Here is a 56,293-nt window from a genome sequence, read left to right on the forward strand (position 1 = left end):
ACCCTGCCCCCGCAGGAACCCGCTTGCCCCCGGCCCCGCCGCTCTGTATACGCGCGGTCGGTGTCCCCGAGGCACCCGTCCAGTGCGGGCCACCATACTGATCCTTATGAAGGAATGCACGCGTCGTCATGAGCCGCCTCGTGATGAAATTCGGCGGCACGTCCGTCGCCAACATCGAACGTATCCGCAACGTCGCACGCCATGTGAAGCGTGAGGTCGATGCTGGCCACGAAGTGGCCGTGGTCGTCTCGGCGATGGCCGGCAAGACCAACGAGCTGGTCGCCTGGTGCACCGAGGCCTCGCCGATGCACGACGCGCGCGAATATGACGCCGTGGTCGCCTCGGGCGAACAGGTGACGTCCGGCCTTCTTGCCATCGTGCTCCAGGGCATGGGCATCCAAGCCCGCTCGTGGCAGGGCTGGCAGATCCCGATCAAGACCAGCGACGCCCATGCCTCGGCCCGGATCGAGGACATCGACGGCAGCGAGATCATCAAGCGCTTCAAGGACCGAAAGGAGGTCGCGGTCATCGCCGGCTTCCAGGGCATCAACCCCGAGACGGGTCGCATCACCACGCTCGGCCGTGGCGGCTCCGACACCTCGGCCGTGGCGATCGCCGCCGCCGTCAAGGCCGACCGCTGCGACATCTACACCGACGTCGACGGCGTCTACACCACCGACCCGCGAATCGTGCCGAAGGCCAAGAGGCTCGACAAGATCGCATTCGAAGACATGCTGGAACTGGCCTCGCAGGGCGCCAAGGTGCTCCAGGTCCGCTCGGTGGAACTCGGCATGGTCCACAACATGCCGATCTTCGTCCGCTCGAGCTTCGATAAGCCCGAGGATATCGACCCGCATGCCAACCAGCCGCCCGGCACGCTGATCTGCAGCGAGGAGGAGATCATGGAAAGCCACGTCGTCACCGGTATCGCCTTCTCCAAGGACGAGGCTCAGATCTCGGTGCGCCAGATCGAGGACAAGCCCGGCGTTGCGGCCTCGATCTTCGGCCCGCTGGCTGATGCCAATATCAACGTCGACATGATCGTGCAGAATGTGTCCGAGGACGGCAAGACCACCGACCTCACCTTCACCGTGCCGGCCGCCGACTTCACCCGCGCCAAGGATACGATTACCGCAGCCAAGGCCAAGATCGGCTATGCGCGGCTCGATACCGCCACCGATGTCGCCAAGATCTCGGTGATCGGCAGCGGCATGCGCAGCCATGCCGGCGTCGCCGCCCAGGCGTTCTCGGCGCTCGCCGGGCGGAACATCAACATTCGGGCCATTACAACCTCCGAGATCAAATTTTCGGTCTTGATCGATACCGCCTATACCGAGCTTGCGGTGCGCACCTTGCATACGCTCTACGGTCTCGATCAGACCTGACGGTCTTTCCGGAAAACCGCTTCGCACTTTTCCGGACAGTGCCAAAAGGCTAATTTTCTCTTAGCGGTCGCAGCAAACGCGAAGGTGTACACACCTTCGCGTTTGGCAGGCGTTTTGCTTGGCAAAACAAGCCTCAATTCGCTATACGGCGGACAGGGTGGGCTGCCGCAGACTGTGTCCCAGTTCAGGCGGCGCTGATTCGGTACGAGCACTCAATCTCCCGTGGATTTGGGCTTGTGCCTGCGCCGGACAAACAATTTGATTGTTTTTCTGGAATTTTGGTCCAGCCGCCGGCCGATATCGCCGGGCCCGGCCGATGGAGGAGATTGACGGTTCATGCGGAGCGCGTCGGGAGGTCCCCGCGTCTTGTTGAGACGGCTCCGCGAGACCATGGCGGAGCAGGTCTCGGCCCAGGAGCGGCTGGACAAGATCGTGGTGCTGATCGCCGCCAACATGGTGGCCGAGGTGTGCTCGGTCTATGTGCTGCGCATCGACAATACGCTCGAGCTCTACGCCACCGAAGGTCTCAACCGCGAGGCGGTGCACCACACCGTGCTCAGCGCCCATGAGGGCCTGGTCGGCCTCGTCGCCAGCGAGGCGACGCCGCTCAATTTGAGCGACGCGCAGAGCCACCCGGCGTTCTCGTTCCGGCCCGAGACCGGCGAAGAAATCTACCATTCCTTCCTCGGCGTGCCGATCCTGCGCGCCGGCAACACGCTCGGCGTGCTGGTGGTGCAGAATCGCGCCAAGCGCAATTATGTCGAGGAGGAGCTCGAGGCGCTCCAGACCACCGCGATGGTGCTGGCCGAGCTGATCGCCTCCGGCGAACTCTCCGCGCTGGCGCAGCCGGGCCAGGAGCCGGCGGCGCGCCATTCGGCGCAGAAAGTCGGTGCCATCCTGTCGGAGGGCATCGCGCTCGGCCATGTCGTGCTGCACGAGCCGCGCGTCGTCATCAAGGACTACATCGCCGAAGACCTGCCGAAGGAGATCAAGCGGCTCGATACTGCGCTCGCCAAGCTGCGTGCCGATCTCGACCGCATGCTGGAGCGCGGCGACGTCGCCGAAGGCGGCGAGCACCGTGAGGTGCTTGAAGCCTATCGCATGTTCGCCAACGACCAGGGCTGGTCGCACAAGCTGCACGAGGCGGTCGCGACCGGCCTCACCGCGGAAGCCGCGGTCGAGCGCGTCCAGTCGGACACCCGCGCGCGCATGCTGCGCTCGACCGACCCCTATTTGCGCGACCGGCTGCACGATCTGGAAGACCTCGGCTACCGCCTGATGCGGCAGCTGGTCGGCCAGGATCATGCGCCCTCGCGCGAGCAGCTGCCCGACAACGCCATCGTCATCGCCCGCGCGATGGGCCCGGCGGCGCTGCTCGACTACGACCGCAAGCGCCTGCGCGGCATCGTGCTGGAGGAAGGCACCGCGAACTCGCACGTCTCGATCGTGGCGCGGGCGCTGGGCATCCCTGCGGTCGGCGAGGTGCCGAACGCGCCTGGAATCGCCGATCCCGGCGACGCCATCATCGTCGACGGCACCTCGGGCTCGATCTATGTGCGCCCGTCGCAGGAGATCGAGGCGGCCTTCGCCGAGCGCGTGCGCTTCCGCGCCCGCCGCCAGGCGCAGTACCTGGCGCTGCGCGACCGGCCCTGCGTCACCAGGGACGGCCAGAAGGTCGAGCTGATGATCAACGCAGGTCTTGCGATCGACCTGCCGCATATCGAGGACACCGGCAGTGCCGGCATCGGCCTGTTCCGCACCGAGCTGCAATTCATGGTCGGTCAGAGCCTGCCGCGCACCAGCGACCAGCTCGCGCTCTATCGCACCGTGCTCGATGCCGCCGGACCTAAGCCCGTCACCTTCCGCACGCTCGATATCGGCGGCGACAAGGCGCTGCCCTATATGGAAGCGGTGATCGAGGAAAACCCCGCGCTCGGCTGGCGCGCGATCCGGCTCGGGCTCGATCGTCCCGGCCTGTTGCGCGGCCAAATCCGCGCGCTGCTGCGCGCCGGCGGCGGCCGCGCGCTGCGCATCATGTTCCCGATGATCTCGGAGGTCGCCGAATTCGACTCGGCCAAGGCGCTGGTCGAGCGCGAGCTCACATACCTCCGCCAGCACGGCCACACGCTGCCTGAACGAATCGACATCGGCACCATGGTCGAGGTGCCCGCCCTGCTCTACCAGCTCGACGAGCTATTGAAGAAGGTCGATTTCATCTCGGTCGGCTCCAACGATCTGTTCCAGTTCCTGTTCGCGGTCGACCGCGGCAACGCCAAGGTCTCCGAGCGCTTCGACACCATGTCGGCGCCGATCATGCGCGCCTTGCGTGACATCGCGCGCAAGGCGCACGCGGCGCAGAAGTCGCTCTCGCTGTGCGGCGAGATGGCCTCCAAGCCGATCGGCGCACTGGCGCTGATTGCGCTGGGCTACCGCTCGCTCTCGCTCTCGGCGACCGCGCTCGGCCCGGTCAAGGCGATGGTGCTCGACCTCGACGCCAAGAAGGCCGAAGCGATGCTGGGCCCTCTGCTGGATGCGCCTGCGGGCAGCGTCTCGATCCGGCAGAAGCTGACGGAATTTGCCGAGGCCGAGGGCCTTGCGTTGTAGCGGGCCTGTCGCCAGCTTCCCGCCGCCCTCGCCTCCTTCCGCACTTTGAGACAGAACCGATGTCGTCACTTCCCGAAGCCAAACTGGACGTCCTGCTCGCGCATCACGCTTCGCTCGAGGCCGAATCGCTCGGACAGCTCGCCTCCGAGCGTTACGTGCAGATCACGCGCGAGCTCGCCGAGCTCACGCCCCTGATCGAGGCGGTGAAGGCCTATCGCGCCGCCGTCAAGGAGCTCGCCGACACCGACGCGTTGATCGCCGATGCCGCCACCGATGCCGAGATGCGCGGCATGGCGGAAGCCGAACGCGACGAGCTCGCGCCGAAAATCGAGGAACTGGTCCAGAAGATCCGCGTCGCGCTCCTGCCCAAGGACGCCATGGACGACCGCAACGTCATGCTGGAAATCCGCGCCGGCACCGGCGGCGACGAGGCTTCGCTGTTCGCCGGCGACCTGTTCCGGATGTACGAGCGCTTCGCCAGCTTGCAGGGCTGGAAGGTCGAGGTGATCTCCGCCAGTGAAGGCACCGTCGGCGGCTACAAGGAAATCATCGCCGAGATCCAGGGCCGCGGCGCATTCTCCAAGCTGAAATTCGAATCTGGCGTGCACCGCGTCCAGCGCGTGCCCGACACCGAGACGCAGGGGCGCATCCACACCTCCGCCGCGACGGTCGCCGTGCTGCCCGAGGTCGAGGACGTCGACGTCGACATCAAGAACGACGACCTGCGCATCGAGACCATGCGCGCAGGGGGCGCCGGTGGCCAGCACGTCAACAAGACGGAATCGGCGATCCGCATCACCCACATCCCGACCGGCATCGTGGTGATGATGCAGGACAGCCGCTCGCAGCACAAGAATCGCGCCTCCGCCATGAACATCCTGCGCTCGCGCATCTATGACGCCGAGCGGCAACGCGTCGAGGCGGCGCGCTCGGCCGAGCGCAAGGAGAAGGTCGGCTCCGGCGACCGCTCCGAGCGCATCCGCACCTACAATTTTCCGCAAGGACGCGTCACCGATCATCGCATCAACCTCACGCTCTACAAGCTGCCGCAGGTGATCGCGGGTGAAGCGCTCGGCGAACTGATCGACGCACTGACGACGGAGCACCAGGCCGCACAGCTCGCTGCGCAAGGCGCGGCGGCCTGAGGCGTGAGCAACCCCTTCACCGGACAATCCATCGAGAGCGCGCGGCGGGCGCTGGCTGCGCAACTGAGATCGGCACGGCTCGACGAAGCCGAGCTCGACGCGCGCATCCTGATCAGTGCGGCACTCGGCCTCGACCTCACCGGCCTGGTCACGCAGGCGGCCCGTCTCCTGACCGCGGCCGAAGCATCGCGGCTCACGCAACATGCACAGCGCCGCATCGCCGGCGAGCCGGTGTCGCGCATTCTCGGGACGCGCGAATTCTGGGGCTTGCCGTTCCGCCTGTCGGAAGCAACCCTGGTGCCGCGCCCCGATACCGAGACCGTGGTCGAGCTTGCGCTCGAGATTCTCCGCGAGCGGGAGGCATCTCACCCGCCGCGGATCGCCGACATCGGCACCGGCTCGGGCGCGATCCTGCTCGCGCTGTTGCACGAAATCCCCGATGCGTTCGGCGTCGGTACCGATCTCAGCCAGAACGCGCTCATGACCGCCAGGGACAATGCCGCGGCGCTGGGACTCGCCGACCGCGCCGCCTTCGTCGCCTGTTCCTACGCCGCGGCGCTCGGTGGCCCGTTCGACCTCATCGTGTCGAATCCGCCCTATATTCCCTCGGCTGAAATTCCGAAATTGAGCGTCGAGGTGCGCGAGCACGACCCGCATCTGGCGCTCGACGGCGGCAATGACGGATACGATGCCTATCGCGCCCTGATCCCGCAGGCGAGCGAGCGGCTCGCCCCCGGCGGCGCCCTGGTCGTCGAGGCCGGACAGGGCCAGGCCCAAAATATTGAAACCTTGATGAGGGCCGCCGCGTTATCGCTGGACAGGTCACCCAAGGCCGACTTGGCGGGCATTCCGCGGGCCGTTTCGGCCCGAAAAATGCCCCCATAAAAGCCGGATTGGCCTGCAAAAACCACTTGGAATATCCCGTGGGAACGACTACGTTCCGGTCAACACATCGGTGCCGGCCCCGTAGACCTACGGGCGAAAGCCGGGCTCTCGGGCGAGAGCTTTACTGATTGAAGGTTCCAAGCCGCAGGTCCTGTTGAGCGCGATGGCCAGTGGAGCTGCGCTGCTCTCTCCGACCGCAAGTGAACGAAAGCCTGATATTGCGCTTGAACACTTACGCAAGAAAGCTGGGCTTGTTTCGGCAGGCGAAATGAATGGGTTCGCTGGCAATGGATGCTGGCGGGTGGGGAACGCGTCTTTGTTGAACGCGACGGTCGACGAACATCGGCAGGGTTGGATCCGCTTTTGCGCGGTGCGCGCAAGACATGTGAGCCACTGTCACCAGGTCACTCCTAGCAATCAGTAATGCGTGCAACCTTTAGGGCTGGAATTAAAGGCAGGACATGAGAAACGGTCAGAACAAGCAGCGGATGCGCAACCGCAACAACAATAACAACAACAACCGGCGCGGCCAGAACCCGATGACCCGGGTCTACGAATCCAACGGACCCGACATCAAGATTCGCGGCACTGCTTCGCACATCGCCGAAAAGTATCTCCAGCTTGCACGTGACGCGCGCTCCTCCGGCGATCCCGTTGCAGCCGAGAACTACTACCAGCACGCCGAGCATTATTTCCGCCTGATCGCGGCGGCTCAGGAGCAGTTCCGTCAGAACCAGCAGCCGCGCGGCGATGAGCCCATCGCCAGCAGCGACGAGGGCGAGGACGACGGTGAGAATTTCTCGGCCTTCGGCCAGGAGCCCGGCTTCGTCCCGCAGCCCCAGCCGCAGCCCTTCATGCGCGACCGCGACGGCCAACGCGATCATCACCAGCGTGATCACCAGCCGCGCGACAACCAGCCGCCCTATCAGCGCGACAATCAGCAGCCGCGCGAGCACCGCGAACGCGATCACCGTCCGCAGCCGCAATATCAGCCGCAACCCGCCAACCAGCCGCAGCCTGTCATCGCCGATGGCGGCGTCGACCGCCTACCCTCCTTCATCACCGGCGCGCAGCCGCAGGTGAACGGCAATCAGGGCGGCTTCGAGGGCGGCGGTGGCGGCGAGCGCTATCCGCGTCGGCGGCGCCGGCCGCATGGCCCGCGCCCGGAGCGTGAAGCCGCTCCGGTTGCTTCCAGCGACGAAGTCGCCCCCGGCGAGTAAGCTCTTCTGACTTTCCGACTCAAATCGTCCCGGCCTCGCCGGGACGATTTGCTTTTGACGCTGTGCGTTGGCCGGACACAGACCCACCTCTCCGGAAGGGAGAGGTGAAGCTAACTGCGCGTCACCGTCGTCGAGGATGGCACCAGCACGGGCTTGGCGAGCGAGGGAATCAGCCGCGCCCGCTCGCGCTTGGCGGGGATCGCGCGGTAGACCTGCTTGGTCGCCTCCACGATGTGGACGCCGGCAAAAGGCAGTGACAGCGCCGCACCGGCACGTTCCCACATCTGGGCCGATTTCAACACCCAGCCGCCGGCATAGGGCGGCATGAACAGCGCCTCGCCCCAGGCGGTCGGCGTGAACCAGGTCTGGCGCAGCAGCTCGGTGATCTGCGAGCGCGAATAGGGCCGGCCATGGCCGAACGGCGTGCTGTCGGTGCGGGTCCACACCCCACGCCGGTTCGGGATCACGGCAATGACGCGCCCAGAGGGCGACAGCACGCGCCACACCTCGCGCAGCAACGCGGCCGGATCGTCCGACATCTCCAGCGCGTGCACCAGGAGAATGCGGTCGACCGCGGCGTCGGGAAGCGGCAGCGAGAACTCATCCACCAGCGAGGCCAGCGCGGGCCGTCCCGTCGGCCATTTCAGGACACCCTGCGCCGCCGGCATGAAGGCGAGGCAGCGCTCGGCGTCCTCGCGGAACAATCCCAGATAGGGTGTGGGATAGCCGACGCCGAGCACGCGCTGGCCCTCGGCGCTGGGCCAGCGCTCCCTGATGCCGCGATTGATCATTTGCCGCGCCACGATGCCGAGGCGGCGGGAGTAGAACTCGCGAAGGTCGACGACGTCGATGGTCATGACCGCAATGTAACATGCGCGAGGGCGCCGCTGCGCGCGGAATATTGCATTGCCTGCGCAACGTTAACGCCATATTTGTCTGGCGGGGCTGAGCGCGATGGAGATGACATGGCCGCCGAAATTCGTACTTTCAACTGTTTAAACGACAATTTCGGTTATCTGATCCACGATGTGGAAACCAAAGCGACGGCCTCGATCGACGCGCCGGAGGCCGGCCCGATCCTCAAGGCCCTGGAGCGCGAGGGCTGGCAGCTCACCGACATCCTGATCACCCATCATCATGGCGATCATGTCGGCGGGGTCGCCGAGCTCAAGCAGAAATACAATTGCCGCGTCGTCGCGCCGCACGACAAGACCACGAAAATCGCCAACGTCGACCAACGCGTCGCCAATGCCGACGTGGTCAAGATCGGCAATCTGCTGGCGCGTGTCGTGGAGACGCCCGGCCACACGCTCGACCACATCTCCTACGTGTTCGACAATGAGAAGACGGTGTTCGCCGCCGACACGCTGTTCTCGATCGGCTGCGGCCGCGTGTTCGAGGGCACCTATCCGATGATGTGGGATTCCCTGCTGAAGCTGCGCGCCCTGCCCGACGACTTCAAGCTCTATTGCGGCCACGAATACACCGCGTCCAACGTCAAGTTCGCGCTCACCATCGAGCCGGACAACGCGGCGCTGCAGGCGCGCGCCGCGGAGGTGACAAAGCTGCGCGCCGAGAACAAGCCGACCATTCCCTCGCTGCTCGGCGAGGAGAAGCGCGCCAACGTGTTCCTGCGCGCCGATGAGCCGGCGGTCGCGGCCAAGCTGCATATGAAGGGCGCGGATCCCGCTGCGGTGTTCGGCGAACTGCGCGAGCGCAAGAATAAATCCTGACGCAAAAGTCCTGAAGCACACATCCCGACGAGGATCGATGCCGACCGCAGCCGAGATCATCGCACGCCTCGAGCTCCGCCCGCATCCGGAAGGCGGACATTATCGCGAGACGTTTCGCGACCAGAGCACGGACGCCAACGGGCGTTCGCGCTCGACGCTGATCTACTTCCTGCTCGCGCGCGGCGAGCGTTCGCACTGGCATCGCGTCGATGCGGTGGAGACGTGGCACTATTACGCCGGCAGCCCCTTGACGCTGCGCATCGCCCATGACGGCTGCTCGCAGCACGAGGTGCGGCTCGGCGCCGACCTCGGCGGCGGTGAGCGGCCGCAGGCGATCGTGCCTGCGCTGGCCTGGCAGATGGCGGAAACCACCGGCGAGTGGACGCTGGTCGGCTGCACCGTGGCGCCCGCATTCGAGTTCGCAGGCTTCGAGCTCGCGCCGTCCGGCTGGGAGCCGTAGCTCCGCTCCAATCATCGCTTCCGCAGCACCATGTCCTTGGCCGCGATCAGGCCGCCCCCGGCAATGAGGATCGCAGCAAGGGCGATGTTGGCGCTGGCCTTGGCGAAACCGGCAGCGATGAGGAATCCCGTCGAGAGCAATGGCGTCGCGTAGGAGGCGGCGCCGAGCACACGGATGTCGCCGCGCTTCATGCCGATGTCCCAGGCGTAGAACGCGGCACCGACCGGGCCGATGCCGAGTGCGATGACCGAGAGCCATTGCACCGTGGTCTCCGGCCAGACCGTGGCTTCAAGCAGGCCATGCATCAGCGCGGCCAATATTGCCGTGGCAAGACAGAAGCCCGCGACCGCATCGGTCGGCACCGCTTTCAACCGGCGCGACAGCACCGAATAGGTCGCCCAGACGAACGCCGCGATGAAGGCCGCGATGAGACCCGGCACAGCTCCAGGCGCAAAACCGCTGGTGTTGCCGGCGAACAGCAGCACCGTGCCGACGAGGCCGAGCACGGCGCCGATGATGTGGTGCGCCGCCAGCCGCTCGCCTGGCAGGAAGGACGAGAACAGCACGATCAAGAGCGGCCACAGGTAATTCAGAAGGCCGGCTTCGGCCGGCGGGGCGAAGCGCAGCGCGAGGAAATACAGCGCGTGATAGCCAAACAGGCCGCCGACGCCGACGATCCAGACGGCGAGCGGTTGCCGCAAGCTTCTCGCCGCCTCGCTCCGCCCGATCCAGGTGAGCAGGCCGACGACACCGCCGATCGCGAAGGTCATCGCAGCGAGCTGAAACGCCGGGATCTTTCCGGTCGCCACCGTCATCACCGACAGCAGCGACCACATCAGGATCGCGGTCAGACCGATCAGCGTGGCAGTGCGGGGAGTCATTGGCCCAATGTTTCCGTCATGGCGGGGCTTGTCCCGGCCATCCACGTTCTTCCGTGGCGACGGCTGTTGTAAGGCCGTGGATGCCCGGGACAAGCCCGGGCATGACGATGTGGACAATATCAGCCTGCGTGATGCGATCGCATCACACCATGTACTGGCCGCCGTTGACCGACAGCGTCGAGCCGGTGATGGCGCCGGCCTCATCCGCGGCGAGGAACACGACGGCACGCGCGATCTCTTCGGGCTCGCCGAGACGGCCGATCGGAATCAGCGGCAGGATCGCCTTCTCCAGCACGTCCTTCGGCACTGCCTGCACCATCTCGGTATTGATGTAGCCGGGACAGATCGCATTCACGGTGATGCCGCCCTTGGCGTTCTCCAGCGCCAGGGCCTTGGTGAAACCGATCTCGCCGGCTTTCGCTGCGGAGTAGTTGACCTGTCCGAACTGCCCCTTCTGGCCGTTGATCGAGGAAATGTTGATGATGCGACCGAACTTGCGCCCGCGCATGCCTTCGATCACCTGGCGCGTCATGTTGAACAGCGAGCCCAGATTGGTGTTGATGACGGCGTTCCACTGCTCAAGCGTCATCTTGTGGAAGGCACCGTCCCTGGTGATGCCGGCATTGTTGACCAGCACGTCGACCGGACCGACCTCGGCCTCGACCTTCTTCACGCCCTCGGCGCAGGCCTCGAAACTGCTGACGTCCCACTTGTAGACGGCGATGCCGGTCTCGGCCTTGAATTTCTCCGCGGCAGCGTCGTTGCCGGCATAGCTCGCCGCAACCTTGTAGCCGGCGGCCTTCAGCGCCTTGCTGATCGCAGCACCGATGCCCCGCGTACCACCCGTCACCAATGCAACACGTGCCATGTCGTATTCCTTCCCTCTTCCTTGGACGCTTCGGACTTTTCTGACGTGATCGCTTTTTAGCTACGGATTATGCGGTTGGTTTGACGGACATCAAGAACAAAACGCCCGGCATCGAGCCGGGCGTTTTTCTTTAGTCGAGGCTTGTCGGGTTGCGAAGGATATTTGATTTGCAACCGCTGCCTTTTTAGTCGCGTGCAACGCACGCGCTGACGTGTGCGGCGCACCCGTCAGCTGCGCGTAAGATCAGTCGCGCGCCACACACATGGCGATGCCCATGCCGCCGCCGATGCACAGCGTGGCCAAGCCCTTCTTCGAATCGCGCTTCTGCATTTCGTGCAGCAGCGTCACCAGCACGCGTGCGCCGGACGCGCCGACCGGATGGCCGATCGCGATCGCACCGCCGTTGACGTTGACCTTGGAGGTATCCCAGCCGAGGTCCTTGTTGACCGCGCAGGCCTGTGCCGCGAAGGCTTCGTTGGCCTCGATCAAATCGAGATCGCCGACGCTCCAGCCGGCCTTCTTCAGCGCGGCGCGCGAGGCCGGGATCGGGCCCGAGCCCATGATCTTCGGATCGACGCCGGCCTGCGCCCAGGACACGATCCGCGCCAGCGGCTTCTTGCCTTCCTTGGCGGCCTGCTTGGCGGTCATCAGCACCACGGCGGCAGCGCCGTCGTTGATGCCCGAGGCCGAGCCCGCGGTCACCGTGCCATCCTTCTCGAAGGCGGGCTTGAGCTTGGCCATCGCGTCGAGCGTGGCGCCATGGCGCGGATATTCGTCGGCGCTGACGACGACGTCGCCCTTGCGGGTCTTGATGGTGACGGGGACGATCTCGTCGTTGAACTTGCCGGCCTTCTGCGCCGCCTCGGCCTTCTGCTGCGAGGCCACGGCGAACTCGTCCTGCTGGGCACGGGTGATCTGCCATTGCCGCGCGACGTTCTCGGCGGTGTTGCCCATGTGGTAGCCGTTGAAGGCATCCCACAGGCCGTCCTTGATCATGGTGTCGACCAGCTCCAGGCCGCCCATCTTCACGCCGCCGCGCAGATGCTGGGCGTGCGGGGCCATGCTCATCGATTCCTGCCCGCCGGCGACCACGATCTCGGAATCGCCGTTGAGCAGCGCCTGGTAGCCGAGCGCAACCGTGCGCAGGCCCGAGCCGCACAGCTGATTGACGCCCCAAGCCGGGCTCTCCACCGGAATGCCGGCGCCGATCGACGCCTGGCGGGCCGGGTTCTGGCCTTGGGCGGCGGTCAGGATCTGACCCATGATCACTTCGGAGACCCGGCCGGGCTCGATGCCGGCGCGCTCCAGCGCGGCCTTGATGGCGACGGCGCCAAGGTCATGGGCGGGTAGCATCGCGAACGCTCCGTTGAAGCTTCCGACCGGGGTGCGGGCGGCGCTGACGATGACGACATCGTCTGACATGGGCATCTCCTGGGGCTTGAGTTCTTGTGAAGGGGGCAGGCGGGCTGGAAAGCGAACGCCAGTCTCGTCAGCCATCCTGTTAACGTCGTTGAGGCATGTCAATCGGCGGGGCACCGAATTCATACCGCAGCGCATTCAAAATAGCGTTCTTGGCGTTTTCGCAAGCAGGATTTTGCTCTGCAATTAACCGTGCCGCACAAAACGGTAGCGTGAGCCCTTTGAAAATGCTTATTTTGTTGCGTTGCGTACTCTTCCCGCCCTGCGGCATTGCCCGACAGGTTCCCGTTCTCCGCGTTTGCAAGTGAGAGCCCATGGCGAAATCAGACCAACCCACCACAATCAAGAAATACGCGAACCGCCGGCTCTATAACACCGGAACGAGCACCTATGTGACGCTCGAAGACCTCGCCGCGATGGTCAAGGACGGCGAAGACTTCCTGGTCTATGACGCCAAGACCGGCGACGACATCACCCGCTCCGTGCTCGCCCAGATCATCTTCGAGCAGGAGAACAAGGCCGGCCAGAACCTGTTGCCGACCACCTTCCTTCGCCAGCTGATCCGCTTCTATGGCGACAGCATGCAGATGGTGGTGCCGAAATATCTGGAGCAGTCGATCGCAACCCTGACCCAGGAGCAGGAGAAGTTCCGCAAGCAGATCGCCAATACGCTGTCCGGCACTCCTTTTGCTCCGTTGGAAGAGCAAGTCCGCCGCAACATGGAGCTGTTCCAGCAGACCTTCTCGATGTTCAAGCCGTTCGCTGCGCCCCGTCCGGCGGCAAGCCCTGAGCCGGAGCCCGATGCGAATGCCGAGGCGCCGAAGGACAGCAACATCGACGAGCTGCGCCAGCAGATGAAGGAAATGCAGGAGCGCCTCGAGCGGATGTCGAAGAAGGACGAATAGTCTTTCGTTCGCGCCGGCCCCTGTACGCGGGAGGGCGAGCCACGTCTGACCGAAGCAACCATTGGGACCATGTCTACGCCACCAAGGGCGAGGCCGAGGTCAGCTGGTATCAGGATAGCCCCGCGATCTCGCTCGCGATGATTCGCGCAGCCGGCTCCGATCGCGACACGACCATCATCGATGTCGGCGGCGGCGCATCGCGCCTGGTCGATGCGCTGTTGCAGGACGGCTATCGCGACATCGCCGTGCTGGATCTTTCTGCCAATGCGCTCGCGGCGGCGAAGAAGCGCATCGGTCCGGCCGCTTCGACGGTCGACTGGATCGTTGCCGATGCCACGATGTGGCGTCCGACCAGGACCTACGATGTCTGGCACGATCGCGCAGCGTTTCACTTCCTGACTGACCCGCGCGACAGGGTCGCTTACGTGGAGCGCCTGCGGTCGGCGGTCAGACCTGGCGGCCACGTCATCATTGCGACGTTTGCACCCGATGGTCCCGAGAAATGCAGCGGCCTGCCGGTGCAGCGCCACGACAGCGCGAGCCTTGCGGCGGAGCTCGGGCCGGAATTTAAACTGGTCGAGACGCGCAGCGAGACGCACCACACGCCGTGGCATTCGACGCAGGCGTTTCAGTTCAGCCGGTTTCGGCGGCAGAAATAGTTCTCGTCATGGCCGGGCTTGACCCGGCCATCCACGTCTTGACGCGCGACGCGAAGAACGTGGATCCCCGGGACAAGCCCGGGCATGACGACAGAGACTCCGGATCAAGCCGCCATCTTCACGGCATGCGCAAAGTCCCAGTAGAGCTTGCGCGCCTTGGCGTAGAACGGGCCCGGCTTCAGCTCGCGCTCGTCGATGCGGATCACGGGCGCGACCTTGGCGAAATTGCCGGTCGAAAAGATCTCGTCGGCGGTCAGGAAATCGGCGTAGCGCAGCGTCTTCTCGACCACGGTGACGCCGTCGGCGCGAAGCAGGCTGATGACGCGCTGGCGCGTGATGCCGTTGAGGAAGGTGCCGTTCGGCACCGGCGTGAACACCACGCCATCCCTGGCCATGAACACGTTGGAATTGCCGAACTCGGCGACGTTGCCGAGCATGTCGAGCATCAGCGCGTTCTGGAAGCCGCGCGACGCAGCTTCGGCGAGTGCGCGCGAATTGTTCGGGTAGAGGCAGGCGGCCTTGGCTTCGACCGGCGCGCATTCGGCCGTTGGCCTACGAAACGGCGACAAGGTGATCGCGTTGCCGACGGGCTTTGGCATCGGCGCTTCGTAGATGCACAGGCACCAATTGGTGGTCTCGCGGTCGAACAGCACGCCGCCGCCGCTTCCGTTCTGCGCCCAGTACATCGGACGGATATAGAGCTCGGCATTTCCGGCAAAGCGCGCGATGCCTTCGTTCGCGAGCGACAGCCAAGTGTCGGTATCGACCAGCGGCTTCAGGCCGAAACTGATCGCGGATTGATTGGCGCGGGCGACGTGACGGTCGAGATCCGGTGCGACGCCCTCGAAAGCGCGAGCGCCGTCGAACACGATCGAGCCGAGCCAGGCCGCATGGGTGCGCGGCCCCATGATCGGCACGTTGCCCTCGTGCCATTTGCCCTCGAAGAAGGTCCAGCTCGGCGAGTAGTCGATGGGCTTCTTGATCTCGGCCATGACCGGCCTCCTTTTCGAACGATCCGGCACTATTGTCCCAATTTCTAAACGATTTGCTGCGAGGAAATGGTGAGTTACCCTCTCCCCTTGTGGGAGAGGGTGGCTCGCCGCGTAGCGGCGAGACGGGTGAGGGGTATCCATCCGCGAACTCACCTGCGGAGAAAACCCCTCATCCGGCGCTGCGCGCCACCTTCTCCCACAAGGGGAGAAGGAAGAATCCATGCCGCTGGATCCGCTCGCAAAGCGTTTGTTGACCATGATGGCTGCGGCTGCGCCGCAGGCGCGGAGCCGCCCGAGTGTGGAGGTGCGGCGGCAATCGCTGGCAAAGCTGATGCAGTTCGCCCGGGCCGAGGCGCCGGATGTGACGACCTCCGACGGCAGGCTGCCCGGTCCCGGCGGCGAGCTGCCCTATCGCCTGTACGCGCCGGCAGGCACTGAAGCGCCCGCACCGGGCTTCGTGTTCTTTCATGGCGGCGGGCTCGTCGCCGGCAGCATTGCGACGCACGAGCGCATCGCCGCGGCGCTGGCGCATGCCACCGGCTGCCGCCTCGTGTCGGTCGATTACCGGCTCGCGCCGGAGCACAGATTCCCCGCCGCGGTCGACGACGCGATCGCCGCCACCGAATGGGTGGCGCGCGAGGCGGCATCGCTCGGCATCGACGCGGACCGCCTTGTGGTCGGCGGCGATTCCGCCGGCGCCACACTCGCGGCGATCGTGTGCCAGAATGCGGCGCAGACCGCTGGCCTCTCCATCGCCGCGCAGTGCCTGATCTGCCCGGTGCTGGATTTCGAGGAAACCTCGCCTTCGCGCGAAGCCTTTGCCGAGGGCCATCTGATCGATCGCGCCACGATCGAAGCCGATCTTTCCGATTATCTGCCTGACGGCATCGATACCGCCGATCCCCGCGTCTCTCCCTTGCGCGCAACACGCCTCACGGGCCTGCCGACCGCAATCATCCACACCGCCGAATATGACCCGATGCGTGACGAGGGCAATGCCTATGCCCGCAAGCTGCTCGCCGCGGGGGTCGCGGTCGAGCATGTCTGCCACGATGGCATGGTTCACAATTTCCACGCCATGGGCGCAATCCTGCCGCAGGCACAGCTCGTGCTGTCGCAAATCGGCGAACAGGTGCGGCGCGCGGTGAAGACCTGACAGCGTCAATCATACGCGCGCGCCGATCACCGCGCGCGCCGCCGCGACATATTCCGGCCAGTGCGCTTCCGCATAATGCTCCGCCTGCCATGCGCAGGTGCTGTCGGGCGCATGCGCCGCCGCAATCGTGCGCGCGAAACGTTCCTCCGCAACCGTCGCCTTGCCGGGCTCGGCTGTGGGTGCAGCAGCCACCGCAGCACCGGGAGTAACGGCAAGCCCCGCCAGACCGGTGAGCAGGATGCGGCGTGACGTGTTCATGGCTGTCTCCTCCATTCTTCGGCCTGCACTGTGGCGGGCGAGTGTGTCAGTGCGATCACGCCAGGGTAACCGCGCACATCCGCGCCGTCCATCGCTTGCGGATAGCGCTTGACCAAGCGAGCGATCACGTTCCATCTAACAACGGTTCCACCTTCAGATCGCCACGCGTCGGATCGTCACGTGCCTTTTCGCAGCCAATCCCGTCGTGCGTTGCGCGCTGCCGCAGCGGGACTCCTGTGTCTGGCGGTCCCCGCCGGCGGCGCCTTCGCTGCCGACGATGAGGAGGAAAAGCCGGCGGTCCCGAACATCTATCTCGATCTCCGCACCATCTATGCGACGATCCCCGCTGGCACGCTCGCGCTCGGCTTCGGCAACACCTCTCTGTCAGCCGCATTCCAAGCCCTGGCGGCGCAACGAGGCACGTCGCTGCCGAATGGACTGCCGGCCGCGAAATCGATTGCGATCGACCTGCCGCTGACCGTCGACGTCAGCGACCGCGTTTCGCTCTACGGCGGCGTATCCGGCACGACGACGGATATCGGCGGCGGCTGGTCGTCCTTCGACATCACGAGCTGGAACATCGGCGTGCAGGCCGATCTCTACCAGCAGAATGGCGGGAAGATCCCGACCATCACGCTGCAATCGACCCTGACGCAGTCGGTGCCCAACGAGCAGGGCATGACGAATTCCTTCAACAACATCGTGGAATTCGACTACGCGGTCGACGAGGACGAGACACGGGGCTGGCTCGCCGGCCTGCAATACACCACCGTCACCATCGCCAGCCCGTTCGCCACGATCCGGCCGAACACGATCCTCTATGCCGGCGGCTACTATCAATGGCCGAGCAACTGGAAGTTCACCGGGCGCCTCGGCATGCAGTCGTTCGGCGGCGCGCTGCTCGCGGGCCGGACGCTCGCGGAATCCTTCACCCAGCCGGTCCTGCGGCTCGACCTCGATCGCATGGACGACAACGACAACCGCCTGTTCGGCATCACCGCGCAGATCGCCTGGATGCCGAAGCCGTCCTATCAGGTCACGTTGCGCACACCGCTCTACGCCGTGCGCAACTAGGCAGGCACCGGCACGTCGAAGGTGTTGAGCGTGACCGAGACCATGCAGTAGACGCCGACGAGATAGGACAGCTCGGCCGCGCCGTGCTCGCCGAATTCCTTCACCGCCGCACGCCAAGTCAGCTCCGGCAGCACGCCGCCGCTGACCAGTGCCGAAGCCATGTCGTAGGCGACGGCTTCCTGCTTGGTGAGGTCCACCGGCCGCTGGCCGGCAACGATGGTCGCGAGCTTCTCGTCGGAGAGGCCACGCTGCTCGGCCACCAGCACATGAGCGTAGAGCTCGTAACCGGAGCGGAAATGCGAGCCGGTGACGAGGATCGCGACCTCGCGTACGGCCGCGGGCAGCAGCGGGTTCGACGCAATCGCCTTGACCAGCTCCCACACCGGCTTGCCGAAGCGCGGCTCGCGAATCCAGGGATTCCAGGGCCCGAGCAGCGCGCCGTCCTCGCGCATGTTCACAAAACCCTTGAAGTGGTCCTTCATGCCGGCCCGCATGTCGTCATAGAGCGGCTTCTGTTCGTCGGTTAGCTCTTTCGGATCGAGAATGGGAAGGCGCACGGTAGGGTCTCCTCGTTGAGAAGACGCAACCGTCACCTGCATGCCTGCGCAAGGCAAGTGAAGTTGCCGTGACGACCGTGCGATTTCGCAAATGCCAGGCAGATCTCGCTATGACGCCGTGGGGTTTTGCAGGCTTTGAGGATTGACCACGTCGTCGACGTCCAGCGCCAGTGGCTCACCTGTGGCGAGGAACGACGACAGCGCCGCCTCGAACGGCGCCGGATCGAGGCCGCGCGCGGCGAGCCAAGCGGGCTCGTAATAGGTCTGCCGGTAGCGCTCGCCGGAATCGCAGATCAGCGTCACCAACAATCCCGTGACGCTCGCCTGGCGCATCTCCGAGGCGAGCCGGCACAGCGCCAGGAAGTTGGTGCCGGTGGAGCCGCCGACCGCACGGCGCAGCCGTCGCGACAGCACGTTCATCGCCGCGACCGTTGCCGCATCCGGGATCTTCATCATGCGATCGACCACGCCGGGCACGAAGGACGGCTCGCAGCGGGGGCGACCGACGCCCTCGATCAGCGACGGGCGGTCGCAAACACGGGAGCGATCCAGCGTGCGGAAGCAATCGAAGAACGCGGAATGCTCGACATCGGCGACGCACAGCCGGGTCGGATATTGCCGATACCGCAGATAACGTCCGATGGTGGCCGACGTGCCGCCGGTGCCGGCGCCCATCACGATCCAGTCCGGAATCGGCCGCGGCTCGCCCTGCAACTGCGTGAAGATGGACTCGGCGATGTTGTTGTTGCCGCGCCAGTCGGTGGCCCGCTCGGCAAAGGTGAACTGATCCATGTAGTGGCCGTCCAGCCGGGCGGCGAGTGCCGCGGCTTCCGCATAGAGCGCGCGGCCGTCGTCGATCAAATGGCAATTGCCGCCATAATGCTCGATCGCGGCGATCTTCTCCGCCGAGGTCGTGCGCGGCATCACGGCGTAGAAGGGCACGCCGATCATCTCAGCGAAATAGGCCTCCGACACCGCGGTTGATCCCGACGAGGCCTCGACCACGGGCGTGCCTTCGCGGATGTGGCCGTTGCAGAGCGCATAGAGGAACAGCGAGCGCGCGAGGCGATGCTTCAGGCTGCCGGTCGGATGCGTGGACTCATCCTTCAGATAGATGTCGATGCCCGATAGCGCCGGCACGATCAGCCGGATCAGATGCGTGTCGGCGGTGCGGCACTGGTCGGCCTCGATCGCGGCCACGGCCTCGTCGACCCAGCCGCGCCGATAGGCCGGCCCGGCCGGATTGTGCTGGCGGAAGGGGAATGTCTGCATCGGGCGAATCTCTCATGATGCGGATAGCGCATCAATAGCTGCGCCTAAAATTCCAGCGGCGCGTTGTCGACGACTTCCTTCATCACGAAGAAGGTCCGGGTCTGGCGCACGCCGGGGAGCGCGATCAGCTGCTCGCCGTGGATGCGATTGAAATCCTCCATGTCGCCGACGCGGATCTTGAGGAAGTAATCGAAATCGCCGGCGACGAGGTGGCAGTCGAGCACGAACTTCAGCTTTGCAACGGCCTGCTCGAAGGTGGCAAAGCTCTCTGGCGTCGAGCGGTCGAGCACGACGCCGACCATCACCAGCGTGCCCTTGGCCACCTTCTTCGGCGCGACCATGGCGCGGACAGTGGCGATGAAGCCGTCCTCGAACAGGCGCTGGGTGCGACGGTGGCAGGTGGCGGGGCTGATCGCGACCGTTTCGGCCAGCTCGGCGTTGCTGAGCCGACCGTTATTCTGAAGCAATCTCAATATCTTGAGGTCGGTGCGGTCGAGTCGGGCAGCCATGAAAGAAACTTCCGAAAATAGGTGCTGTTCTGGAAGGAATGTTAGCAATTATCACAACTTTCGCAAGAAGCCGTGCAACATGGCCGCAATATTCGAGAGCACATTTTCCCGACGTGATGCTAGGGAGCCGCCAACACCAACGCCAATCGAGATGACCCATGAAGCTGGACAAATTTCCGCGCTATCCTTTGACCTTCGGCCCGACGCCCATCGAGAAGCTGGAGCGCTTGTCAAAACATCTCGGCGGCCAAGTCGAGGTCTATGCCAAGCGCGAGGACTGCAATTCCGGCCTCGCCTATGGCGGCAACAAGCTGCGCAAGCTCGAATACATTATCCCCGATGCGATCGCCTCCAATGCCGATACGCTGGTCTCGATCGGCGGCGTGCAATCCAACCACACCCGCATGATCGCGGCCGTCGCGGCCAAGCTCGGCATGAAATGCCGCCTGGTGCAGGAAGCCTGGGTGCCGCACGAAGACGCAGTCTATGATCGCGTCGGCAACATCATGCTCTCGCGCATCATGGGCGCCGACGTGCGCCTGGTCGACGACGGCTTCGATATCGGCATCCGCAAGAGCTGGGAGCAGGCGATCGAGGAAGTGAAGGCCGCGGGCGGCAAGCCCTACGCTATTCCCGCCGGTGCCTCCGTGCATAAGTTCGGCGGCCTTGGCTATGTCGGCTTTGCCGAGGAGGTGCGCAAGCAGGAAGCCGAGCTCGGCTTCAAGTTCGACTACATCGTCGTCTGCACCGTCACCGGCTCTACCCATGCCGGCATGCTGGTCGGGTTTGCGGCGGACGGCCGTGCGCGAAAGGTGATCGGCATCGATGCCTCCTTCACGCCCGCCCAGACCAAGGCCCAGGTGCTCGAGATCGCGCAGAACACGGCAAAGCTCGTCGAGCTCGGCAAGGACCTCGTCACTGACGACGTCGTGCTGATCGAGGACTACGCCTATCCCGCCTATGGCGTGCCATCGGAGGAGACCAAGGAGGCGATCCGCCTCACCGCGCGCCTCGAAGGTATGATCACCGACCCCGTCTACGAGGGCAAGTCGATGCAGGGCCTGATCGATCTCGCCCAGAAGGGCTATTTCGAGAAGGGCGCGAAGATCCTCTACGCCCATCTCGGCGGCGCGCCGGCGCTGAACGGGTATGCGTATGCGTTCAGGAATGGGTGAGTGAGAGCGTAGCGCTCGCGCGTCATGCATCACTGTCGTCCCGGGGCGCGACGAAGTCGCGAGCCCGGGACCCATACGCCGCAGCAATCGTTTTGCGAGGACTGGCAGTTGCCAGCCTGCCGTCATCACACCGGCCTGTGGTTATGGATCCCGGATCTGCGCTTCGCTTGTCCGGGATGACAGGGGAGTTTTTGGCTCGCCCTACCTCGTCCTCACGATCTGCAGCAGCTCGTCGCCGTAGTGCTCGAGCTTCTTGTCGCCGATCCCCGGCACGTTGCGCAGCTCGTCCAGCGTGGTCGGCCAGGCCCGGACGATGCCGTCGATGGTGGCATCGTGCAACACCACATAGGCCGGCACGCCGCGTTCGCGCGCGACCTCTGACCGCCAGGCGCGCAGGCGCGCGCGCAATTCGGGATCGACGTCGCCTTGCGGCGCGCTCGCCGCGGGCGCGAGGTCACCGCGGCGTGACGTGGCCCGGCTGGCGCGAACCCGCGTGCCGGGCGCCTCCTCGCGCAGCCAGACCTCGGTCTCGCCGCGCAGCACGCCGCGCGAAGACTCCGTCAGCTTGAGCGCGCCGTAGGCTTCGCTGTCGCTGCGCAAATGGCCCGTCGCCACCAATTGCCGCAGCACCGTGCGCCACTGCTTCTCGTTGAGCTCGCGGCCAATGCCGAACACCGACAGCTTGTCGTGACCGAACTGTGTGACCTTCTCGGTCAGTCGTCCGACCAGCACGTCGATCAAATGCATGGCGCCGAAACGCTGCTCGGTGCGATAGACGCAGGACAGCAGCTTCTGCGCCAGCACCTTGCCGTCGCGCATCTTCGGCGGCGTCAGGCAATTGTCGCAATTGCCGCAGTTCTCGCCCATCACGATCTCGCCGAAATAGGCGAGCAGGCGCCGGCGTCGGCAATGCGGCGTCTCGGCGAGGCCGACCAGCGCATCGAGCTTGCCGATCGAGACCCGCTTGAAATCCTCCGATCCGGCCGATTCGTCGATCATGCGGCGCTGCTGCACGATGTCGGAGAGGCCGTAGGTCATCCACGCCGCCGACGGCTTGCCGTCACGGCCGGCGCGTCCGGTCTCCTGGTAATAGGCCTCGATGCTCTTGGGCAGGTCGAGATGGGCGACGAAGCGCACGTCGGGCTTGTCGATGCCCATGCCGAAGGCGATGGTCGCGACGATGACGATGCCGTCCTCGTTGAGGAAGCGATCCTGGTTGCGCGACCGCACCGCCCCGTCGAGCCCGGCGTGGTAGGGCAGCGCCGCAATGCCGGCCTCGGCAAGCGCGGCGGCGACCTCCTCGACGCGGTTGCGCGACAGGCAATAGACCACGCCGGCATCGCCCATGTGGCGCTCCCGGATGAATTCTTTCAGCTGCGACACCGCATTGCGCTTGTCGACGATCTCATAGCGGATGTTGGGCCGGTCGAAGCTGGAGACGAACTGCGGCGCGCCCGTCAGCTGAAGCCACGCGACGATCTCCTTGCGCGTCAGCTCGTCGGCGGTCGCGGTCAGCGCGATCCGCGGCACGTTGGGAAAGCGCTCGGCGATGACGGAAAGGCCGACATATTCGGGCCGGAAATCGTGGCCCCATTGCGAGACGCAATGCGCCTCGTCGATCGCGAACAGCGCCACTTTCGCCTGCGCCAGCAGCGACAGGCAGCGCGGCGTGACCAGCCGTTCCGGCGCGACATAGAGCAGGTCGAGATCGCCGGCGAGCAGGCGGCGTTCGATGTCGGACGCCTCCTGCGGCGTCAGCGACGAGTTCAGCGCGGCGGCATTGACACCGGCCTCGATCAGGCCGGCGACCTGGTCGCGCATCAAGGCGATCAACGGCGAGACCACGATGCCGCAGCCTTCGCGCAGCAAGGATGGAAGCTGATAGCACAGCGACTTGCCGCCGCCGGTCGGCATCAAGACCAGGCAATTGCCGCCGTCGGTGACATGGCGGACGATCTCGCCCTGCGCGCCGCGGAATCCCGGCAGGCCGAACACCGAATGCAGCACCGACAGCGCGTCGCGGCCGTTGGCCGGCGCAGGCAGTGGGGCGTTGGAGGGAGCGGACATGGGCGGAGCAGATCAGGCCGTGGGATTCGTCACAAGGCCAGTCGCATGCTGGTGTGGCTGTGGCAAGACTGTTTGGAGGCGAGGCACGACTCTTCCCTCTCCCCTTGTGGGAGAGGGTGCCTCGCGAAGCGAGGTGGGTGAGGGGTTCTACCCGCGAACGCAGATATGAGCTTGTGGAGACATACCCCTCATCCGGCGCTTCGCGCCACCTTCTCCCACAAGGGGAGAAGGGAAGAAGAGGCTACGCCCCGATCCGTCGCAGCGCTTCTGCGACGGTCACGATCGGCATGTTGCGCTTGGCGGCGGCTTGGAGCGCATGACGCATCAAATGCGGCGTGCAGCCATAGGGGCTCGGCCTGTCGCTGACGTCGTGGCCGTAGAAGATCAGCCAGCCGCCACTCGCGACCGCCTCGTCGAAATAGCGATCGACCCCGGCCTCGTCGATCTCGCAATCGACCAAGGGCGAGGCGCGCAGGAATTGGAGGTCGATGACGCCGCTGTTGACGCCGGGAAGAATGCCGCGCGCGGAACGGAAGGCCTTTGTCAGCTGCGGCTTGCGCCACACCGAGGCGATGCCATAGGGATAGGCGAAATTCTCCAGCGTGATCGAGCCATCGATGCCGCGGAGATGGCTGCGGTTTCGTTCGATCTCGCGCGCCATGGCGGCTTCGTCGAGCGTCGCCGAGCTCTGATGCGAGAAGGTGTGGCAGGCGATCTCGTGCCCGGCGCGGTGAAGCCGGACGATCGCATCATCCGAGAGGCCGTGCCAATGCTCCGACGGCCGACCGATCAGGCTGCCGGCGAGGTAATAGGTGCCGCGGCCGCCATGCCGCTCCAGTAGCTCGGCGCCCTCGCCCGCGGCGCTATCGGGGGCATCGTCGAACGTGAAGCTCACCATCGCCGCATGCGCGGCCAGCCGGTGCGGCGCGGCGCGGAAATGCCGGGCCAACCGATTGCTCACGCGTCCCTGGAGTGCCGACCACACGACTGCGTTTCCTGTGATGCCTTCTTGCTCTACTGAAACATTCGTGCGCAGGTCGAGACAAGCCTAACGCCCGGGTAATCCTAACGCCGAACCAAGAGCGCTTCGGCTAGCGCACCGACATCGACGCGTCGGCGTCCGCGCCGAGATAACGCAACCAATTGCGGAAGAGCACCGCCGCCGCGTCGCCAGCGCCGATATCGGCGCGCAGGTTCAGCGCGGGCAGCTCGTTGCTGAGCGCCGGATGGCGCTGGTGCGCCGCCTTCTTCTCGAACCGAGCCAGCTTCTCTTCAGTCGCTGCGTCAAAATAACTCACCGGCAGGCGCGGATAGGTCTCCCGCTCCCGCGCGAGATAGCGGCCGATGTCACGCAGATATTCGCGCTGCAGCGACAGCGCGTCATATTCGGGGTGACCCTGGAAGAACACGAAGCGGCTGGCATATTGGCGAACGAAGACGTCGACGCCAGCCTCCTGTGAGCGTGTCAGCACCTGATAACCGGCGTGCACGAGGTCGCTCTCGGCGATCTCGTTCAGACGTGAATGCGAGACCTTGAGCGGCGCAGACGCAGCGCGGGTCAGCGAATCGTCTGCGGCGATCTCGCAATCGAAAATGCCGTGACATTTGGCCGGCAGCCGCCGCCGTTCAATATTGTCGAGATGCAGCACCGCGGCATGCGCGGCAAGGCACGACCAGATCGTCGAACGCGTGTTGGCCTTGGCCCAGTCGATCAGGTTGGTGAGGTCGCGCCAGTACGGCTCCCCGTCGAGCTCGGGCGCGATCGGCTCTGCGCCCGTCACGATCAGCCCATCGAACTTGCCGCGCTCGAGATCGGAAAGGTTGGAATACTCGCTCTCGACATGCCATTTCGCTTCCGGCGACCGCTTCACGCTGGGAAGCGAGAAGCAGTGGAAGCGGATACGGCGCGAGCCCGCCGCGGCCTGAAGCAGCTTCATGAACTGCCGCTCGGTCGCCTTCAACGCGGCATCCGGCATGTTGTTGACGAGGCCGATGGTGAGCTCGGCGCCAGCATCGCGCGCGAGATCGTGCGCGGCCGGCACCAGCGTCGGGCCCGCGATGACCTGATCCTTGTCGATCAAGATCGTCATGGCCGGCGCCGCCTACTCCGCGGCCTCGCGGCGCGCCGACGGGCAGGCATTTTCCAGCGCCTGGTCGATGTCCTCGATGATATCAGAGACATGCTCGATGCCGATCGACAGACGGATCGTCTCCGGCAGCACGCCGGCGGCGCGCTGCTGCTCCGCCGACATCTGGCGATGGGTGGTCGATGCCGGATGGCAGGCGAGCGACTTGGCATCGCCGATATTGACGAGCCGCGTGATCAGCTTCAGCGCATCGTAAAACGTCTTGCCGGCCTCCATGCCGCCCTTGATGCCGAAGGTGAACAGCGAGGAGGCGTTGCCGTTCAGGTACTTCTGCACCAGGGGATAATAGGGGCTGTCCGGGAAGCCGGTGTAATTGACCCAGGCCACGCGCGGATCGCCGCGCAGGAATTCGGCGACCTTGCGGGCGTTCTCGACATGGCGCTCCATGCGCAGCGCCACGGTCTCGATGCCCTGAAGCAGCAGGAAGGCGTTGAACGGCGACAGCACCGAGCCCATGGTGCGCTGATAGACGCTGCGCGCGCGCTCGATATAGGCGGTCTTGCCGAAGCGCTCGGCATAGACCAGGCCGTGATAGGAGGCGTCGGGCTTGTTGTAGGCCGGGAAGCGATCGGCGTGCTCGGCCCAGGGAAAGTTTCCGGAATCGACGATGGCGCCGCCGAGCGTGGTGCCGTGACCGCCCAAGAACTTGGTCAGCGAATGCACCGCGATGTCGGCGCCGTAGTCGAACGGCTTGAAGAGGATCGGGGTTGCAACGGTGTTGTCGACGATCAGCGGCACGCCATGCGCGTGCGCGACCTTCGCCAGCGCCTCGATGTCGCAGACATTGCCGGCGGGATTGCCGATGGTCTCGGCGAACACCGCACGGGTGTTCTCGTCGATCAGCTTCTCGACCGCCTCGGGCTTGTCGCTCTCGGCGAAACGGCCGGTGATGCCCTGGCGCGGCAGGATGTGGGAGAGCAGCGTATGCGTGGTGCCGTAGAGCTGCGGCACGGAGACGATGTTGCCGCCGTGATCGGCGACATTGACGAAGGCGAAATGCAGCGCTGCCTGCCCGGTCGCGACCGCGAGCGCGCCGACGCCGCCTTCGAGCTGGGCGATGCGTTTCTCCAGCACTGCGCTGGTCGGATTGGCGATGCGGCTGTAACGAAAGCCTTCGGTCTCCAGATTGAACAGGGCGGCGCCATGATCGGCGCTGTCGAAGGCGTAGGCCGCGGTCTGGTAGATCGGCACGGCCACTGCGTGCGTGGTGGCTTCAGGCTCGTAGCCGGCGTGAATAGCGATCGTCTCGTTGCGCATCGTGCCACCTCCGCGTGGAGCGGGCCGCACTTATTGGCCTAGAATGAGGCATGTGCGTTGTCCGCCGCTCCTCTGTTAGAGGCGGGTGGTAAAGCGGACAATAATTCGCTTAGAGATCGAGGAAGTAACCCTAATGCTTGCTCGCGGATTGGCTGAAATCCGGGTTAAAGCGGATTAACGAACGCGCTCTCGCCGTGGCGCTCCTTCTCCCCTTGTGGGAGAAGGTGGCGCGAAGCGCCGGATGTGGGGTGTCTATCCACACGCGAACTCGTGGAGGGATACCCCTCACCCGTCTCGCCGCTCTGCGGCGAGCCACCCTCTCCCACAAGGGGAGAGGGTGAAATTACCCGCCGCTACGCCATTCTTTCCCACAGCCGGTGCGTGAGCACGCCGACGCGTTTCTCGATGGCGGCTGCGGCATCGAGGGCGAGATCCTCGCGATAGCGGCCGGCAATCAATTGCACGCCGATCGGCTTGCCGTCATGCAGCGCCACCGGCACCACCGCGCCGGGCAGGCCCAGCACGTTGATGGCGGAGATGAAGCGGATCTCGCCCCAGAAGATCTCGCGCACGCGCTCGGAGCTGATGGTGTCCTCGCGCGGGCCCGGCGTCGGCTTCACCGTGGTCGGCGCCAGCACCACCGGATACTCCTCGAAGAACAATTGCCAGGCGCGGATGTGGCCGTTGCGCGCGGCGGTCGCCTGCATCCAGCCCTTGAGATCGAGCACGTTGGCCTTGGCCTTCATGCCGCCCCAGGACTTGTGAAAATCCTCGGATGTGACCTTCAGCATGGCGGCCTCCTGCATCATCACGGTCTCGTTGGTGATGATGTCGCACCAGGTCTGCCAGACCCCGTTGATGTCGGGTACCTCGACCTCGCTGACGCGATAGCCGGACCGCTCGAGATGATCGGCAGCCTGGCGCAGCGCCGCGGCGACAGAGGGATCGACGTCCATGTCCTCGGGGATCTTTGCCAGTGCAACCTTGATCGGCCGCTTCGGCCGCTCGCCGACCAGCGGCGCGGGCACCCACCAGGGATCGCGCGGATCGCGCTGGCTCATCACCTCCAAAGCGAGGCGCACGTCGGCGACATGGCGCGCGAGCGGCCCCTGCGCCGACATCAGATGCGCCAGCATAGGCCGCTCCGACGTTGCGCTTCCGTTGAAGGCGGGGATGCGGCCCTGCGTCGGCTTGATGGTGGCAACGCCGTTGCAATGCGCCGGCCAGCGCAGCGAGCCGCCGATGTCGTTGCCGTGGGCGATAGTGCCGATGCCCGCAGCGACCGCCGAGCCCGCGCCCCCGGAGGAGCCGCCGCAGGTGATGTCGGGATCCCAGGGGTTGAGCGTCAGCCCGTGCAGGGGATTGTCGGTGAAGCCGCGAAAGGAGAATTCGGGCGTGTTGGTGAGACCGATGACGATCGCGCCTGATTTCTTCAGGTTGCGCACCACGGGCGCATCCGATGGTGCAATGAGGTCCTTGTTGGCGGGCACGCCGTTGAAATTCGGCCGGCCCTCGTAGTCGACATTTTCCTTGATCGTAATCGGCACACCGTGCAGGAGACCGAGCTCGCCGCCTTTGGCGCGCTGCTTGTCGGCCGCGTGCGCCGCTTTGAGTGCTTCCTCCGAGAGATCGACGACGACCGCATTCAGCTTCGGATTGACGGTGCGCATCCGTTCGAGATGCGTTTCCACCGCCTCGACCGCGGAGATGGCGCCGGAGCGGATCGCAGCCGCGGTCTCGACCGCCGACCATTGCCAGGCCGGCCCGTTCGGGCGCCGCGGCTTCGCCGATTTGCCGGCAGCGGCCTTTCCGGCCGGCTTGGCCACGGCGCTCTTGCGGCCGGAGCCCTTCTTCGAAGCCTTCGCCGTCGTCTTCAACACACTTTTCTTCTTGGTCGCCGTCTTCTTCGCCACGCCGCATCTCCTAAAATTGCGCGGCGGAGGTTAGGGACGACGCGGGACCCTGTACAGGCGCGATTCTGCATGGCGCATTGTCGCGACGCTCTGTCGCAATCGCAGCCTTCTATGAGCGAGCTCCTACACCAAGGGTGGATTGAGCCGCGCAAAGCCCTCCTGGATGCGATAGGGATAGTACGGATAAGGCGGCATCACCGCGCTGACTTCATCGAGCCGCTTGATCTGGTCCGCGCTCAGCGACCAGCCGACGGCACCGAGATTGTCGCGCAGCTGCGCTTCGTCGCGCGCCCCGATGATCACGGAGGAGACCGTGGGACGCGACAGCAGCCAGGCAATCGCGACCTGCGGCACGGTCCGAGCGGCCTCCACAGCAATCGCATCGAGCACGTCAACGACGGCGTAGAGGCGCGCATCGTCCACGGGCGGACCGAACTGTGCGGTGGCATGCAGGCGGCTTCCTTGCGGCAGCGGCTGGCCGCGCCGGATCTTTCCGGTGAGCCTGCCCCAGCCCAGTGGGCTCCAGACCAGAGCGCCGACGCCCTGATCGCGCGCGAGCGGCATCAGTTCCCATTCATAGTCGCGCCCCAGCAGGGAGTAATAGACCTGGTGCGCGACATAGCGCGGCCAGCCATGCCGGTCCGCGATCGCGAGCGACTTCATCAGCTGCCAGCCGGCGAAATTCGAGACGCCGACATAGCGCAGCTTACCGGCGCGCACGAGCATATCGAGCGTGGACAGCACCTCCTCGATCGGCGTGAACGCGTCGAAGGCGTGGAGCTGAAGCAGATCGATATGGTCAGTGCCGAGCCGTCCTAGCGCCGCATCGACCGAGGCAAGCAGCCGCTGCCGCGACGAGCCGGCATCGAGCGGACCGTCGCCCATCGGCAGGCTCATCTTGGTCGAGATCAGCACCTTGTCGCGGCGCCCCTTGATCGCGGCACCGAGGATCTCCTCGGAGGCGCCGTTCGAATAGACATCGGCGCTGTCGAACAGATTGACGCCGGCATCGAGGCAGATATCGACGAGCCTGCGGGCTTCATCGATGCCGCTGCGGCCCCAGGCGGAAAACAACGGACCCTGGCCGCCGAACGTGCCGGTGCCGAAGCTGAGGACGGGGACTTTGAGCCCGGAAGCGCCGAGATTGCGGTATTCCATGATCGCTCTCCTATTCCGCCGGGCACGCCGCGACGGTTGCCGGCGCGGGATCGAGCCGGAGACTCCACAGCGCCAGAACGAGGCCAATGGCGGTGATGCCGGCCGCGACCAGCGGCAGCGCCGAAAGGCCGAGCCCGCGGTCGATGGTGACGCCGCCTACCCAGGCGCCGAGCGCGTTGCCGAGATTGAACGCGGCGATGTTGAGGCTGGAGGCGAGCGTCCGGCCGCTGGGACCTGCGGCTTCCAGCACGCGAAGCTGAAGCGGCGCGACGGTCGCGAAGGCGGCGGTGCCGAGTAGCAGGATCAGCGCGACGGACAGGATCTTGATCGACAGCACGGCCGCCAGGCCGAGCAGCACGATCGCAAGCGCGGCAAGCGTGCCGGTCAAGGCCCGTGCGAGGCCGCGGTCCGCAAGCTTGCCGCCGGCGATATTGCCGATCCCAAGGCCGACGCCGAACACCAGCAGGATCGGCGAGACGGCAGCCTCCGAAAAGCCGGTGAAGCGCGTCAGGATCGGCTGGATATAGGTGAAGACGACGAACAGTCCGGCGAAGCCGAACACGGTCATGGCAAGGCCGAGCAGCACCTGCGGACGGCCGAGCACAGCCACTTCCTCGGCAAGCGAGATTGGCTTGTCGCCATTGCCAACATGGCCGGGGACGAGCGCGGCGACGACCGCAAACGCGATCACGCCGATGACAGTCACCGCCCAGAACGCCGCGCGCCAGCCGAGCATCAGGCCGAGCCAGGCACCGAAGGGCACGCCCAGGAGCGTCGCGACCGTCAGGCCGATGAACATGGTGGCGATCGCAGACGCACGCTTGTCCTCGGCGACGAGGCTGGTGGCCACCACCGAGCCGACGCCGAAGAACGTGCCGTGGGCGAGGGAGGTCAGCACCCGCGCGGCCATCAGCAATTCGTAGGTGGGTGCGAGCGCGCAAGCCGCATTGCCGAGCGTGAAGATCGCCATCAACGCCAGCAGCACGGTTTTCCGCGGCATCCGCCGCGTCGCCAGCGTCAGCACCGGCGCGCCGACGAACACGCCGAGCGCATAGCCTGATATCAGCAGGCCCGCGACCGGCACCGAGACGTGCATGTCGGCGGCGACCTGCAGCAGCAAGCCCATGATGATGAATTCGGTGGTGCCGATGCCGAAGGCACCGGCGGTGAGAGCTAGAACGGCAGGAGGCATGCGTTGCTCCAAGGGATGAGACGAGCCACGCAGATAGCGGCGCTGCCGCCAAACCATTAGAATGTCCGCAATCCAATCATTTGTGACGTGAATTCAACATGGCCCGTTTCGATACCAACCGCTCGGCCGAGATGGAGGTCTTCGTCCGCGTCGTGGACCTCGGCGGCTTCACCCAGGCCGCGCGAAAGCTGCGTCTGACGCCATCGGGCGTCAGTAAGCTGATCTCGCGTCTGGAGGCGCGCCTCGGCGCGCGGCTCGTCAACCGCACCACGCGCAAGCTGACGCTGACAGCGGAAGGCCAAGCCTTCTACGAGCGATCGTTGCGCATCCTCGCCGAGATGGAGGAGGCCGAGCGCGAGGCGGCCTCGGGCGCGGCGCCGCGCGGCCGCCTCACGGTCAATTGCAACATCCCCTTCGGCATGCTGCATGTGATGCCGTTGATCCCGCGGTTTCTGGCGCAGCATCCCGACGTCACGCTCGATCTCGTGCTGACCGATACGGTGATCGACCTGATGCAGGAGCGCGCGGACGTCGCCATCCGCGTCGGTCCGCTGCGCGCCTCGCGTCTGATCGCGCGAAAGCTCGGCACCAGCCGCATGGTCGTGGTCGGCGCGCCGGATTATCTCGCCCGTTGCGGCACGCCCAAGATTCCGGCCGACCTCGCCGACCACCGCGGCATCGGCTGGACCTTTCCACGCAGCATCCGCGGCTGGCCGTTCAGGCGTGGCGACCACGCCGAGGAGGCCCTGCCCCCGCCGGTCGCGCGCGCCAGCGACGGCGAAGCCGCCCGCCGCCTCTGCCTCGGCAGTGTCGGTCTCGCGCGCCTCGCGCTCTTCCACATCGGTCCCGACATCGAATCTGGCCGCCTCGTGCCGGTGCTGCAAGGCTACAATCCCGGCGACCGCGAAGACATCCACGCCGTCTATGTCGGCCATACCGCCCCACTCCCGGCACGCGTGCGCGCGTTCATCGATTTCCTCGCCGAGCACGTGCGGGTGAGCGACCCCGCGTTGAAGCGGACCGGGGATGGGAAGTGGAAGCTGGTGGGGTGAAGCGGCGGCGGAGGGCGCAGGAGAAGCTTGCCCCCGGCAGGCTTGCCGAGTCCACCTTCGCCCTGCGGGCTCCGGCGCGCCAGCCTTGCGCAAACGTCGTTTGCGAAGGCTGGCGAGGAGAGTGTCAGTCCAGGGATGCCGGGCGAGCCAACGCCGGCGAAATAAATTGCTTCTGCATTGCGGCCGCGCTTCCTAGGGTCGGCCTGTGCTTGGCCAATTCCAGCGTCCTCACGAGCACGGTCAAGCGTGCGATTCCGAAAAAGAGGCGACCACGATCATGAGCAATGCCATCACTGCCACCGGAGAGAAGCCGCTGACTCCAGCCATGCTGCGCGAATTGTCGGTGCGGTCCGATTGGCAGGGTCTGATCCGCGCGGCCAGCCACTACGGCGTGATCGTCGTTGTCGGCGCGCTGATCTGGCTGGTCTCATCGCAATACGGAATCGTCTGGGCGTTGCCGCTGGTGGTCGTCCAAGGCTACTTTGTCGCATTCCTGTTCATGGTGGTCCACGAGACCGCCCACAAGACGGCATTTCGCAGCCGGGCGCTTAATCTCGCCTTCGGTCATATCTCCTCGTTCGCGGTCGGCTTGCCTTACGAATATTACTGCTTATTCCACTGGGATCATCATCGGTATACGCAGGATCCAAAGAGGGATCCGGAGCTGCTGTCGGTTCCGATCCCGACCTCGGACGCGCAACTGATGATCGTCTACAGCGGCTTGCGGCAGGTTGCCTTCCGGGTGGGGCTGATGCTTCGCCATGCGTTGACCGGCAACGCCACGTCACCCTGGATTCCCGAAGGCAAACGCCACATTGTCGTGACAGAAGCGCGTCTCCATCTGGCAGGCTACGTCGCGCTGTTGCTGGCATCGATCGCGTTACACACCTTGATCCTGTTGTGGATCTGGGTGGTCCCCGTGATCGTCGGTCAATTGTTTCTGCGTCCGTATCTGCTTGCCGAACACACCGGCTGCGATCGCACGCGCAGCGCCTTCCAGAACACCCGCACCACCTATACCGCCAGGTTCGTGCGCTGGTTCGCATGGAACATGCCCTATCATGTCGAACACCATGCCTATCCTTCGATTCCTTTCCATGCGCTGCCGAAACTGAACCGGATCGTCGCCGATCGGATCGTCTATCGGGGCCCGGGCTACATCGCAGTGACGCGGCAGACGTGGGCCTGGTTTCGCCGCGCACGCAACGGTACCGAACGCCCGATCGGTTCTGATTGAATCGGGGGTCAGGGCTTGGCGAAAGTCAGCAGAGTGCCGTTGCTGCAGGCCATGCTGCGCCCAAGGCGTGAGCAGCTTGATGAATTTATCGCCCCGACCGCGGTTGGAAGCTGTTTTGCCTGCGCAAAAGTGGACAGCGGGGCCTTGTCGATTAATTGCTTCATGATCTTCGATCTTCAGACGATCCTGTCGTCAAGGTCGATCACCTCCGATCGCCGGCATCACAGGGGTTTGGCATGCGATCAACAACTGCTCTTCGCTTCGCCGTGTTCGTGCTATCTGCGTCCTTCCTGTTTGCGCCGTCCGAGCGCGCGACGGCCGAGGAATTGCTGAAGGCGCGGCTCGCCCAGAATCTTGGGCCGATCTCGGGACTGGCGATCGTTGCCCATGCGAAGGGCCTTTTCGCCAAGCATGGGCTCGACATCTCGGTCTCCAACTTCACCAGCGGGAAGCAGTGCCTCGATACGGTGCTTGGGGGAGGGGCGGATTTCGCGACAACAGCCGAGGCGCCGGTCACGGCGGCCGCGATGGCGCAGCAACCCATCGCCTTCGTAGGCGGGGATGGAATATTCGGATCTGAAGACCATGACCGCAGCTTCTGCCGGGATCAAGACGAAGGCCGATCTGCGTGGAAAGCGAATCGCCTTCACGGCCGGAACCGGCAGCGAGGTCTACACCTCGGTTCTGTTGAAAGCGGCGGGCCTGACGTCGAAGGACGTGACGCTCGTCAACCTGCGACCGCAGGAGATGCTCCCTGCGATGGCGGCCGGCAGCATCGACGCATTCGACACCTGGGAGCCGCACGTCGCGAATGCGAAGAAGGCTCTCGGCGAAGGCGCGATCCCGCTTGATACCAAAGGTCTCTACACGGAGACCTTCAATATCGTCGTGACGCAGTCTTACCTCGCCGCCAACCCGGCGATCGTCAGCAAGTTCCTGGCGTCCCTCATCGAAGCCGAGGGCTGGCTCAAGGCGAATCCGGGTGAAGCAATCGACGTCATCGCAGCGGCGACGGGGATGAAACGCGATGAATTGGCGTCGATCTGGACGGACTACGTCTACCATGTGCGCCTCGACGACAGGATTCTCACGACTCTGAAAACCCATGCCGCCTGGCGGCTCGAGACCGGCAATCATCCCCCTGGAGCGAGCATGCCCGATTTCACGAAAGTCCTGGTGACGGCGCCGCTGAAGGCGCTCGATTCAGCTCGCGTCACGCTGGGGGCACGCCCGTGAGCGTCGGCAGACGCAGCAGCGCGACCGAACGGCTGAGCGTACTGGTCGCCGTCCTCTCCGTGCCCGCCTTCACAGGCATGTGGGAACTGGTTGCGCGCTCCGGCATCGTGAACACCGTGCTGTTTCCGCCGCCATCGACCGTCGCGGTTGCCGTTCTCGAATGGATTCGCAGCGGACAATTCTTCGCCGACCTGATGGCGAGCCTCGCGCGCGTGGCCGCGGGATTTGCCATCGGGGCCGCGGGCGGAATCGTGCTCGGCATCCTGACCGGCCGATTTCGACTGGTGTCCAGCCTGCTTTCGCCCTTGTTTCACATCCTTCGTCCAATTCCTCCCATCGCCTTCGTGCCGATCGTCATCCTTTGGTTTGGCCTCTCGGAAACAGGCAAGCTTTTCCTGGTCGTTTGGGGCGTGTTCTTCACGGTATGGCTCGCGACCCACATCGGGGTGCAGAAAGTCGACCACGGACTTATCCGAGCCGCCCAGATGGTCGGCACGCCGCAACCGCAGATGCTGTGGGAGATCGTCCTTCTTGGCGCGCTGCCCTATATCACGGTCGGTCTTCGAACCGCGGTGAGCATCTCCTTCTACACGCTGGTCGCCGCCGAGTTGGCAGGAGCGTTCGCCGGTATCGTTTATCGTATCGAAATTGCGCAACAGAACATGCAAACGGGTCAGGTCATGGGCGGGCTGGCGGCTCTCGGACTGCTTTCCTTCGTCGCCGACCGTTCCTTCGCGATTCTTGCCGAACGTGCCGTGTGGTGGCGATGACCCCTAGCCTGCTTCGTCCAGACCAGCCGCTCAGGCTCGTGGATACGTACCCGCCGTCCGCCGCGGCGTGTCAGGCGATCATCCGGGTCGAGGATTTGAGCATCGTCTTCGATGCGCCGAGCGGGCAGGTCATCGCGGTCGACCGCGTATCCCTGGCAGTAGCCCAGGGAGAATTCGTCTCGATCGTCGGTCCATCCGGCTGCGGCAAGTCCACGCTGCTGAATGCAATGGCCGGCCTCGAGCGGCCGTTCGGAGGCCAGGTGCTCATGGCCGGCGAAGCAATGCGCAAGCCACGGCCCGAGATCGGAATGGTCTTCCAGCAGCCACATCTGTTTCCGTGGAAATCGGTGCGCCGGAATATCGCACACGGGCCCCGCGCTCTCGGCAAGCCGAAAGCGGAGGCGCTGCGGATTGCCGACGGCCTCATCGAGATGATCGGTCTGACCAGATTTGCGTCGGCATATCCGCACACGCTATCCGGGGGCATGCAGCAGCGGGTTGCGATTGCCCGTGCCCTCGCCAATCAGCCGCGTGTCCTGTTGATGGACGAGCCGTTCGGAGCGCTGGATGCGCAGACCCGGGCGGTCATGCAGGACAATCTGCTCGAACTCCGCGAGCGGATCAACGCAACAATCGTCTTCGTCACACACGACATCGATGAAGCGATCCTTCTCTCTGACCGTGTGCTGATCATGAGCGCCGGACCTGGCCGCATCCTCAGGGATCTTCAGGTGAGCCTGCCGCGGCCGCGCTCCAGCGCCATTGTCGCGGAGGCCGCCTATCTCGCCCTCAAGCGGGATTGCCTTGACCTGATCCGCTCGGAAGGCCGCAAGGCCTTCGAGCAGATGGAAATCAAGACGTAGGCGCCTGACGATATGTTCTGGCATGGCTCTTGAATAGCTTTCCCCTGCGGCGGCAGGGGAGCGAGCAGATGTCAGCGGCAAGTCTCAGGAATGCGACCGGCATCATGCTGGCGGGATCGGATGCTCTGGTCGGGTCCCTGCCGAGCTTGTTGGATCCGTTGTGTGAGGCTGACCGGCGCCGTGTCCTCGCCATCGGACGCGAGGAGGTTCTGCAGGCAGGCAAGCATGTCTGGCGTCAGGGCGATCTGCAGAACGGCATATATCTGATCGAAGAGGGGCGTATTCGCAGCTACTACGCGGCGCCTTCCGGACGCGAGGTGACGCTGGCCTACTGGTTTGCCGGCAACTTCGTCGGCGGCCCCGATCTGTTCGGTGCTGGTGCCCACGTATGGTCTTCGGTTGCAGTGGAACGAAGCCGAGTGACGTTCTTGCCCGGCCCAGCCCTGCGTGCGCTGGCGCTTCAATCGGCAAGTATCGCAGTCGCGCTGCTGGATGCGCTCGCCTTCAAGGCACGGTGCTACTCGGCCATGGCGCAAATGCTGGGGACCCGCTCGGTGACCGAGCGGCTGCATCGTCTGTTGGTCTTCCTCTCGAAGATCTACGGTTCGCAGCAGGGCCGCGAGATCGTGATCGGGATCCCGTTCACGCATGGTGATCTCGCCAATCTGATCGGCTCAACCCGCCAATGGGTGACGGTGCAGCTTTCCCGCATGCAGGCAAGAGGCGTCATCCGTTATCACCGGGGCCTGATTGTGATCCTCAATCTGCGCGCCCTCGATCTCGAAGTGGTCTAGGAGGCGGCCTTCGGATATTCCTTTAGATCGAACAGTCTGGCCTTCGCATCGGGCAGCCATCGTTCGGCAAGGTCGAGAACAACATGGTCGCGCCACGCAGGTGCCAGCAAAGTGATACCCATCGGCATGCCGTTGCCGAGCGTTGCGTTGGGAACCGACACCGCGCACAAGTCCACCAGATTGGCAAAATAGGAGTAGTAACCGAGGCGGTTGTTGAGCGTGATGGGATCTTCCATCATCTCCGCGATCGTGAAGGGGCGTGGCGCGGTCGGTACCACCAGGACATCGATCTCCTCGAAAAGCGTTTGGATCTGGCGTCGCAGCTTCCAAAGTCGATGTTGCGCGGCGAATGCATCTGTTGCGGAAAACCGGGCAGCTCCGCTCAGCACGTTGCGGATGACGTCAAGCAGGTCTCCATGATCGATGTCCAGGAGCTTGCTGATCGCCGCATGACGTTCGGCAATCCAGGGCCCTGAGAAGAGCATTTCACCGGCTTCGGCGAGAGGCGCGAAGTCAATGTTCCTGGCTTGGCCTCCCAATCCCGAAAGTCTCGTGCAGGCCTGCCTGTAAAGGTCATCGCATTCCGGCATGCCGAACGAATTGAGATGACCGACAGGGACCTGGCCGAACCGGAAATTGCGAGGAGATGGGAAGGACGAGGCAATCCGTTGGCGGCTATAGGGATCACTGTCGTCGAATCCTTCGATCAACCCGAGCAGAATTCGACCTTCGGCAATGGAATTGCAGAAGATCGAGGGACAATCGAGCGTCGGACAGTTCGGCACAAGTCCCCGGGACGAGACGAGGCCGACGGTTGGCTTGATCCCGATGATTCCGTTGAAGCCTGCGGGAATCCGGCCTGAGCCGCCAGTATCTGTGCCGAGAGCGAAGGCAACATGGCCCGATGCTACGGCAGCAGCCGAGCCGGAGCTCGAACCGCCGGAGACATACAGATCGTCCGCCGCACTAGAACAGGCGCCGTAGGGGGAGCGGGCGCCGGACAGTCCGGTTGCGAACTGATCCAGGTTGGTTTTGCCAAGACAGATCGCACCCGCGGCCGCCAATTTCTCGACGCATCTGGCCGATTGCGCAGCCCTATATTCGAATGACGGGCAGGCTGCTGTCGTTGGCATGGCCTCAACGTCAATATTGTCCTTGACGCCGAATGGCACGCCAAGGAGCGGCAGGACTTCACCCTCTTCCGCTCGTTGCACAAGTGCATCAACCCCAGCCAGCGCTTCTTCCATGGGCCGCACATAGATCCAGCAATTGCGGTGCCGGTCCCGCTCGATGCGCTCATAGGCGCTTATGATGATGGAGGCTAACTCGGCACGAGAACGGAGGGGTCGGCTCTGCGCGGATAGGATCGCTTGCGGCACGGAATAAGCTCCTGAGGGCATGACCCCACGAATATGAAGCCGCTGCCCAGCAATGAAAGCAACTAAGCGCCTCAACCGCACCGGCGGGACTCGAGCCTGCAACCAAACCGTTGTGAGCGGCAGCAAATGGCGGAAAGAGTGTCAGTCAATCCTGATTGACGTATAAGCTGTTTTCATTCCGAAGGGCGGCAATCAACGGTCCTGGCTACTGGGCGCTTAGACACGCCTCGTAACATGACGAGGTAATGAAGATGGCGACGAAACGGCTCTTTGACGACTTTGACTTCGAAGGCTTCTGGAATGACTGTCCGTATTCCCTGGAGAACTATGTCGAGCCTCCGCCGACCGACGAGCTGATCGCCTCCATTGAGCATGAAATCGGAGGGTATCGGCTGCCGGCGGCCTATGTCGACCTCGCACGGCGCCACAATGGCGGAATGGTCAAGCGCAACTGCCATCCAATGAAGGAGCGTACAGGCTGGGCGGAGGACCACGTGGCTATCGAGGGGCTCTTCGCTCTTGGCCGTACGTCCACCTATTCACTCGCCGGGAAGTTTGGCGCCAAGTTCATGATCGAGGAATGGGGCTACCCGCCGATTGGCGTCGGAATCGCCGACACGCCGGCCGGCGGCCACGAACTGATCATGCTGGACTACCGGAGCTGCGGAAAGCGGGGCGAGCCGCAGGTCGTGTACGTCGACCAGGAGGATGACTGCCGTATCGTCGTCGTCGCGTCGGACTTCGAGACCTTCATTCGCGGCTTGGTCGAGGAGTCCGAGTACGACACTGCTGAGGAGGATCGGGCCGCTGCGATCGCGACCGTCGAGCGGGGAACGTTATCGCCAATCGTGGTGCGAGCCTTGGCCGCCGTCGGCGACCGTCTGCCGCACGGCGAGCGAATGTTGCGCACCTTGGCCCGGCAGATCGTGGACGAGAAGGGCTTCTTTGCCCTGCACGACGACGAGCGCTCACATCTGATGTATGGACTGATGTTCTGGCTTTATTCGAGCCTTCGTACGGCCAGATCCTTCGAAGCTTTCTTGGGCCGGTCCGAGACCGGCACCTCCTACGACTCGCCTTGTTACGAGCTGATGATCGCTTTCGACCTTGTCACCGAACCTTACGGCTTCAACACGCGCGGGTACGCCGAGGGCTTTGTGAGGGACTGGTGGGACGCGTGCGTCGCCCGCGGCGACATGGCCGAGATGGCGGAAGGCTACCGTCTGACTTCCAGGGCCGAGGCGGCCCTGCTCGGACGCTTGGCGACGATTGCTGGCCCCGAAGGCAAATAAGCCGGCGCGATTGATTTGAGCGGGTGGCGGAGAGAGTGGGATTCGAACCCACGGTACGGTTTCCCGCACACACGCTTTCCAAGCGTGCGCCTTAAGCCACTCGGCCATCTCTCCGGAGCGCCCTCTCTTGAAGGGGCGCCGACGATTTTGCAAGGGATCGCGGAGATATCGGGCGATTTTTCCGCAACTTACTGTATTTGCAGCACAATATCAGGCTCCGCGGGCACCCGAAGCGGCCGCGGGGCTGAACCGCGGGCGGCCCTGGCGCGACGATTCACGGCAAGCCGCCACACACGACCGGGACGCCATGACCATCCGCAAGACCATCGCCGCCTTGAGCCTGATTTCGACCCTCGGCTCCGCCCTTGCCGCGCCGGCGCTGGCCCAGGTCTGCACCCGGCAGGGGGGCGACGTCAGCTGCGACGACGGCCGGCGCGGGGTGCTTTCAGGCGATGCCATCCTCTGGCCGGACGGCACGCGCTCCAGCTCGGCGCCGCATCAGAGCGTGATCATCGGCAACAAGAGCTCGGTGCATGTCGGGCCCGGCGTGTTCGTCGGCCAGGGCAAGGGCGTGGTGCCGCTGGATAATCCGAACGCGCCGAACAAGCGGCAATGCGCGATCCTGGACGGCGTGTCGTATTGCTATTGAGGGGCGCTCTTGCCTTTTCCCCTTGCGGGAGAAGGTGGCGCGAAGCGCCGGATGAGGGGTTGCATCCACAAATCTTGCTGCGAGACGTTCACGCGTGGAGAGACACCCCTCACCCGTCTCGCCGCTGTCGCCATAGCCGATGCAAAGCATCGGCGTTCTTAAGAACGGCGGCCAGAGGCCCCCTATGCCACCCTCTCCCACAACAAGGGGAGAGGGTGAGATCGAGCCAAGCTGAGATTAGATCAACCGCACGCCTGAGATCGCCGACTTCAACCAGCGCAGCGCCTGCGGCGGCTGGGCCGCGAGCGGCGCCACGGCGGCCTTCTCGGTGCGGCACTTCTCGAGCTCGGCGACGAAATCGGCGGACCATTGCTGGATGGTGTGGCCGCGCAGCTTCTTCATCATCGCATCCCAGCGCATCTTGCGCTCGGTGAGCGGCATGGATGCCGCGACCGCGACCGCGCGGGCCATGCCGTCGATATCGTGCGGATTGACCAGCAGCGCAGCGTCGAGCTCGTTGGCGGCGCCGGCGAACTTCGACAGCACCAGCACGCCGGGATCGGCGGGATTTTGCGCGGCGACGTATTCCTTGGCGACGAGGTTCATGCCGTCGTGCAGCGGCGTCACCACGCCGACCTGCGCGGTGCGGTAGAGACCGGCGAGCACGGCCTGGCTGAAGCCTTTGTTCAAATAGCGGATCGGCGTCCAGTCGACCTCGCCGTGGCGGCCGTTGACGTCGGTGACGAGGCGCGCGACCTCGTTCTGGAGATTGCCATAGGCCTCGATGCCGCCGCGCGAGGGATTGGCGATCTGGAGCAGCGAGATGCTGCGCGCAAATTGCGGCTGCTCGGTCCAGAGCCGGTCGAATGCGCTGATGCGGTTGACGAGACCCTTGGAATAGTCGAGCCGGTCGACGCCGATCGCGAGGCGCTCGCCGTTGAGGCTGCGGCGCAGGCGCGACACATCCGGATGCGCGGCCGACTTCGCGGCATAGGCGGCGAACTTCTCCGCATCGATGCCGATCGGGAAAACTTCACAGCGCGTGCGCCCATGCTGCGAGACCACGACCCCGTCCTCGATGGTGAGGCCGAGCTCGGCGCCGACATAGCCGAGGAAGTTCTGCCGATCTTCCTCGGTCTGGAAGCCGAGCAGATCATAGGCCAGCATCGCGGTGATCAGCTCGCGATGGTTGGGTACGCCCTGCATCACAGCAGTGACGGGCCACGGCGTATGCAGGAAGAAGCCGATGGGATCATCGACGCCGAGCTCGCGCAGCTCGGCACCAAGCGCGAGGAAATGATAGTCCTGAACCCAGAACGCAGTCCGGGCTTTGCGGAAACGCATCAAGGCGCGCGCCATGAAGGCGTTGACCTCGCGATAGCTGACATAGTCCTCGCGCGAGACGCGGATCAGGTCGCTGCGCGAATGCAGCGCCGGCCACAGCGCCGAATTGGCAAAGCCTTCGTAGTATCCGCCGTAATGGGCCGCCGGCAGATCCAACGTCGCAATCGCGCCTGTCCCGAGCGCCTCGATCTCGGCGAACGGCTCCTTCTGGTGGCCATCACGCACCCGGCCGGAGGAACCGACCCAGATCGCACCAGAATGTTCCACAACGGGAAGCAATGCCGCCGCAAGGCCGCCCGTCATGGGCTCGTTGGGTTTGCCGCGGGCGACGCGATTTGAAACGACGATCAAGTTCACAGGTCGTCCCCTCCTGTTCATTCCGCCCCATTTAACTGCCGTTCATCAATATGGTTCCTGATCATCGTTTCAACCAATTGAAACCAAAATCGGGCGTGCGCGTTGGAACTGGTTTCGCTCGTGGAACCCAGTCATTTCGCTGCAAAGACAGCGTTTCCGGTCCTGTTGCGCAGCACGCATCGCAGCGCGCAATGGCGCTGCGATGCAAGCCTTTGTGTCTGCGAGATGACGCTGCCTTGGTTTCACCTGGGATCGAGCAGGTGCGCAAGGAACGCACGCACATCCGCCGGCGCATCGAAGTGGCCATTCACGCCCATGGCGCGGCGGCCGACCGAGAACGCCAGCCCGTCCATGTCGGGCATGATCGCGAACACGGTCTCATCGGTGACGTCGTCACCGATGAACAGCGGACGACGTCCTTTGAACGGCGCGCGCTTCATCAACTCGCGCACGCCGCTCGCCTTGGTGAATCCGGAATGCTTGATCTCGCAGACGAACTTGCCCGGCAGCACCTCGATCGGCGCATTGGGCAGATCGGCGCGGATCAGTGAGACGGATTCGTAGATCGCCTTCTCCGCATGCGGCGCCAGGCGGTAATGCAGCGCGAGCGAATAGCCCTTGTCCTCGAGCAGGATTCCAGGGCTGAGCTTGGCGATGGCGGCGAGGCGCCGCTTCAGCTCCTTGTCGAGCGGCGGCGCGTGCAGGGCATCCGCTTCACTGTCCACGGCCAGCCGCATCTCCGCGCCATGACCGGCGACGGCGCGGAACACGTCGGGCGCGAAGATCAGGTCGATGTCGTTGAGCGAGCGGCCGCTGACCAGCGCCAGCGCCCCCGAGGTGCGCTCGGTCAAAGCTTTCAGCGTTTCCGACAGGCCCGGCGGCACCCACACCTCGCGCGGCGTCGGCATCAGCTCAAGCAGCGTGCCATCGATGTCGAGCAGAATGGCGATTTCATCGAGATGCGGCACCAACGCATGCGGCACCGGCACCGTTTCCGGCGTCTCGTCGTCATCAGGTATGGTGAGCTTCTGGTCCAACGCCATTTCCGCAAGTTCCGATTTCATCAGTCTACTCCATAAAGGCGAGCGGCCGCGCGATGTGTTCGAGCGATTTGCGCTCGGCGGCGACGGCATAGCGCCACGCCACGATCGCAGCCGCGATCATCAGGACGGCCCCCAACAGATAGCCGGCGAATACGCTGGTGCGCGATCCCGTGTCGATCAGCGCGCCGAACAACGCCGGCCCGATCACGCCGCCGATGCCGGTGCCGACCGCATAGAACACCGCGATCGCCAGCGCGCGAACCTCGAGGGGAAAGGTCTCGCTGACGGTGAGATAGGCCGCGCTCGCGGCGGGCGAGGCGAAGAAGAAGATCACCATCCAGGCGATGGTCTGCCCCTGCGCGCTCAGGACACCGATCGAGAACAGATAGCCTGATAGCGCCAGCAACAGGCCCGATGCGCCATAGGTGAACGTGATCATGGTGCGGCGTCCCAGCGTATCGAACAGGCGGCCGAGCAGCAGCGGCCCGAGGAAATTGCCGGCCGCGAACGGCAGCAAGTACCAGCCGACGTGGTCGGCCTTGATGCCGTAGAAATCGGTCAGCACCAGCGCGAAGGTGAAGAAGATGGCGTTGTAGAAGAATGCCTGCGCGCTCATCAGAACGAGGCCGACCAATGCGCGCCGGCGATAGACCGAAAACAAGGTGTGGACCACCTCGGGGATCGGCGTGTGATCGCGCATCTTCAGGCGGATCTTGGTGAAGCGTCCGTCGCTCGTATCCTGGTCGTGCCCGATCACCGACCGCTCGATCCCGTCGACGATGGCATGGGCCTCGTCGGGACGACCATGAATCATCAGCCAGCGCGGACTTTCCGGAATCCACATCCGCATCAAGAGAACGACGAGGCCGAGGGCGGCGCCGATCAGATAGGCCAGGCGCCAGCCGAGATCGGGAGCGAATACTGCGGGATCGAGCAGCACGATGGCCGCCACTGCGCCCATCGCAGCCCCGATCCAGAAGCTGCCGTTGATCACGAGATCGGTCCAGCCGCGATAGCGTGCGGGCACCAACTCCTGGATCGTCGAGTTGATCGCTGTGTACTCGCCGCCGATGCCGGCGCCGGTGAGAAAGCGGAACAGCGCGTAGCTCGCGACATCCCATGACAGCGCGGTTGCGGCCGTTGCCGAGAGGTAGAGCGCCAGCGTGATGAAGAACAGCTTCTTGCGGCCGATACGGTCGGTCAGCCAGCCGAAGCCGAGCGCACCGAGCACGGCGCCCGCGAGGTAGGCGGAGTTGGCGATGCCGAGATCGAGATTGGAGAACTGCATCGATGGGCTTTGCTTCAGCGCACCGGAGAGCGCACCCGCAAGCGTCACCTCGAGGCCGTCGAGAATCCAGGTGATGCCCAGCGCGAGCACGACGCGGGTGTGAAAACCGCTCCACGGCAGCGCATCGAGCCGCGAGGGAATGCTGGTCTCGACGATGCGGTCGGTCACGGCCGCCGCCGAGACTACGGGTGCATAGTTCAGCGCTGGGCTCTGCTGCAGTTCCATCGGATTGTTGCGTCTGATCAATGGAAGCGGCCCCGGCTCACATGACGTGGACGGGGTCGATCCGATCATCGGGGTGCGGCATTCTGCCTGCCACCTGCGACAACGTTTGCGAGGGGGCCGGGTTCCCGCGGGAACGCCAGCGAGCACCGCTCGTTTCCGCTGGACCCGCAAGGAGTTGGCGCATGGCTCAGGTCAGAAAGACGACACATTCTCGAAACAGCAGCCCGCGCAATGCGGCACAGAAGGCAAACACCCGGCGGAGCGGGACCGCGCACAAGAGCACCAAACGCGCCACAAGGCGCTGGTCGCAGCGCGTGACGGAGGAGAGTGATGCGCTCGATCTCAAGCAAGGGGTGTTCAAGCTGACGAGCGCGAAGAGGATTGCGGCCTCGCTGAAGCGCTCGGCCGAGCACAGCTCCCGACGCAAGGCCGGCGCCTATCGCTCCGCGCTGTCGATGCTGACCTTCTACATCAACCGTGCCGGCAAGACGCTGCCCAAGACGCAGCGCACGCGACTGGAGCGCGCGAAGGTGGAGCTGAAGCGGGCGTTCGGAAGGGAATGAGACTTGTAGGGTGGGTCAGGCGAAGCCGTAACCCACCGTTCCACTACCGGCCGTGACATCAACGTGGTGGATTACGCTTCGCTAATCCACCCTACGCGTTCTTTCCGCGGTCTCTACGCTGCCCGGATATTACCCATGAAGCGGTCGAGCTCGGCGCGAAGGCGGGTGCTTTCGCTCGACAGCGTCTTGGCCGAGTTCAGCACCTCTTCCGAGGCCGAGCCGGTCTCGGCGGCGCCGCGGTTGACCTCGCCGATATCGGTGGCCGCGGTCTGGGTACCCTGGGCGACGGTCTGAACGCTGCGGGCGATCTCCTGGGTGGCGGCGCCCTGCTGCTCCACCGCGCTCGCGATCGAGGTCGAGATCGAGGAGATCTGGCCGATCGTCGCGCCGATCTCCTTGATCGCGGCGACCGATTCGGCGGTGGCGCCCTGCATGCCCGTGATGTGCGAGGAGATCTCGTCGGTCGCCTTCGCGGTCTGGCTTGCCAGCGATTTCACCTCGCTCGCAACCACGGCGAAGCCGCGGCCGGCTTCACCGGCGCGGGCGGCCTCGATGGTGGCGTTGAGCGCGAGCAGATTGGTCTGCTCGGCGATGGCGGTGATCAGCTTGACCACCTCGCCGATCTGCTGGGCGGCATGCGAGAGCTTGCCGATGCGGCCGTCGGTCTCCTTGGCCTGCATCACGGCAGCCTCTGCGATGCGGCTGGAATCGCGCACCTGGCGGCCGATCTCCTCGACCGAAGCCGAGAGCTCTTCGGTCGCGGTCGCGACCGACTGCATGTTGGAGGAGGCCTGCTCGGAGACGCCGGCGACCTGGCTCGACAGGCTCTGCGTGGTCTCGGCGGTGCGGGTCAGCGTCGAAGCGGCCGATTCCAGCTGCACGGCCGAGGCCGAGACGTTGGAGACGATGGCGCCGACCGCGCTCTCGAAATCGTCGGCAAAGCGGATCAGCTCGGCGCGGCGGCTTGCGGCCTGCTCGCGGTTCTGCACTTCGCTGGCGGCGGCGTCGCGCTCGGCCTTTGCAACGGCCTGGATCTTGAACTCCTCGACCGCGCTGGCCATCTCGCCGATCTCGTCCTTGCGGCCAAGACCCGGCAGCACGACGTCGAAATTGCCCGAGGCGAGCTCCCGCATCGCCTTGCACATCGCGATCATCGGCCGCGAGATGCCGTTGCCGAGCCACAAGGCCAGCACGATGCCGATGGCCAGCCCGCCGAGCGCCATCATCAGCATCAGCTGCTGGGTCTCTACGATCGTCGCATTGGCGCTCGCCTCGATGCGTTGCTGGTCCGCGGTGAGATCCGAACGCAGCTCGGCCGAGAGCTTGAGGATGGTCGCCGCCGTCTTGGTCATCTCGCCGTTCAGCTTGACGATGACCTTCACGTTCTCGGTCAGCTTTGCGAACGAGGTGCGGTACTGCTTCAAGAGATCGCCGATCTCCTTGACGCGATCGGTGATCTTCTGGTCGTTCGCGTAGACGGAGACCAGCAGCGTCTCGAGGAACTTGATGCGGGCGATCACGCCGTCGGCGGTCTTCGGCTCCGGCTTGGCGACGAAAGCGCTGACCGAGGTCGAGACCGCCAGATATTGCGAGGTGATGTCCTTGGCCGTGGTCTGCACCGAGGAGAGACCCGCCAGCGCCGCGGTGTCGGCGAGATCGTCGAATTTGAAGCGGATCTTGTTGCCGACACTGTTGAGCTCGTCGGCCGCGATCTTGTTGTTCTCGCGCGTCAGCGTGATGATCTCGCTGAAGACTTTCGTAAAGCTCTGGAACTCGGCCTCGAGCTTGCCGACCTGCTCGCGGCGAGCCGCGCCCGTGGTGGCGGCCATCGACTTGGCGATCGCGCTCTTCAGATTTCCTTCAGCGGCCTTGGCTGCGGTCTCGTCATCGGCCGCGCCGGTCAGGGTATAGGCCCGTGCCAGCCCCTGATAGGCGATCAGCTCGCGATCGACCGTCCGCGCCAGATCGGCTTCCGCTACGCTGGTGCGGTAGGAGGCCACAGCGCCTGCGATCCGCTCGAAGCCGAAATAGGCGAACGCCATGCTGACGGCGAGGATGGCGAGCACCGCCACGAAGCCGAGGATGATTTTTGCGCGAAAACGCAGCGTTGGTAGCTTCGATTGGCGCGACTTCGATTGGCTCGATTTGGACGTGACCGACATTCCCCCACCCCATTCCATTCGCGGAAAACCAGGCGCAGCCGGGAAGCAGCCCGCTTCCGACTCGTGTGCACGGTAACCGGCAAAGGATAAGCTGCGGTAAACTTGTGGCGCCGCAACTGGCGGTTAGGTGACGTAGGGATTTGTTAAGGTGCGCTTTACTACGCCGCCCTGATGTTCGCCATGAAGCGGTCGAGCTCGGCGCGAAGGCGGGTGCTTTCGCTCGACAGCGTCTTGGCCGAGTTCAGCACCTCTTCCGAGGCCGAGCCGGTCTCGGCGGCGCCGCGGTTGACCTCGCCGATATCGGTGGCCGCGGTCTGGGTGCCCTGCGCGACGGTCTGGACGCTGCGGGCGATCTCCTGGGTCGCGGCGCCCTGCTGCTCCACCGCGCTCGCGATCGAGGTCGAGATCGACGAGATCTGGCCGATCGTCGCGCCGATCTCCTTGATCGCGGCAACCGATTCGGCGGTGGCGCCCTGCATGCCCGTGATGTGCGAGGAGATCTCGTCGGTCGCCTTCGCGGTCTGGCTTGCCAGCGATTTCACCTCGCTCGCAACCACCGCGAAGCCGCGGCCGGCTTCACCGGCGCGGGCGGCCTCGATGGTGGCGTTGAGCGCGAGCAGATTGGTCTGCTCGGCGATGGCGGTGATCAGCTTGACCACCTCGCCGATCTGCTGGGCGGCATGCGAGAGCTTGCCGATGCGGCCGTCGGTCTCCTTGGCCTGCATCACGGCAGCCTCTGCGATGCGGCTGGAATCGCGCACCTGGCGGCCGATCTCCTCGACCGAAGCCGAGAGCTCTTCGGTCGCGGTCGCGACCGACTGCATGTTGGAGGAGGCCTGCTCGGAGACGCCGGCGACCTGGCTCGACAGGCTCTGCGTGGTCTCGGCGGTGCGGGTCAGCGTCGAAGCGGCCGATTCCAGCTGCACGGCCGAGGCCGAGACGTTGGAGACGATGGCGCCGACCGCGCTCTCGAAATCGTCGGCAAAGCGGATCAGCTCGGCGCGGCGGCTTGCGGCCTGCTCGCGGTTCTGCACTTCGCTGGCGGCGGCGTCGCGCTCGGCCTTTGCAACGGCCTGGATCTTGAACTCCTCGACCGCGCTGGCCATCTCGCCGATCTCGTCCTTGCGGCCAAGACCCGGCAGCACGACGTCGAAATTGCCCGAGGCGAGCTCCCGCATCGCCTTGCACATCGCAATCATCGGCCGCGAGATGCCGGTGCCGAGCAGGAAGGCGAGGACCGCGCCTAACAGCGTGCCGCCGACGGCCAGCATCAGCACCAGCTGCTCGGTCTGCCCGATGGCCGCCGCCGACTCCGAATCCAGCCGCTGCTGCTCGGCGACGAGGTCCGCCTTCATGGCGGTGGCGCCTTGCTGGATCGCGCCGGCCGAGCCGCTCATCTCCGTGACGAGGCCATCGACCAGCTTGGCGTTGGCGATCAACTTCTCCAGCGCCTCGCGATAGGCGCCGAGGATGGACTTGGCCTCCTTGAGGCCAGCGACAATCTTGTCGTCCATGGAATAGACCGCACCCAGCGAGTTCTCGACGAATTTCAGCCGCGCGAGGGCGCTGTTCGCGATCGCCTGATCGGACGTCAGCACGAACTGGGTGGCTGCAGCGCTTGCGGTCTGGAATTGGGCGTTGACCTGCTTGGTGCCAAACTCGATCGCCTGCGCTTCGGCGTCGGAGGCGTTGTTGCCGATGTCGTCGAGCTTGTACTTCAGAAGATTGGCTTGGCGCTGGAGCTGGTTCTGCACCAGCAGCGCGCTGTCGCGCTTGGCCTGGAGCACCTTAGCGAAGGTTGCGGAGAAGTTGGAAAACTCCTTGGCGAGCTTGCCGAGGCTTTCCTGCCGCGCCGGCTTGGTGGCGGCCTTGACGGCCTGGTCGATGGCGTTCTTCAGGCTGGCCTCGGCATCGAGCGCCGCCTTGGCGTCGTCTTCCTTACCGGTGACGACGAAATATTTGGCGGCCGAACGATAGGCGAGCAGCTCACGGTCGATATTGCGGGCGAGATCGGCCTCCGACACGCTGCTGCGGTAGGATCCGACCCCGGCGGCGACCCGCTCGAAGCCGAAATAGGAAAACGCCATGCTGCCGGCGGAGATCACCAGCACGGCGGCGAAGCCGAGTATGATCTTTGCGCGGAACTTGAGGGTCGGAAATTGTGCACGCTTCGACGGCGACGCGGTACGCCCGGACATTCCCAACCCCCAGCTCATGTGATTCTGCGGCCCGGAAGCAGCCCTTTCCGAACGTTGCGGAAAATTAGGGCAGAATCCTCAAGGGGTGGTAAATCCGACCGGGCTTGCGGGGAGCGGCTGCCGTGTTGCGGCTCACCGGAAAACGCCCTACTCTCGATAATTATCAGGCACTTGGCATCAGACCGAGCCTTAAGGGAGAAACGGAGTGGGGCAAACCGATTTTCGGTTTGGCGGTGCGTCTGGCGTTGCCGTGGCCAAGTCGAAGGCCGCGAGCGTCGATGACGCCGTGGCCGAGCTGGCGGCCCAGCTCCCGTCCGACGGGCTGGCGCTGATCCTGGTGTTCGTCTCCCCCAGCTACGACCCCGATCGCTTCATCGCGGAGATCAGCCGCCAATTCGACGACACAGAGGTCTGCGGCTGTACCACCGCGGGCGAGCTTGCTCCTGACGGCTGGGACGAGAACAGCGTCGTGGCGCTGGCGTTCAGCCGCGCGGACTTTTCCGCGGTGGTGCGGCCGATCTTCAATCTCGACAGCTTCCGCGTCGAGGACGGCCGCAGGATCGGCGGCGAGCTCCGGCACGAGCTGTTGCGGGCCACGCCGCAGGTCGAGCGCGGCAGTCCCTTCGGCCTGGTCCTGATCGACGGCCTGTGCCGCCGCGAAGAAGCGGTGATGTCCGCGATCTATGCATCGCTGGACGATATTCCGGTCGTCGGCGGGTCGGCAGGCGACGGGCTGCGCTTCGAGAAGACATTCGTGTTCTTCGACGGCAAGGCACACAGCAATGCCGCCCTCTTGATCCTGCTGAACACCTCGTTGCCGTTCCGCGTCTTCAAGTGCGACAATTTCGAGCCGCAGGCGCAGAAGATGGTGGTGACCGAGGCCGACATCGAAAACCGCATGGTCCGGGAGCTGAACGCAGAGCCTGCCGCGCAAGAATATTCGCGCGTGGTCGGCATCATGGATGCCAAGCTCGATCCGTTCTCCTTCGCCTCGCATCCGGTCCTCGTGCGCGTCGGCGGCGCCTATTACGCACGCTCGATCCAGCGGGTCGAGCCGGACGGCTCCTTGCATTTCTTCTGCGCCATCGACGAGGGCATGGTGCTGACCGCCGCGACCTCGCGAAGCCTGGTCGGCGCGGCCCGCGAGACGTTCGCCGACATCCGCGACCAGATCGGAGACGTCTCGCTCTATATCGGCTTCGAATGCCTGCTCCGCCGGCTCGATGCCGAGCAGCATCAGCTCGCCCGCGACATGTCAGAACTGTACCGGCAGAACCGTGTGGTCGGCTTTCACACTTACGGCGAGCAGTTCGGCTCCATGCATGTGAACCAGACCTTCACGGGAGTTGCGATCGGAAGGCGCCCGTCGTGACGGACATGTGGCAGGGCCCCGATGCGGTCGACCAGCTCAGGCGCGAGGCCGCCAAGCTGAGGAAGATCAATGCCGCGCTGATGTCGCGCGTCGAGCGCTCGATGGACCAGCAGCTCAACGCCTTTTCATTGTTCGAAACCGCCATCGCGCTCGACCACAAGGTTCGCGACCGGACGCACCAATTGCGCGAGGCGCTGCATTCGGTCGAGCGTGCCAATGAGGGACTCTACCGCGCCAAGCAGCAGGCAGAGGCGGCAAGCTCGCTGAAATCCTCCGTGCTGATCTCGGTCACCCACGATCTGTTGCAGCCGCTCAACGCGGCGCGCCTGACCCTGTCCGCACTGACGGAGATGATGGAGTCGCAGGAAGCGGGCGTGCTGATCGACCAGGCGAGCCGCTCGCTGGTGATGCTGGAGGACCTGCTGCGCTCGCTGCTGGAGATCGCCAAGCTCGATTCCGGCGCGCTCAAGCCCGACGTGCGCGCGATCGCGCTGGCCCCCCTGTTCGAGCAGCTCCGCAACGAGTTCGAGCCGATCGCCGCGCGGCAAGGCCTGTCCTTGCGCATCCGCCCCTCTCAGCTCGCGGTGATGTCGGATGCGATGATGCTGCGGCGGATCCTGCAGAACCTGCTCGCCAATGCCATTCGCTATACCCGCAGCGGCGGCGTCGTGATCGGATGCCGGCCGCGCAGCGGGCAGATCTGCGTCCAGGTCTCCGACACCGGACCCGGGATCGCGCAGGCGCAGCAGGAGGCGATCTTCCGCGAATTCCAGCGCGGCGATGCCAATGCGGCCGACCAGGCCGGCTTCGGGCTCGGCCTCTCCATCGTCCGCCGCTTCGCCAGCGAGCTCGGGCACGAGGTGCGGCTGTCGTCACAGCTCGGCAAGGGATCGACCTTCACCCTGGAGCTGGAGCAGGCCGACCTCGCCGAGGTCGCCGACGAGGTACAGGAGGTCGAGCCCGCCGCGCGGCACTACGATTACAGCGGGCTCGAAGGCGCCAAGATCCTGCTGATCGAGAACGATCCGAACGGCTCGGAGGCGATGGCCGCGCTGCTGGAGGGATGGGGCTGCGACGTCGCGACCACGCGATCGGGTGCGGACGCGCTCGTGCGCCTCAGCGAGCTCGGCGGCGCGCCCGATGTCGTGATCGCCGACCTCCATCTCGACCACGGCGAAAGCGGCCTTTCGGCCATCACCGACGTGCGGGAGCATTTGAAGCTCGACACGCCCGCCATGATCATCACCGCCGACTATTCCGAGCAGGCGGCGAAGCAGGCGAGCCTGCAGGGCCTCGAAGTGCTGAAGAAGCCGATCAAGCCGGCCGAGATGCGGGCGCTGCTGTCATTCCTGCTGAGCTGAAGCGCGGATGATCTTCGCCTCGTCTTCCTTGCGGCGGGGCTATCGGACGTAGCCAAGACAAAAAAGTCGAAAACAACCCCATGCAAAGTAGACAGGGGCCTGTCACTCCTCCTCCATCGCCTTGATTAGATTGTCGCGGAGCTTGACGACGCTTTTCTGCAGCAGCGCGAACTCATCGGGCTTTAGTCCGCTCGACTTCACGAGATTCATGTGCATGCCTTTCTCGCGGAGGCGTCGGCCGGCGTCGGTGAGACTGACGCGCACCTGCCGCTCGTCGGCGGGATCGCGCTGGCGGCGCAAATAGCCCGCCGCCTCGAGCTTTTTGAGGATCGGCGTCAGGGTGTTGGATTCCAGGAACATCTTGTCGCCGAGTTCGCTGACGGTTTGGTCGTCCTGCTCCCACAGCGCCACGATCGCGATCCACTGGGGGTAGGTTAGGCCGAGCTCATCGAGGCCCCGCTTGTAGGCTCGTCCGTAGGCGAGGTTGGCCGAATAGATCGCGAAGCACAGGAAATCGTCGAGGCGCCGGTCCCCCTCGGCCGGTTTCGGCTGATTGGTCGTTGAATCATCTCTGGAATCGTCTCTGAATTCGGCTCTGGGACCGTTCTTCAGGCTCATGGGGTGCCCTTTTCAACACGGACATGTGAAACTCCGCGTGCATATATATCGTGTCCGATTAAATCGGAAGGTTGACATTGAGGCTCCAAGGTACTTTATATCGCGCACACGATTATATCGTAACCGCTATAATCAGGAGAGAAGCAATGCCTGCCCCCGATGCAAATGAGACCACCCAAGCGCCAACGATCGACATGAAGCTCGAAGTCGTCGTCATCCCTGTTTCGGACATCGATCGCGCCAAGAAGTTCTATGCGAACCTCGGATGGCGGCTCGATGCCGATTTCGCCGGGCCTGACGACTACCGCGTCATCCAGTTCACACCTCCCGGCTCCCCCTCCTCGGTCATTTTCGGCAAGAACGTGACCGCGGCGGCGCCCGGCTCCGCCCAGGGTCTGTACCTGATCGTCTCCGACATTGAAGCCGCGCGAGACGATCTGCGCGGTCGCGGCGTCGAGGTCAGCGAAGTCTTCCACGCTGAAGGCGACGTGCACACCGGACCCGACGAGCCTTATCTGTTCGGGCGCCGTCGGATTGCTGGTCTGGATCCCGCACGCGCCAGCTATCGCTCGTACGTCTCGTTCAACGATCCCGATGGCAACGGCTGGCTGTTCCAGGAGGTCACCACGCGATTGCCGGGACGCGTAGAGGCGGCAGGCACAACATTCACCTCCTCGTCCGAGCTCGCGAGCGCGCTTCGACGTGCGGCTGCGGCACACGGTGAACACGAGAAGCGGAACGGCGGTCAGCACGATGCGAACTGGCCGGACTGGTACGCCGACTACATCGCCCGCGAGCAGGCCGGCCAGCCGCTGCCGGCTTGAGCCGCGGCGCGCCTCGTGCCGATGACTGACGCCAGGCTATCCCGAGGGCGGATCGGCCTGCGAACGCTCCCGCTTCAGGCCGGCGCCTTCGCCGGCCAGGGTCGCGAAATCGATCCGGGACATTTCGACGATGGCCTTGGTGCGGCTCAGCACGTTGAGCTTGCGCAGGATGTCGGAGACGTGGACCTTCACCGTGGTCTCGGAGATGTTCAGCTCGAAGGCGATCTGCTTGTTCTGCAGGCCGCGCTTGAGCATTTCGAGCACGCGCAATTGCTGCGGCGTCAGCTCGTGCAGCCGTTTCAACAGATCCTGCGCCGGGCCGGCGGCGCGTTGCGGCCGGACGAGCCCGCGATAGGCGGCAGGGACACAGACCGCGCCGCGCAGCACCTCGCCGATCGACTGCGCCAGCTCCTGCTTGGAGGACGATTTGAGGATGTAGCCGGAGACGCCGAGCGACAAGGCGCCGGCTATGATCTGCGGATCCTGATGCCCCGACACGATGACGATGGGAATCCTGGGAAAGGCCTTGCGGATGCGGATGATGCCCGAGAGGCCCGTGGTACCCGGCATCGACAGATCGAGCAGGATGAGGTCGAGCTCGGCAGCCGCCGCGGCCTGCTCCAGCGCACCGTCGATCGACGTCGCCTGAAGGATCTCGGCCGCCGGCGCCGCCATCTGGAGCGCGCCCTCCAAGGCTTCGCGAAACAACGGATGGTCTTCGACGATCAGAAATCGCATCACGCGTGAGCCATTCTCGGTTGATTGGCCAGATGATCGAAGGGTTCGACGCCGAAACGAGAATGTCGCAGCCGGACCAGACCGGTTTGATCCAGATCAAGCAGGATATTGCGCGTCATTGCGGCCGCCCGCGGTCGGCCCGCGCATAAGGCCGGGCCTTGGGATCCGGCAGGTCCACCTTGCCGATCTCGATGATCGCCTTGTTGCGGCTGAACAGGCCGAGTTTGCGCAGAATTTCGGTGATATGCGCCTTCACCGTGGATTCGGCGAGCTGAAGCTCCTGGCCGATCTGCCGGTTCGGATAGCCGCGCCGCAGCAGATCGAGCACGCGAAGCTGCTGCGGCGTGAGCTCGCGCAGCTTGACCTCGAGCGCCTTGCTGGCCTCGGCCCGACGCCGCTGCGACGTTACCACGAAATCCTTCGGCACCGACACCGATCCGTTCAGCACGCCCTCGATCGACTGCGCCAGCTCGCGCTTCGACAGCGACTTCGGCAGAAAACCCGCGGCCCCAAGCTCCAGCGCCTCGCGAACGACGCGCTGGTCCTCCTCGCTCGACACGATGGCGACGGGCAGGCGTGGATGGGCCTCGCGCAAGCGCAGAAAGCCGGAGAAGCCGGTCGCATCGGGCAGCAGGAGGTCGAGCAGTGCGAGGTCGATGCCCTCGCCCTGCTCGGCCGTCAGGATGTGAAGGGCGTCCTCGATCGACATCGCCTCGACAATCCGCGCCTCCGGCAGAGCCAGCCGCACCGCATTACCGAGGGCCTCGCGAAACAGCGGATGATCGTCGATGATCAGGAAGCTGGTCATGGCGCCTTCACAGGACTGCACCGCCGAATGCTGCACCGTACGGGCATCCGCCGCCGCAGCGGAAGAGGCGGAACCATCCGGCATCAATCCGGCACCGGGATGGCGCCGGATGAACGCTACCACATCCTCCCGATCGGGTTCGGTCAAGACCGTTCAATCGTTCGATTCGACCTGGACCGTCAGCAGGAAGGAATAGATGCTGTTGACCTGGTCCTCGGTATAGACCTCCTTCCAGGCCGGCATGCCCTTGTTCGGCCGTCCCTCCTGCACGGTGGTCAAATATTTCTCGCGCATCTCGTCGCCGTAGCGGTGACGCAGCAGCCGCAGATCGATCTTGCGCTCGCTCTGGATCGCATCGGGACCGTGGCAGTGGGCGCAGGTTCCGTTGAAGATCTCCTTGCCCGCGCCGACGGCCTCAAGGCCCGGCGTGACCGCATCGCCCTTGGTCTCAGTCGCCACGACATTGGCGACCTGGACGACGCCGGCTCCGCTTCCCGTGCCCGTCGTCAGCGGCGCTGGCGTCGGCGCTGCGCCGAAGCGAACCGGCGCGCCGCCCGGCAAACCGTATTTCACGGCGAGCTCGCCGATCTTGCCCTGAAGCTGCGGCAGCACGGCATTGACGCGGTCGCGCAACTCGGTCGAGGCCTTGGCAAAGCCGATGGCGGCGTCCCATGACAGGCCCTCGCCCTCGGTGAGCTCGATCTGGTAGCGGCCGCCGTAGCTGGTCTTGTTCAGCCAGCCGGCGACCGGGCCCCAGATGAAGGCGACGTCGGCCCGGCCCTGGTCGAGCGCCTGCATGCCCTCCTCAGGCGACAGCACCGTCACTTTCTGGATGTCGTCGCGGCTGGCGAGCAGGTTTTGCGGCGTGCTGGCGAACTGCACGGCGACGCGCTTGCCCTTGAGGCCCTCGATGCCGCCGATCGCCGCGCCCTTCGCAGATTCCTTGGTGGCGACGAGGGCATAGCCCTCCTTGGCGAAGACGTCGGAGAAGATCACGGCCGGGTCCATGAAATCTGCGGACCTGGGCAGCCCGATCATGGCGTCGCATTGCTTGCCGAGCAGCGTGACCCGCACGGTGCGCTTGCCGAAATAGGATTTGTACCAGTCATAGGCGATCGGCCGGCCGAGCGCCTGCGCCAGGGCCTGCCCGATCTCGACATAGAAGCCCGGCTTCGACGAGCTGTCGCTGGAGAATGGAAGGTTGGTCGGATCGGCGCAGAGACGGAACG

51 protein-coding genes, 1 tRNA gene and 1 pseudogene (1 of these 53 cut by a window edge) are annotated in these 56,293 nt (G+C 64.8%); 25 read left to right on the forward strand and 28 right to left on the reverse strand.

The window, feature by feature from the left end; all coding sequences use genetic code 11:
- The first annotated feature begins 128 nt into the window (after positions 1-128).
- The 5 genes from I6F33_RS33930 to I6F33_RS33950 all read left to right on the forward strand — a co-directional run bounded on the left by I6F33_RS33930 (position 129) and on the right by I6F33_RS33950 (position 7,239).
- Complete coding sequence (locus tag I6F33_RS33930) at positions 129-1,385, forward strand: aspartate kinase (protein WP_036014718.1); 1,257 nt, start codon at positions 129-131, stop codon at positions 1,383-1,385.
- Positions 1,386-1,721: 336 nt separating this feature from the next.
- Positions 1,722-3,989 (forward strand): phosphoenolpyruvate--protein phosphotransferase, encoded by a 2,268-nt coding sequence (gene ptsP, locus I6F33_RS33935; RefSeq protein WP_036014720.1) that lies wholly within the window; start codon positions 1,722-1,724, stop codon positions 3,987-3,989.
- A gap of 59 nt (positions 3,990-4,048) precedes the next feature.
- Positions 4,049-5,134, forward strand: coding sequence for a peptide chain release factor 1 (gene prfA, locus I6F33_RS33940; protein WP_036014722.1), 1,086 nt, complete (start codon positions 4,049-4,051; stop codon positions 5,132-5,134).
- 3 nt (positions 5,135-5,137) lie between these two features.
- Complete coding sequence (prmC, locus tag I6F33_RS33945; RefSeq protein ID WP_036026207.1) at positions 5,138-6,019, forward strand: peptide chain release factor N(5)-glutamine methyltransferase; 882 nt, start codon at positions 5,138-5,140, stop codon at positions 6,017-6,019.
- Positions 6,020-6,480: 461 nt separating this feature from the next.
- On the forward strand, positions 6,481-7,239 hold the full coding sequence (locus I6F33_RS33950; protein WP_036042629.1) for a DUF4167 domain-containing protein: 759 nt from the start codon (positions 6,481-6,483) through the stop codon (positions 7,237-7,239).
- Between the two features lie 110 nt (positions 7,240-7,349).
- Here I6F33_RS33950 and I6F33_RS33955 read toward each other — a convergent pair whose 3' ends face one another.
- Positions 7,350-8,096, reverse strand: coding sequence for a methyltransferase domain-containing protein (locus I6F33_RS33955; RefSeq protein ID WP_036014737.1), 747 nt, complete (start codon positions 8,094-8,096; stop codon positions 7,350-7,352).
- Positions 8,097-8,204: 108 nt separating this feature from the next.
- On the opposite strand from I6F33_RS33955, the gene gloB reads away from it, so the two are divergent.
- Positions 8,205-8,972: a hydroxyacylglutathione hydrolase gene (gloB, locus tag I6F33_RS33960; RefSeq protein WP_036042630.1), complete on the forward strand. Its 768-nt coding sequence runs from the start codon at positions 8,205-8,207 to the stop codon at positions 8,970-8,972.
- Between the two features lie 37 nt (positions 8,973-9,009).
- Positions 9,010-9,432, forward strand: a complete 423-nt coding sequence (locus I6F33_RS33965; protein ID WP_057030161.1) for a cupin domain-containing protein — start codon at positions 9,010-9,012, stop codon at positions 9,430-9,432.
- Positions 9,433-9,443: 11 nt separating this feature from the next.
- On the opposite strand, the gene I6F33_RS33970 is transcribed toward I6F33_RS33965, so the two are convergent.
- The 3 genes from I6F33_RS33970 to I6F33_RS33980 form a co-directional block, all read right to left on the reverse strand.
- Entirely contained in the window at positions 9,444-10,313 is an 870-nt protein-coding gene (locus I6F33_RS33970; RefSeq protein ID WP_057030162.1) for a DMT family transporter, read from the reverse strand.
- A gap of 142 nt (positions 10,314-10,455) precedes the next feature.
- Positions 10,456-11,181 carry an acetoacetyl-CoA reductase gene (phbB, locus tag I6F33_RS33975; RefSeq protein ID WP_225145419.1) on the reverse strand — a complete coding sequence of 242 codons (726 nt, stop codon included), beginning with the start codon at positions 11,179-11,181 and terminating at the stop codon, positions 10,456-10,458.
- A gap of 243 nt (positions 11,182-11,424) precedes the next feature.
- The gene (locus I6F33_RS33980) at positions 11,425-12,603 is read right to left on the reverse strand and encodes an acetyl-CoA C-acetyltransferase (RefSeq protein ID WP_225145420.1); all 1,179 of its coding nucleotides are present in this window, start codon (positions 12,601-12,603) and stop codon (positions 11,425-11,427) included.
- 311 nt (positions 12,604-12,914) lie between these two features.
- On the opposite strand from I6F33_RS33980, the gene phaR reads away from it, so the two are divergent.
- The gene (gene phaR, locus I6F33_RS33985) at positions 12,915-13,505 is read left to right on the forward strand and encodes a polyhydroxyalkanoate synthesis repressor PhaR (protein ID WP_036014750.1); all 591 of its coding nucleotides are present in this window, start codon (positions 12,915-12,917) and stop codon (positions 13,503-13,505) included.
- A 137-nt stretch (positions 13,506-13,642) separates the two neighbouring features.
- Positions 13,643-14,164 carry a trans-aconitate 2-methyltransferase gene (locus tag I6F33_RS33990; RefSeq protein ID WP_225145421.1) on the forward strand — a complete coding sequence of 174 codons (522 nt, stop codon included), beginning with the start codon at positions 13,643-13,645 and terminating at the stop codon, positions 14,162-14,164.
- 104 nt (positions 14,165-14,268) lie between these two features.
- Here the strand turns inward: I6F33_RS33990 and I6F33_RS33995 are convergent, their stop codons facing one another.
- Positions 14,269-15,156 carry a branched-chain amino acid aminotransferase gene (locus I6F33_RS33995; protein ID WP_225145422.1) on the reverse strand — a complete coding sequence of 296 codons (888 nt, stop codon included), beginning with the start codon at positions 15,154-15,156 and terminating at the stop codon, positions 14,269-14,271.
- Between the two features lie 220 nt (positions 15,157-15,376).
- Between I6F33_RS33995 and I6F33_RS34000 the strand changes: the two genes are divergently transcribed.
- Positions 15,377-16,312: an alpha/beta hydrolase gene (locus tag I6F33_RS34000; protein WP_225137172.1), complete on the forward strand. Its 936-nt coding sequence runs from the start codon at positions 15,377-15,379 to the stop codon at positions 16,310-16,312.
- A 9-nt stretch (positions 16,313-16,321) separates the two neighbouring features.
- Here I6F33_RS34000 and I6F33_RS34005 read toward each other — a convergent pair whose 3' ends face one another.
- The gene (locus tag I6F33_RS34005; protein ID WP_036026186.1) at positions 16,322-16,570 is read right to left on the reverse strand and encodes a hypothetical protein; all 249 of its coding nucleotides are present in this window, start codon (positions 16,568-16,570) and stop codon (positions 16,322-16,324) included.
- A 210-nt stretch (positions 16,571-16,780) separates the two neighbouring features.
- On the opposite strand from I6F33_RS34005, the gene I6F33_RS34010 reads away from it, so the two are divergent.
- On the forward strand, positions 16,781-17,644 hold the full coding sequence (locus tag I6F33_RS34010; protein ID WP_036026185.1) for a hypothetical protein: 864 nt from the start codon (positions 16,781-16,783) through the stop codon (positions 17,642-17,644).
- Here the strand turns inward: I6F33_RS34010 and I6F33_RS34015 are convergent.
- The 3 genes from I6F33_RS34015 to I6F33_RS34025 all read right to left on the reverse strand — a co-directional run bounded on the left by I6F33_RS34015 (position 17,641) and on the right by I6F33_RS34025 (position 19,982).
- Positions 17,641-18,201 carry a carboxymuconolactone decarboxylase family protein gene (locus I6F33_RS34015; RefSeq protein WP_225145423.1) on the reverse strand — a complete coding sequence of 187 codons (561 nt, stop codon included), beginning with the start codon at positions 18,199-18,201 and terminating at the stop codon, positions 17,641-17,643. The two genes, I6F33_RS34010 and I6F33_RS34015, sit on opposite strands and share 4 nt — an antisense overlap.
- A gap of 108 nt (positions 18,202-18,309) precedes the next feature.
- Positions 18,310-19,473 carry a PLP-dependent cysteine synthase family protein gene (locus tag I6F33_RS34020; protein WP_225145424.1) on the reverse strand — a complete coding sequence of 388 codons (1,164 nt, stop codon included), beginning with the start codon at positions 19,471-19,473 and terminating at the stop codon, positions 18,310-18,312.
- Between the two features lie 44 nt (positions 19,474-19,517).
- Entirely contained in the window at positions 19,518-19,982 is a 465-nt protein-coding gene (locus tag I6F33_RS34025) for an Lrp/AsnC family transcriptional regulator (protein WP_036014765.1), read from the reverse strand.
- A 158-nt stretch (positions 19,983-20,140) separates the two neighbouring features.
- On the opposite strand from I6F33_RS34025, the gene I6F33_RS34030 reads away from it, so the two are divergent.
- Positions 20,141-21,157, forward strand: coding sequence for a 1-aminocyclopropane-1-carboxylate deaminase (locus tag I6F33_RS34030; protein WP_225145425.1), 1,017 nt, complete (start codon positions 20,141-20,143; stop codon positions 21,155-21,157).
- Positions 21,158-21,358: 201 nt separating this feature from the next.
- Here the strand turns inward: I6F33_RS34030 and recQ are convergent, their stop codons facing one another.
- From recQ to I6F33_RS34065, 7 genes are all read right to left on the reverse strand, one after another.
- Positions 21,359-23,224 (reverse strand): DNA helicase RecQ, encoded by a 1,866-nt coding sequence (gene recQ / locus I6F33_RS34035; RefSeq protein WP_225145426.1) that lies wholly within the window; start codon positions 23,222-23,224, stop codon positions 21,359-21,361.
- 241 nt (positions 23,225-23,465) lie between these two features.
- Positions 23,466-24,209 (reverse strand): polysaccharide deacetylase family protein, encoded by a 744-nt coding sequence (locus I6F33_RS34040; protein WP_346657225.1) that lies wholly within the window; start codon positions 24,207-24,209, stop codon positions 23,466-23,468.
- 106 nt (positions 24,210-24,315) lie between these two features.
- Positions 24,316-25,314 carry a homoserine O-succinyltransferase gene (locus I6F33_RS34045; RefSeq protein ID WP_109141758.1) on the reverse strand — a complete coding sequence of 333 codons (999 nt, stop codon included), beginning with the start codon at positions 25,312-25,314 and terminating at the stop codon, positions 24,316-24,318.
- A gap of 12 nt (positions 25,315-25,326) precedes the next feature.
- Positions 25,327-26,628: an O-acetylhomoserine aminocarboxypropyltransferase/cysteine synthase family protein gene (locus I6F33_RS34050; protein WP_225145428.1), complete on the reverse strand. Its 1,302-nt coding sequence runs from the start codon at positions 26,626-26,628 to the stop codon at positions 25,327-25,329.
- A 353-nt stretch (positions 26,629-26,981) separates the two neighbouring features.
- A complete protein-coding gene (locus I6F33_RS34055) occupies positions 26,982-28,541 on the reverse strand; it encodes an amidase family protein (RefSeq protein ID WP_225145429.1) in 1,560 nt (519 codons plus the stop codon).
- A 123-nt stretch (positions 28,542-28,664) separates the two neighbouring features.
- On the reverse strand, positions 28,665-29,699 hold the full coding sequence (locus I6F33_RS34060; RefSeq protein ID WP_225145430.1) for an aldo/keto reductase: 1,035 nt from the start codon (positions 29,697-29,699) through the stop codon (positions 28,665-28,667).
- A gap of 10 nt (positions 29,700-29,709) precedes the next feature.
- On the reverse strand, positions 29,710-30,891 hold the full coding sequence (locus I6F33_RS34065; protein WP_225145431.1) for an MFS transporter: 1,182 nt from the start codon (positions 30,889-30,891) through the stop codon (positions 29,710-29,712).
- A gap of 98 nt (positions 30,892-30,989) precedes the next feature.
- Here I6F33_RS34065 and I6F33_RS34070 point away from each other — a divergent pair, with 98 nt between their 5' ends.
- Positions 30,990-31,943 (forward strand): LysR family transcriptional regulator, encoded by a 954-nt coding sequence (locus I6F33_RS34070; protein ID WP_225129861.1) that lies wholly within the window; start codon positions 30,990-30,992, stop codon positions 31,941-31,943.
- 277 nt (positions 31,944-32,220) lie between these two features.
- Positions 32,221-33,180 (forward strand): fatty acid desaturase, encoded by a 960-nt coding sequence (locus tag I6F33_RS34075; RefSeq protein ID WP_225145432.1) that lies wholly within the window; start codon positions 32,221-32,223, stop codon positions 33,178-33,180.
- A gap of 8 nt (positions 33,181-33,188) precedes the next feature.
- Here I6F33_RS34075 and I6F33_RS34080 read toward each other — a convergent pair whose 3' ends face one another.
- Entirely contained in the window at positions 33,189-33,344 is a 156-nt protein-coding gene (locus tag I6F33_RS34080; protein WP_225129865.1) for a hypothetical protein, read from the reverse strand.
- Positions 33,345-33,416: 72 nt separating this feature from the next.
- On the opposite strand from I6F33_RS34080, the pseudogene I6F33_RS38415 reads away from it, so the two are divergent.
- The 5 genes and pseudogenes from I6F33_RS38415 to I6F33_RS34100 all read left to right on the forward strand — a co-directional run.
- A pseudogene (locus I6F33_RS38415) lies at positions 33,417-33,677 on the forward strand (ABC transporter substrate-binding protein); the annotation flags it as partial.
- Positions 33,678-33,765: 88 nt separating this feature from the next.
- On the forward strand, positions 33,766-34,416 hold the full coding sequence (locus tag I6F33_RS34085) for an ABC transporter substrate-binding protein (RefSeq protein ID WP_276573711.1): 651 nt from the start codon (positions 33,766-33,768) through the stop codon (positions 34,414-34,416).
- On the forward strand, positions 34,413-35,186 hold the full coding sequence (locus I6F33_RS34090) for an ABC transporter permease (RefSeq protein WP_225145433.1): 774 nt from the start codon (positions 34,413-34,415) through the stop codon (positions 35,184-35,186). The genes I6F33_RS34085 and I6F33_RS34090 overlap by 4 nt, the downstream gene beginning before the upstream one ends.
- On the forward strand, positions 35,174-36,049 hold the full coding sequence (locus tag I6F33_RS34095) for an ABC transporter ATP-binding protein (RefSeq protein WP_225145434.1): 876 nt from the start codon (positions 35,174-35,176) through the stop codon (positions 36,047-36,049). The genes I6F33_RS34090 and I6F33_RS34095 overlap by 13 nt, the downstream gene beginning before the upstream one ends.
- A gap of 68 nt (positions 36,050-36,117) precedes the next feature.
- Positions 36,118-36,843, forward strand: coding sequence for a Crp/Fnr family transcriptional regulator (locus tag I6F33_RS34100; protein ID WP_036026163.1), 726 nt, complete (start codon positions 36,118-36,120; stop codon positions 36,841-36,843).
- On the opposite strand, the gene atzF is transcribed toward I6F33_RS34100, so the two are convergent.
- Entirely contained in the window at positions 36,840-38,222 is a 1,383-nt protein-coding gene (gene atzF / locus I6F33_RS34105) for an allophanate hydrolase (RefSeq protein ID WP_225145435.1), read from the reverse strand. The genes I6F33_RS34100 and atzF overlap by 4 nt on opposite strands.
- A 245-nt stretch (positions 38,223-38,467) precedes the next feature.
- Between atzF and I6F33_RS34110 the strand changes: the two genes are divergently transcribed.
- Positions 38,468-39,514, forward strand: a complete 1,047-nt coding sequence (locus tag I6F33_RS34110) for an SMI1/KNR4 family protein (RefSeq protein WP_225145436.1) — start codon at positions 38,468-38,470, stop codon at positions 39,512-39,514.
- 24 nt (positions 39,515-39,538) lie between these two features.
- Here I6F33_RS34110 and I6F33_RS34115 read toward each other — a convergent pair.
- Positions 39,539-39,628: transfer RNA gene (locus I6F33_RS34115), tRNA-Ser, on the reverse strand.
- Positions 39,629-39,821: 193 nt separating this feature from the next.
- Here I6F33_RS34115 and I6F33_RS34120 point away from each other — a divergent pair.
- The gene (locus I6F33_RS34120; RefSeq protein ID WP_225145437.1) at positions 39,822-40,163 is read left to right on the forward strand and encodes a hypothetical protein; all 342 of its coding nucleotides are present in this window, start codon (positions 39,822-39,824) and stop codon (positions 40,161-40,163) included.
- A 237-nt stretch (positions 40,164-40,400) separates the two neighbouring features.
- Here the strand turns inward: I6F33_RS34120 and I6F33_RS34125 are convergent, their stop codons facing one another.
- The 3 genes from I6F33_RS34125 to I6F33_RS34135 all read right to left on the reverse strand — a co-directional run bounded on the left by I6F33_RS34125 (position 40,401) and on the right by I6F33_RS34135 (position 44,420).
- The gene (locus I6F33_RS34125; RefSeq protein ID WP_036016051.1) at positions 40,401-41,864 is read right to left on the reverse strand and encodes a trehalose-6-phosphate synthase; all 1,464 of its coding nucleotides are present in this window, start codon (positions 41,862-41,864) and stop codon (positions 40,401-40,403) included.
- Positions 41,865-42,106: 242 nt separating this feature from the next.
- Positions 42,107-42,928 (reverse strand): trehalose-phosphatase, encoded by an 822-nt coding sequence (gene otsB / locus I6F33_RS34130; RefSeq protein ID WP_036016048.1) that lies wholly within the window; start codon positions 42,926-42,928, stop codon positions 42,107-42,109.
- A gap of 4 nt (positions 42,929-42,932) precedes the next feature.
- Complete coding sequence (locus tag I6F33_RS34135) at positions 42,933-44,420, reverse strand: MFS transporter (protein ID WP_036026149.1); 1,488 nt, start codon at positions 44,418-44,420, stop codon at positions 42,933-42,935.
- Positions 44,421-44,602: 182 nt separating this feature from the next.
- On the opposite strand from I6F33_RS34135, the gene I6F33_RS34140 reads away from it, so the two are divergent.
- Positions 44,603-44,983: a DUF3175 domain-containing protein gene (locus tag I6F33_RS34140; protein WP_225145438.1), complete on the forward strand. Its 381-nt coding sequence runs from the start codon at positions 44,603-44,605 to the stop codon at positions 44,981-44,983.
- Positions 44,984-45,096: 113 nt separating this feature from the next.
- Here I6F33_RS34140 and I6F33_RS34145 read toward each other — a convergent pair whose 3' ends face one another.
- Both I6F33_RS34145 and I6F33_RS34150 read right to left on the reverse strand, forming a co-directional pair.
- Positions 45,097-47,145 carry a methyl-accepting chemotaxis protein gene (locus tag I6F33_RS34145; protein ID WP_225145439.1) on the reverse strand — a complete coding sequence of 683 codons (2,049 nt, stop codon included), beginning with the start codon at positions 47,143-47,145 and terminating at the stop codon, positions 45,097-45,099.
- A 158-nt stretch (positions 47,146-47,303) separates the two neighbouring features.
- Complete coding sequence (locus tag I6F33_RS34150; RefSeq protein WP_225145440.1) at positions 47,304-49,343, reverse strand: methyl-accepting chemotaxis protein; 2,040 nt, start codon at positions 49,341-49,343, stop codon at positions 47,304-47,306.
- 205 nt (positions 49,344-49,548) lie between these two features.
- On the opposite strand from I6F33_RS34150, the gene I6F33_RS34155 reads away from it, so the two are divergent.
- Positions 49,549-50,715: an FIST N-terminal domain-containing protein gene (locus tag I6F33_RS34155; protein WP_225145441.1), complete on the forward strand. Its 1,167-nt coding sequence runs from the start codon at positions 49,549-49,551 to the stop codon at positions 50,713-50,715.
- 5 nt (positions 50,716-50,720) lie between these two features.
- Entirely contained in the window at positions 50,721-52,076 is a 1,356-nt protein-coding gene (locus tag I6F33_RS34160; protein ID WP_225145452.1) for a hybrid sensor histidine kinase/response regulator, read from the forward strand.
- 102 nt (positions 52,077-52,178) lie between these two features.
- Here the strand turns inward: I6F33_RS34160 and I6F33_RS34165 are convergent, their stop codons facing one another.
- A complete protein-coding gene (locus I6F33_RS34165) occupies positions 52,179-52,694 on the reverse strand; it encodes a MarR family winged helix-turn-helix transcriptional regulator (protein WP_225145442.1) in 516 nt (171 codons plus the stop codon).
- A 146-nt stretch (positions 52,695-52,840) separates the two neighbouring features.
- Between I6F33_RS34165 and I6F33_RS34170 the strand changes: the two genes are divergently transcribed.
- Positions 52,841-53,518, forward strand: coding sequence for a VOC family protein (locus tag I6F33_RS34170; RefSeq protein ID WP_225145443.1), 678 nt, complete (start codon positions 52,841-52,843; stop codon positions 53,516-53,518).
- Between the two features lie 36 nt (positions 53,519-53,554).
- Here the strand turns inward: I6F33_RS34170 and I6F33_RS34175 are convergent, their stop codons facing one another.
- The 3 genes from I6F33_RS34175 to I6F33_RS34185 all read right to left on the reverse strand — a co-directional run.
- The gene (locus I6F33_RS34175) at positions 53,555-54,256 is read right to left on the reverse strand and encodes a response regulator transcription factor (RefSeq protein ID WP_225145453.1); all 702 of its coding nucleotides are present in this window, start codon (positions 54,254-54,256) and stop codon (positions 53,555-53,557) included.
- A gap of 115 nt (positions 54,257-54,371) precedes the next feature.
- The gene (locus tag I6F33_RS34180) at positions 54,372-55,064 is read right to left on the reverse strand and encodes a response regulator transcription factor (protein WP_225143332.1); all 693 of its coding nucleotides are present in this window, start codon (positions 55,062-55,064) and stop codon (positions 54,372-54,374) included.
- Between the two features lie 153 nt (positions 55,065-55,217).
- On the reverse strand, positions 55,218-56,293 hold the 3' portion of the coding sequence (locus I6F33_RS34185) for a transporter substrate-binding domain-containing protein (protein WP_225145444.1). 121 nt of this gene lie beyond the right edge of the window; 1,076 of the gene's 1,197 nt are visible here — the last part of the coding sequence; its start codon lies off the right edge, out of view; the stop codon is at positions 55,218-55,220.

This window comes from Bradyrhizobium sp. BRP20 (genome assembly GCF_020194215.1).
In the GTDB taxonomy this organism is placed as follows: Bacteria; Pseudomonadota; Alphaproteobacteria; order Rhizobiales; family Xanthobacteraceae; genus Bradyrhizobium; species Bradyrhizobium yuanmingense.

Excerpts from the sequence above, each read along its gene's own strand:
- I6F33_RS34005 (WP_036026186.1), bottom strand. The coding sequence starts at position 16,570 with ATGAACACGTCACGCCGCATCCTGCTCACCGGTCTGGCGGGGCTTGCC.
- I6F33_RS33965 (WP_057030161.1), top strand. The coding sequence starts at position 9,010 with ATGCCGACCGCAGCCGAGATCATCGCACGCCTCGAGCTCCGCCCGCAT.
- I6F33_RS34110 (WP_225145436.1), top strand. The coding sequence starts at position 38,468 with ATGAAGATGGCGACGAAACGGCTCTTTGACGACTTTGACTTCGAAGGC.
- prfA (WP_036014722.1), top strand. The coding sequence starts at position 4,049 with ATGTCGTCACTTCCCGAAGCCAAACTGGACGTCCTGCTCGCGCATCAC.
- I6F33_RS34070 (WP_225129861.1), top strand. The coding sequence starts at position 30,990 with ATGGCCCGTTTCGATACCAACCGCTCGGCCGAGATGGAGGTCTTCGTC.
- I6F33_RS33980 (WP_225145420.1), bottom strand. The coding sequence starts at position 12,603 with ATGTCAGACGATGTCGTCATCGTCAGCGCCGCCCGCACCCCGGTCGGA.
- I6F33_RS34025 (WP_036014765.1), bottom strand. The coding sequence starts at position 19,982 with ATGGCTGCCCGACTCGACCGCACCGACCTCAAGATATTGAGATTGCTT.
- I6F33_RS33930 (WP_036014718.1), top strand. The coding sequence starts at position 129 with ATGAGCCGCCTCGTGATGAAATTCGGCGGCACGTCCGTCGCCAACATC.
- I6F33_RS34100 (WP_036026163.1), top strand. The coding sequence starts at position 36,118 with ATGTCAGCGGCAAGTCTCAGGAATGCGACCGGCATCATGCTGGCGGGA.
- ptsP (WP_036014720.1), top strand. The coding sequence starts at position 1,722 with ATGCGGAGCGCGTCGGGAGGTCCCCGCGTCTTGTTGAGACGGCTCCGC.
- recQ (WP_225145426.1), bottom strand. The coding sequence starts at position 23,224 with ATGTCCGCTCCCTCCAACGCCCCACTGCCTGCGCCGGCCAACGGCCGC.
- I6F33_RS34085 (WP_276573711.1), top strand. The coding sequence starts at position 33,766 with ATGACCGCAGCTTCTGCCGGGATCAAGACGAAGGCCGATCTGCGTGGA.
- I6F33_RS33990 (WP_225145421.1), top strand. The coding sequence starts at position 13,643 with ATGATTCGCGCAGCCGGCTCCGATCGCGACACGACCATCATCGATGTC.
- I6F33_RS34045 (WP_109141758.1), bottom strand. The coding sequence starts at position 25,314 with ATGACGATCTTGATCGACAAGGATCAGGTCATCGCGGGCCCGACGCTG.
- gloB (WP_036042630.1), top strand. The coding sequence starts at position 8,205 with ATGGCCGCCGAAATTCGTACTTTCAACTGTTTAAACGACAATTTCGGT.
- I6F33_RS34170 (WP_225145443.1), top strand. The coding sequence starts at position 52,841 with ATGCCTGCCCCCGATGCAAATGAGACCACCCAAGCGCCAACGATCGAC.
- I6F33_RS34050 (WP_225145428.1), bottom strand. The coding sequence starts at position 26,628 with ATGCGCAACGAGACGATCGCTATTCACGCCGGCTACGAGCCTGAAGCC.
- I6F33_RS33950 (WP_036042629.1), top strand. The coding sequence starts at position 6,481 with ATGAGAAACGGTCAGAACAAGCAGCGGATGCGCAACCGCAACAACAAT.
- phaR (WP_036014750.1), top strand. The coding sequence starts at position 12,915 with ATGGCGAAATCAGACCAACCCACCACAATCAAGAAATACGCGAACCGC.
- I6F33_RS34060 (WP_225145430.1), bottom strand. The coding sequence starts at position 29,699 with ATGGAATACCGCAATCTCGGCGCTTCCGGGCTCAAAGTCCCCGTCCTC.
- I6F33_RS33995 (WP_225145422.1), bottom strand. The coding sequence starts at position 15,156 with ATGGCCGAGATCAAGAAGCCCATCGACTACTCGCCGAGCTGGACCTTC.
- I6F33_RS34075 (WP_225145432.1), top strand. The coding sequence starts at position 32,221 with ATGAGCAATGCCATCACTGCCACCGGAGAGAAGCCGCTGACTCCAGCC.
- I6F33_RS34180 (WP_225143332.1), bottom strand. The coding sequence starts at position 55,064 with ATGACCAGCTTCCTGATCATCGACGATCATCCGCTGTTTCGCGAGGCC.
- I6F33_RS34080 (WP_225129865.1), bottom strand. The coding sequence starts at position 33,344 with ATGAAGCAATTAATCGACAAGGCCCCGCTGTCCACTTTTGCGCAGGCA.
- I6F33_RS34145 (WP_225145439.1), bottom strand. The coding sequence starts at position 47,145 with ATGTCGGTCACGTCCAAATCGAGCCAATCGAAGTCGCGCCAATCGAAG.
- I6F33_RS34030 (WP_225145425.1), top strand. The coding sequence starts at position 20,141 with ATGAAGCTGGACAAATTTCCGCGCTATCCTTTGACCTTCGGCCCGACG.
- I6F33_RS34150 (WP_225145440.1), bottom strand. The coding sequence starts at position 49,343 with ATGTCCGGGCGTACCGCGTCGCCGTCGAAGCGTGCACAATTTCCGACC.
- I6F33_RS34135 (WP_036026149.1), bottom strand. The coding sequence starts at position 44,420 with ATGGAACTGCAGCAGAGCCCAGCGCTGAACTATGCACCCGTAGTCTCG.
- I6F33_RS34165 (WP_225145442.1), bottom strand. The coding sequence starts at position 52,694 with ATGAGCCTGAAGAACGGTCCCAGAGCCGAATTCAGAGACGATTCCAGA.
- I6F33_RS34120 (WP_225145437.1), top strand. The coding sequence starts at position 39,822 with ATGACCATCCGCAAGACCATCGCCGCCTTGAGCCTGATTTCGACCCTC.
- phbB (WP_225145419.1), bottom strand. The coding sequence starts at position 11,181 with ATGGCACGTGTTGCATTGGTGACGGGTGGTACGCGGGGCATCGGTGCT.
- I6F33_RS34160 (WP_225145452.1), top strand. The coding sequence starts at position 50,721 with ATGTGGCAGGGCCCCGATGCGGTCGACCAGCTCAGGCGCGAGGCCGCC.
- I6F33_RS34000 (WP_225137172.1), top strand. The coding sequence starts at position 15,377 with ATGCCGCTGGATCCGCTCGCAAAGCGTTTGTTGACCATGATGGCTGCG.
- I6F33_RS34065 (WP_225145431.1), bottom strand. The coding sequence starts at position 30,891 with ATGCCTCCTGCCGTTCTAGCTCTCACCGCCGGTGCCTTCGGCATCGGC.
- I6F33_RS34140 (WP_225145438.1), top strand. The coding sequence starts at position 44,603 with ATGGCTCAGGTCAGAAAGACGACACATTCTCGAAACAGCAGCCCGCGC.
- I6F33_RS33970 (WP_057030162.1), bottom strand. The coding sequence starts at position 10,313 with ATGACTCCCCGCACTGCCACGCTGATCGGTCTGACCGCGATCCTGATG.
- I6F33_RS34020 (WP_225145424.1), bottom strand. The coding sequence starts at position 19,473 with ATGCAGACATTCCCCTTCCGCCAGCACAATCCGGCCGGGCCGGCCTAT.
- I6F33_RS33955 (WP_036014737.1), bottom strand. The coding sequence starts at position 8,096 with ATGACCATCGACGTCGTCGACCTTCGCGAGTTCTACTCCCGCCGCCTC.
- otsB (WP_036016048.1), bottom strand. The coding sequence starts at position 42,928 with ATGAAATCGGAACTTGCGGAAATGGCGTTGGACCAGAAGCTCACCATA.
- I6F33_RS34175 (WP_225145453.1), bottom strand. The coding sequence starts at position 54,256 with ATGCGATTTCTGATCGTCGAAGACCATCCGTTGTTTCGCGAAGCCTTG.